Raw genomic sequence first — 45,211 nt, 5'->3', positions numbered from 1 at the left:
GATTTACCTCGGTCGTTATCTGTATCGGGGCGTGATACAGGAGAAAGATATCCTGTCCTGCGATAAGGGGCAGGTGACGTTCCGTTACCAAAACAGCCAAACCAAACGGACTGAAACCCGTACCCTCAGTGGCGTGGCATTCTTGCGCCTGATTCTGCAACACATTCTGCCCAAAGGTTACCGCCGTGCCCGAAACTTTGGCTTTTTGCATCCCAACAGCAAATTGGTTCAGTTGGTACAACTCATCAAACGGGTCGTGATTCCTCCACCGAGACCCCGCCCGACGATACGCTGTAAATGTTGCGGTGGGACAATGAGGATCGTGCTCACCCGCCTCAAATCAGTATTCGCCCGGCAGTTTGCGTCAGGGAATTTCAGGCAAGGTGTCGCAGAGGGGGAGACGACCATGTAACGTAACACACTTCGCCAACCTGCCATACTTGGCAGGTACGGGCATACTCGCCCTGCAAAAGAGCGAAATCGGGTGGAAACGCAACAAAAATGCCGGGTTGAGCGCAACGGGTTGCTGCAATGGCAACATTCAGGTGGTGAAATTGGGGGCATGGTGGGGGATGATCCCCATCGGCACCACCGCAGTCAGAGAGATATTTCCATAACAAGGGTCACAGGGGACTTGCCGGGCTTGTCCAACAAACGGTTCAGATCGTGGCTTGCGCACGATCTAACCTTGTTCGTTAAATTTGCGATGGATGACTTTGGCACGGGACATTCATCTTTATCCGGCCTCAAAAGGTTACCCCTTGACCAGATAAAAATAGATCAGAGTTTTGTTCACGACATCTCCGAAAATGACGATGCGGCAGTCATCATACAAACCATCATCGCCATGGGGAATAACCTCGGCATGGAAGTGATCGCAGAAGGGGTAGAAACAGCCGAACAAAAGGATTTTCTCCTCCAGCATCACTGTGTCAATTTTCAGGGATATTTCTTCGGCGACCCGATGCCCTTGGACGAGTTTGAGCGGGTGATCGCGATCACCCTGCCCCTCATTCGCAACGGGTCGATTGACGCACTTTCCTCCCCGAATTGAATGCCTGACGCGATTATTTCACTGCCGTAATGACATAGGCACCCCGTTGTCGGACAAAGTCAAAATGGATGGACTGCCCTGCTTTGAAGGAGCCTAGCCACGCGGGATTCTTGACCGAAAAATCCATGGTCATGGCAGACCAACCCAAACTCGGGATCGGTTCATGAGATATGGTCATGATTCCTTTGGTGCGATCTATTTGGCGAATCACCCCTTTCACCCCTTTGGCCGCTTCCATCGGCTGTTCGGAACCGGACGTCATGTGATCCATCCCTCCCGACATATCCATGTTCATGTCATCCGCCCATGAGGGAGAGGTTGTTTGCAGTGCCATGAATCCCGTAAATAGAATCAGTGAACAGCGTTTCATGCGTTTTCTCCTTTGAAAGTCGATTGTTGCCACCAGTAATACAAGGTTGGAATCACCAGAAGGGACAATAGGGGTGCTGTGGTCATCCCCCCCACCAGGGGAGCCGCCACTCGCTTCATGACATCCGCCCCAACGCCTTCTCCCAGCAGTACAGGCATGAGACCACTGACAATCACGAAGACCGTCATGGTTTTTGGTCTCAACCGTTGAATGGCTCCCTGCGTGACCGCCGCACGCAGATCGCTCAAATGAATCATTTCCCCCGCCTCTCGTTTGGCCAAGACGGCTCGATCGAGATAAAGGATCATGACCACGCCAAATTCGGCGGCCACCCCCGCCAATGCGATAAACCCAATGGCTACAGCCACAGAGAATGCATAACCCAATGCATAGACCAACCAGACGCCCCCCACCAGAGAAAATGGCAAACAAAGCATCACCAGGACCACCTTTGGCCAGCGCCCGAATATCTGATAGAGCAACAAGGCGATCAAGCCCAGTGTCAAGGGCAGAATCAACACCAAGCGCTGTTTGGCATGTTGAAGATTCTCGTACTGACCCACCCATTTCAGAGCATAACCGGGCGGCATACGCAGGGATTTGGCAATGCGTTGATTGGCGTCCTGAACGAAGCGACCCATGTCATTGCCCCTCAGCGTGATATAGACATAGCCCGCCAGACGCGCATTCTCGCTTCTGATTTCGGCAGGGCCATCCATCAGTTGCAAGTGCGCCAGTTCACGCAGAGGAACTTGCTGCCCTTGGGGCAGGGTTATCCGGCTATCCGACAGTGCCTCCAGAGATTGTCGCAGGTCCCGGGGATAACGCAGATTGATGGAAAATCGTTCGCGTCCCGAAACGACCGTATCCACATTTGCCCCCCCCACGGCACCCTGAACAAAATCCGTGAGGTCAGAGATGGTCACGCCATAACGTGCCGCTTGCTGACGATTTACCTGGATATCCAGATAATGTCCGCCTGCAACGCGCTCGGCAAAGACGCTCCGCGCGCCATTCACAGACTTCAGAAGAACCTCGAGCCGTTCCGTCAAATCGGCGATTCCCCTGGAATCAGGCCCCGTAACCCGAATCCCCAGAGGGGTGCGAATCCCGGTAGATACCATGTCGATCCGGGTTCGTATAGGATAACCCCAGGCATTACTCAAACCAGGCAATTTCACTTCACGATCCAGTTTGGCAATCAAATCTTCCACACGTTCTCCGGCAGGCCATTCACTCTGCGGTTTGAGGGTAATGGTGGTTTCGAACATGGATAAGGGAGCCGGATCCGTAGCAGTGTCCGCGCGCCCCGCCTTGCCAAAGACCTGGGCCACTTCTGGAAGCCGACGGATGAGTCGATCGGTCACTTGAAGCAGGTTGACGGCTTCATCCACCGATAGCCCCGGAAGGGTCGTCGGCATATAAAGCACATCGCCTTCGTATAACGGGGGCATAAATTCACTGCCTATCCTGGAGAGGGGGAATGCGATGGATAGAAGAAGCAATATCGTCATGAACGAGGTCAGCAGAGGCCGATCCAGAGCGGCCCCCAACACGGGACGGTAACAGGCTTGCAGACCCCGGTTCAAGGGATTGCTGTTTTCTTCGGAAATGCGACCTCGAATGAAATAGCCCATGAGAATGGGCAGCAAGGTAATCCCCAACAATGCCGAAGCTGCCATGGCGTAGGTCTTGGTATAGGCCAGAGGCGCGAACAGTTTACCTTCCTGACCGGTCAGTGCGAACACGGGCAAAAAGGATACCGTAATCACCATCAGGGAAAAAAACAGCGCCGGTCCCACTTCCTGTGCACTCTGGCGCGCAACTTCCCAATAGTCCCCCCCCCAGTCGGAACGTTCCAGATGTTTGTGCATATTCTCGATCATGACGATGGCTGCATCCACCATGGCTCCCAAAGCAATGGCAATCCCACCCAGCGACATGATATTGGCCGCGATTCCCTGCACCCGCATGATCACGAAGGCCGTCAGGATTCCCAAAGGCAGGGTGATGATCGCCACCCAGGCAGAGCGAAAATGTCCCAGGAATAACCAGCACACAATGGCCACCACCAGAAACTCTTCCAACAACTTGATCCGCAGGGTTCGAATGGCCTGGCGGATCAGATTCGAACGATCATAAGTCACTCGAATCTCCACCCCGGGCGGCAACCCTGCCTTGATCTCCTCCAGGCGATCACGAACCCGTGAAACGGTATCCAGCGCGTTACGGTCATAGCGCATGACCACAATACCGCCAACCACCTCCCCCTGCCCGTTCAAATCCGCCACGCCGCGCCGCGGCTCTGGTCCGGTAGCGATACGGGCGACATCCTCCAGGCGTACCGGCACCCCTCTATCGCTCACCGCCACCGGGATGCCCCTGAAATCCTCCAGAGAAGATAGATAGCCTCTGGCCCGAATCATGAACTCTGATCGTCCCAATTCAACCACTGACCCGCCCCCCGTGCGATTGTTGTTCCGAATCGCCTGGGCTACCTGATTGAAAGTAACCTTGAAGGCGGCCATCCGGTCGGGATCGACCTCCACCTGATATTGCCGGACGATGCCGCCAACGCTGGCCACTTCGGCAACGCCCGGTACCCCCTGAAGTTCGTATTTCAGATAAAAATCCTGAATCGCACGCAGTTGGGCCAAATCATGGCGATGTTGACGATCCACCAGCGCGTATTCAAAGACCCATCCTACGCCGGAAGCATCTGGACCAATGACAGGAACGACTCCCTTGGGGAGTTGGGTGGAAGTCCGACTCAGATATTCCAACACGCGCGAACGTGCCCAGTAAGGGTCCGTACCCTCGTTGAAGATCACGTACAGATAGGATTCGCCAAACATGGAAAACCCACGCACTGCCTGCGCTTCCGGAACCGACAACAGGGCGGTGGTCAAGGGGTAGGTCACCTGATCTTCGACGATTTCAGGGGATTGTCCAGGGTATTGGGTCTTGACGATGACTTGCAGGTCCGTCAGATTCGGAATGGCATCGAGACGAATGGAAAATACGGAATATCCCCCCAGGGCTGCCACCAGCACGCAACCGAATATCACAGCCACGCGATGACGAATGGCATAATCGATGATCCAGCGAATCATGGCGAAGAGTGCATTCGTTCTGTCGCAGCATTCATTGAAGCCGCCGAATCCAGAAGATATTGTCCATTCACGGCGACTTTGGCGCCTACTTTCAGCCCATCCAGAATCTCTACTTCATCTCCTTCCTCAGCGCCCGTTTCCACGGGTACGGGAAGAAAATGTCCTTCGCCCAGGGAGAGCATGACCCGATTGCCCTGGGCAGCGTAAATGATGGCCGACCGAGGCAGAACAAGGCCCTTGTGAACCGCTGTCCGGATAGAGACACCGACATAGGATCCAATTCTGAGGGTGGAATGGGACAGATCCAGAGGAGCGCGAACATGAACGACATTATTCTCCGCCACCGGACTCACAAAATTCAATGTGCTGGTCAGGTTTTCTCCCGACGGTTCGAATACCGTCACCGGATTTCCAATTTGTACACGATTCAACTGATCTGGATACAGGGAGACATCCACCCATGCCCGACTTGCATCAGACAGAGTCATGAACGGCGTGCCGGGAGAAACGAAACTGCCCTCCGTGGCGTTGAGTTGGGTCACAACCCCCCCACGCTGGGCCACTATCTTGACGACTTCGACGACTTGACGACTATCTTCCATCGTCCGCAGGGATTCTAGACTGATGCCCTCCTCCTCCACCAGTTCGGCACGCTCCTTGGCCAGTTGCTGGAAGGTATCCATCAAAAACTTGTTTTCTTCGTAGGACGGAACGCTCAATGTTTGCGCCAACTGATTTTTTCGATCGATGGCATTGAGATAAGCCCGTTGCTGCAACATCAGGTCCGGTGAATAGATTTCATAAAGAATTTGCCCGCGCTGTACGGTTTCACCGACCGAATGAACATGAAGTTTGCGAATCCACCCCTCGAAGCGTGGCCGCACGGAAAAGACGGTCATTCCGTCATCGACGATATTTCCATAGGCACGCAAAGGCGCGCCGATCAACCTTTCCTTCACTGCCGCCAATCTGACGCCCAGATTCTGGAGTGTCGCATTGTCAACCTTCACGCCATGCTCATGGAGCGACCCGGCAGAGGCCGAAGCGACCAAGGCCATACCGCAAATAGGACAGGTACCGGGCTCATGTTGAGACACCGAGGGATGCATGGGGCAGTACCAAGTGGTTTGAGCAACCTGATATTTGTGCTCTGGGCTGGTTGTTTGCGGGGATAGGTACCAAATGCCATACCCAATGGCGCCCACCGTCAAGACACCCACAACCGCCCCGGTCAATAGTCTGTTCAACCTCATGAAGGCCGCCTGCAAACGTGCCAAAACCAGGGAGGCGCGGACGCCTCTCTGGAATCCGGCAGAACCATTTCTTTACTTGACAACGATCTGATCGCCTCGCCCCTTTCCTGGATCCGCATCTGGCTTGTTCATCAACACCGTGATGGCACCCCGCAAGGCGGCTCCCATGGTGTGATCCACAATGGCGACATTGGTGCTGCGGTCCGCAGGAGAGACAATATCGAAGGTATCCCCTTCAGCCACTGCGACCCCGTAGGTTTGCATTCCATACAGTGTATTTTTTGGATTGCCGTTGATATAGACGCGCTCCCATATCCCGGCAATGGGATGCAGTGCCACGGGCATATTGATATTGGCATTCACGAAATAGATCCGCACTCTTTCACCGGGCTTGGATTCAAGGACCTGAGTGGCGTTTGCGTCATGAACCGGATCATAGTGGAGAATCTTTCCATTAATCAGCGAACCGGCCCATCCCTGGTTCTCCAACATGGCCTTGTAGTTCTCCGCATCCGGGAAATACTGGCTCTGCACCAGGAGATATTCACGGTCCGGTTTCGGATAGGCCTTGCTGTACCCTCCCTTGGGTTCGACCAGAATTGCTCCGTACATCCCCCGGGCAATGTGCTGTACCATCGGGCTCGCACCGCAGTGATACATGAAAAGCCCGGGAACCTTGGCCTGGAAAATGAAGTGCTTTTGTTCACCCGGCTTGACAGGGGCAAATTCATTCAACACATCCACCTGCGCCGCATGAAAATCCATGGCGTGGGAATTTTTGTTTTCCGGGGGATTGATGAGGGTAAAATCCACCGTATCTCCTTCCTTCACCCGTACAAACTTTCCAGGCATCGCTCCATCGAATGTCCATGCCGGATATTTGGTCCCCTTGTTATCGATGGTCGTATCTGCTTCCGTAGCCGTCATGGTGACTTTGACGGTATCCGCCAGGGCGGCCTGGGTGGATATCAAACCTGCGGCAGCCACCAGTGCAAAACTTGTTTTTCTGAGTAAATTCATCGTCCTCTCCTGTTTATTAGGTACCATACTTACATCTGCAAAGGGTGCGTAAATGCTGCACCATGTCGCGGATCTCTTCATCGCTCAACACTCCATCCCATGGCGGCATGAGCACGGATTTGTCAATGGAGGCGCCACCCTCCTTGATCACCTTGAACAACGCATCATCCGAACGCGCCGACATGGCCTTGGCATCCGTATGGTCACGGGGTTGAACGGACATGTCACGCACGTTGATTCCCTGGCCATTGCCCTGAGAACCATGACACTGGATGCAATAAGTCTTGTAGTTGTTGACCGCCAATTCCCGCGCCTGAACCAGATTGGTCATCGCTGCCAGAATCATCCATCCCACCCATCGGTTATTTTTTCCCATCGCTTTTCTCCGCAGACAGATTCTCCAAGTACTGCACCAGTTTCTGGATATTCGGGTCTGAGACATGTTTATTCGGCATCCAGGACTTTGGGTCCCAGGCCTGAGGGCTGCGGATATAACTCGCCATGTATTTGGCCTGCAACCGACGTCCTGCCGTATAGAGTTCCGGACCAGACAGTCCACCATAATCTGGCTCGATCAAGTGACACGCCATGCACCCCAGGAATTTGTCGAAGGCCATTTCACCCATTTGCTTGGACAAGTTGAACGGTGTAATCGTCTCGCGGGCGATCAGGTCATCATGGGGATGCCGTTGCATCAAGTTATCGGCCACCGCCACGGCATCTTCGCGGGACAGCGCCACATGGGGTTGCAACGTCGACGTATCAATTTCGTCTCCCTTGGGAGTCGAACGGATGTGCAGGCCATAAAACTCCCCGGCGGGACGGATTCTGTAAGGCTTTTGCAGCCATTCCACCAACCAGAGTTGCAGATACTTGTTACCCGCATAAAAAAGATCGGGGCCCTGACGGTTCCAAATCTCCTGAACGGTTTGAGGCGCCGGGCCATTCAGGTTGTGGCAGGTTGCACACTGTTTTTCCAGGATGGCCTGTCCATCCGCAGCCAACGCCTGATTCGTAATCAGCAAGAATGAAATACCGGCCAACAGGGTGTGGGAAATCATTTTCATCGGCTTCTCCGAGTTTGTTCCACCGCGGTTCCCATGAGGTTTGGATTGTTGAACAAACCGTATCCCTTGGCGAGTGATTCGGTGTAGTAAAAATCGGGGTCATAGGCGTGATCCTTCCAGACATACCAGTCTTCCATCGGGATCCCCTCATATTCGATGACCGTGATCGGCCCACCGACCATGCCCCCCATGTTGATGTGGCTGTCTACATGGTCATGAAATATGAACCGTCCGGGGTTATTCATCTTTACGATGGCGTCATAACGTTCCCCCGGTCCCACAGGAACCGTATCGACAAAATTGGGATTGTTTTGCACATAACCATCTTTGTGGGTAATGAGTTGGTCATGACCATGCAAATGCATTTCGTGAATTTCGTCTCCGGCACCGATCATGCGAATCCGCAATACATCTCCCTCCTTGACGCGGATGGGTTGAGTAAGCGGGAAAGAACGACCGTTGACGGAAAAATAGTCTGTCACATCGGTCGGATTGCCCCCTTTTCCGTAACGATCGGCATAGGCGGACTCCCAGGTACTCATCATCATGATGACCTGGCGGGTGACCTTTTTTTCCAAGGGCGTTGGATTTTTTGGATCGACGATCAGCGGTCCCCACATGCCGCGAATTGCCACATGCTCCCAGACATTCACATGACAGTGATACCACAGCGTCCCCGGACGGTCCGCGATCCAGTGGTAGGTAAAGGTATCTCCGGGCTCTATGGGTTTTTGTGTGATTCCCGGCACGCCGTCACTCTTCCATGACCCTATCTGATTGACTCCGTGCCAATGGATCGTATGGGGGAGCGTCGTGTTATTGGTCACGTGAATCGTCACGTCATCCCCCTCGCGCACATGAATCAATGGGCCGGGCACCTGGCCATTGAAGGCGAACACCTTGGCGGTCAACGTGGGGGCCACATTGATGGAAACCTCCTCGATGGTCATGCTGAAATCGCGTTGCTCCGCGTATCCCGGAGAGGGCAACATGAGACATATCCCGATGGCCATTATCGAGCCAAGGACCGAGCAAAAAGTTTGACGCATTTGAGACCCCCTTTTCATGAGTGGGACATTGTGATGCATCATGCCATGCATAACCGGGCGCCCGCCAGTTGGAGTTTGGCACTGAAATCGTGCGGTTCTACCAATTTCTGGGTACGAAAAAATCAAGATACATTGTTAGTTATTCGATATATTTCATATGGATAGATAATTCACTCCTGAAGCATCACGGCGTTGAAAAGAGAATCCGCACAAAATGGGTACGCCCTAATCGTCACGCCAGGAGATTTCCGTCGAAGACGACGGAGAGGCTGCTCTGCCGAATCCAATAATTCCAATGACACTTTTCCGTCCTGGTATTGCAAATTACAGTATTGAGAAAGAAATGGGCGGTGGTAGAATCGTCCGGATCTTCATCCTCTTCGGAAACGGGAGTCAAATGTCAACGTTCGACATTAATCTGCATGAAACCCTCTATTCCCTGTCCAATGCGCTGGATCTGGTCGGTATCACCCATATCCGGCACGGGAAACGTGTTGCATTCATCGCCTCAGAGTGTGGCAAATACCTCCACTGGTCGGGACAATGCATGGATGATTTGTTCGAGGCCGCTATCCTGCACGATATCGGGGTAGCGAAAACGGTCGTTCACTCCCGGCTTGCCCAGTTCGAGTGGGAAGAGGAAATCGAACACTGCAGGATTGGCGCCTCCCTATTACAGTCCAGCCCTCTGCTGGAGAAACTTGCCCCAATGGTGCGTCATCATCATACCCATTGGTCCGAGTTGAAAGACCTGGCCCTGCCCATGGAAACCAAGTGGATCGCCAACTGCATTTATCTGGCGGATCGAGTGGACATGTTGTCTCTCTCTTCCCGGATCGACAACGCCAATCTTTTGCTTTTCAAGGACGAAATCCGGAAGAAAATCCAGGGGAAACGGGGCGACTTTTTTTGTGACGAGTTGGTTGAAGCCTTCCTGTCCATTTCCCGATCCGAGGCTTTCTGGTTTTCTCTGGAGAACGAACATGTGGACGGCTATTCGAGTATCTGGTTATCCGAAACACCCGTCCAGAAAATTGATTTTCAGGATCTCCGCAGCATCATGCTTATCTTCTCCCATGTCGTTGATGCCAAGAGTCCCTTCACCAAGGCGCATTCCGATGGTGTGGCCAGGTTGGCAAAATTTATCGGCAGTCTGTGGAATCTACCGCCAGAACGCTGCGAAATGCTCGAATTGGCCGGATTGCTGCATGACATTGGCAAACTGAGATTGCCGGATGCGTTACTGGAAAAGCCGGGCAAACTCACCCCGGAAGAGCGTGCCCAAGTCAAGAGACATAGTTTTGACACCTACAACATCCTAAAGAATATCAAGGGACTGGAAAGAATCAGCGAGTGGGCCTCGCAACACCACGAACGCATGGATGGTTCGGGCTACCCCTATCGCCTGGACCGGAGTACCCTTTCCCTGGAGGCACGCATCATCGCGGTCGCCGATGTATTCCAGGCACTGGCACAGAAGCGACCTTATCGTGATCCTCTCCCTCCGGACGAGATCATGAACATATTGAATGAGCAAGTCGATGACGGGAAACTGGATCGGGACGTGGTGAACTCTGTCGACCGCCAGTTACAGGTATGCTGGGAGGTAGCCATTTCGCCGCAGCAGGTTTGACCCGGATGGGCTGTTCTGCATCGATCACCAAAACTTTTTCTGGATGGCCTCATCGAACGCTGGCTTTTCCTGTTCGATGTCGATACCCGTCTTCAGGAAGGCTTTAACCCGTTTGCGCGACAGTGAAACCGCTTTCTCGGAGGTGTCGCACCCCACGAAACGAGATCCTTGTCTCAAGGCTGCGATGGCAGCACTCCCGGACCCGACAAAGGGGTCGCACACCACAAAATCCGTATCACCTTCTGCTTTACTTGAAGCAATCATGGCTTCAAAAAGTTCTACCGGCTTTTGCGTTGGATAGGATGCCCGGTGAAGTCTTTTGATTTTCCAGATATCGGGAATATCCCGCCTTGTGACCGGACGCTTTCCCTTGGAAGCAAACAGGATGAACTCGGTTTGTCTGCGGAAATAATGCCCCATCCCGATGTTCACTTTATCCCAGGTGATGATGTTCTTGACATTGAAGAAATCCCTGACCAGGGCCCCGAGGGACAGCATGGAAAATGAATCGAACATCAGAAACAGATGCCGGTCGTTTTTCAGTACCCGCTGGCACTCGGATAAAAACTGACCATAGTTTTCCGGGGTGTCATGAAATTCTTCGAACCACCTGTTTCCCTCCTTTTCCTGATAGTTACCGACAATCCGCCCTTTCCCCAACAACAAATGCTGGTTCATTCCACTATAAGCCGGGTCGGTCACGATCAAGTCGACGCTTTCTGCCGGCAACGTTCTCAAAAACAGCAGAACGTCCTGCTGTACGATGCTGGCCTTCGGTATCACCCTGACCTCGAGAGTTGGCTCGCAGAAGGGGACGATGTGGGGACTCCGGCTTTCCTGGTTGGTGAAAGGGGGCCCGTGGTCCAGACTGCCCTCCAGTGCTTTCAGCGAATCCAAACTCATGCGCTTGCTCCTACCTTTTTGATTTTGTCTTTTTCGAGGCTCGTTGACTCGCCTCATGCATGAAGGACGACAGGTCGCCCTTACGGCGCACGGGGCGAAATGCCCAGGAGTTCGGAACCTGCCAGGTGGCAACCCAACGGACAATCTTGTCGACGGGCATGGGACGTGCAATGGCATACCCCTGTGCTCCCTCGCACCCCAAATCCAGCAACCTCTCTCCGTGGTCCAGCGTTTCCACCCCCTCCGCAATGACCTTCCTCTGAAAAGCTTCGGCCAGACCCAGCACACCCACCAAAATCGCCAGATCTTCCGGGTCCTCCAGCATGCCGCGTACGAAACTCTGATCGATTTTCAAGGTATGCACCGGCAGGCGTTTGAGATAGGAGAGCGAAGAATAGCCGGTTCCAAAATCATCGATCGAAAATTGGATCCCCAGACGTATGCAGTCGTGGATAACCTTGGTCACCTGAGAAATATCCTCCAGCGCGCTGGTTTCCAGTACCTCCAGTTCCAGATATCGGGCCACGCCCTTTCGACGTTGCGCCAATGCGTCGCGTAGTTGTTGGGTAAATCCCGGAGTCTGAAGTTGCTGGCCGCACACGTTCACGCTGACGGCAAGGGGCAATCCCTGGGTCATCCAGTCCTCGATCTGATTCAGCGCCATATCCAGTACCCAGTCTCCCAGGGATAGGGCCAGGGGGTGATTCTCGATCAGGGGCAGAAACTGGTCGGGCAACAACAGTCCCCTGTGGGGATGTTGCCAACGAATCAATGCCTCCAACCCAAGGATGGCACCGGTCCGAAGATTGACCTTGGGTTGATAATGAAGGACAAACTCCCGACGTTCCAGACCCCGCCGGATATGTTCCAGATTTTCAAGACGGTCCCGAACCTCATGATCATGGGCCATATCGAAGACATGATAACAATTTTTGCCCGCCTGTTTGGCCTGGTACAGAGCCTGATCGGCCTGACGAAACAGTTGATCCGGGGTGATTTCCTCATTTTGAGGATAAAAACTCACCCCCAGGCTGGCAGACAACTTCAGTGTACGACCCGCGTCGATGGGGATGGTCTTCCTCGAGGCCGCCAACAAACTCGCCAACCACGGGATACATGCATCCAGTTCGTGAATATCACGAAGCACCACGATGAATTCATCGCCGCCCGGCCGGGACACGATGTCCCGGCCTCTTACGATGCCCTGGATTCTTTCCGCCATGGTGATCAGGACGCGGTCGCCCATTTCATGACCGTAGGTATCATTGATGACTTTGAAGCCATCCAGTCCCAGATTGACGATGGCCAGAAAATGTGGCCCAGCCTGATCCATGATTTCCTGGACTTTTTCGGTCAATAGCACGCGATTGGGCAACCCGGTCAAGGCATCGAAGCGCGCCAGATGCTCCATGCGTCGTCTTTGCTCCCGATAGGCTTCTTCCATTTTTTGATGCTCATCCAGTTTTCGCATCAAATGCAGGGTATTGGAGGAAAGTACGGAGTACAGCGACAGGATGATGTCGATCAGGTTTCGTGTCACGCCTTCCATCTGACGATGAGCCCGCGCCTTGGCCTCTTCCAGGGGCAAACCTCCCTGCATGGCCAGGACGGTATAGGCCATGAAGCGGTCTTTTTCGAGGATATGAGAAGCGAGCCAGCGGGTCAGAAATTCCAGGGCATCATGGGCCACCTGGTCGAAAGGGGCTTTCTTCCGGGCCACCTTGAGTGTATTCAGGGTCTGTATGAAATGCTCGTGGACCGCCAGGTGTTCTGCCATCGAGTGATCATCCGCAAAAACGTCGGCCCAGATCGCCTCCTCGCTTTTGAAGTGATAGATCGTATAATCGGTCAACGCATCGAACACTTCCTCCAGGGAAAGCGTCCCAGACCGAAAGGCCACATGACTGGCCAATTTATTGAGAAGAGAGACCAGAACACGGTGTTGGTCATCGATCTGAGGCAAACCGGTCTTGAAATTATCATCCCACGGAAAGATGTCGATCGAATTCTTGAGCAGATGGGAAGGTGGGGCGGCAGGTTCCATCAACACGCGCATGGGGATCCTCATCTCTTCATGAAACCGGTCGAAACCAAACCCACTCGAACCGCAGGGATTCCCGGCGGAAGGCATCATCAGGTTTGGGCGTGAAAACTCTTCAAGCGCGTCCACCCGCACCACGCTCCTGGTGCAGGGACCAGAACAACGAAAAGTAGTTCCCGGATTCATTCAATGACCATGAAAACACGGCGCCGAACCCTGTCTTCGATGGTCGGGGTGAGAGGATTCGAACCTCCGACTCCTACGTCCCGAACGTAGTACTCTACCAGGCTGAGCTACACCCCGAACTGTTGAGTGCAGGGATTCTACTCTTCTTTTTCCCCACTGTCTCGAAACAACCACAATAACCTCGGGCTTTTCTTCTGCATGAAACCGTGTCAAAATAGTTCGTCTTCGTACTAATTCAGGAGTTTTTTCAATGACCACTTTGTTATCCCCCCTTGTCATGGGTGATCTTTCGTTGCCCAACCGGATCATCATGGCCCCCCTGACACGTTGCCGTGCCAGCGCCGGCCGGGTGCCTAATGCATTGATGGCCGAATACTATACCCAGCGGGCCAGTGCTGGAATGATCCTGAGCGAAGCCACCGCAGTTTCTCCTCAGGGCGTCGGATATCCCGACACACCCGGAATCTGGTCCGAAGAACAGATCGTCGGCTGGCGTCGGATCACGGAAGCCGTTCACGCCGCAGGGGGACGCATCCTCCTGCAACTTTGGCATGTGGGACGAATTTCCGATCCTTATTACCTGGAGGGGGCGTTGCCCGTGGCTCCCAGCCCCGTGACCCCTGCCGGGCACGTCAATTTGTTACGCCCGCACCGTCCCTTCGTTACACCTCGCGCTCTGGAGCGATCCGAATTGCCCACCGTGGTGGAAACCTATCGGCAGGGAGCACTCAATGCCCAACGAGCCGGTTTTGATGGCGTGGAAATTCATGGAGCCAATGGCTACCTCCTCGACCAGTTCCTGCAGGACAGCACCAACCAACGGACAGACGACTATGGAGGACCGGTGGAAAACCGGGCTCGCCTCCTGCTTGAAGTCACCGATGCGGTAGTATCGGTGTGGGGCGCAGGGAGAGTGGGAGTCCATCTCGCCCCACGCGGGGATGCCAACGATATGGGAGACAGCGATCCCCTGCACACCTTCGGCTATGTCGCCGAACAGTTGGGGAAACGACACCTGGCCTTCCTTTGTACCCGCGAGTCCCTGGGAACGGATCGTCTCAGCCCGGAACTCAAGCGTCGTTTCGGTGGAGTCCTCATCGCCAATGAAGGTTTTACGGCAGCCAGTGCCGAGGCGGAGGTGGCAGAGGGCAAAGCTGATGCCGTGGCCTTCGGAAAATATTTCATCTCCACACCGGATTTGCCTCGGCGGATTGCAGAGGGGCTCCCCTTTGCCCCCTTCGAGGCAGAGAGTTTTTATGGTTACGGTCGTCCCGATCCACGCATCGGCTATACCGACTACCCTACCCTGCCCTGACGGTGGAACAGGCGCCCGGTGGTCAGAAAGGAGAGAAAGACCACCAGGGCGAAAAGCAGGCTGCTGTCAGCCAGTTGCATGCCTCCGGAAATGATGTGCCCGGACGTGCATCCGCCGGCCATGCGTGCGCCAAACAGTAACAGGATCCCGCCCACGAAAGCCCAGAAAAAACGGCGGGAGGAACTGTTGCCATGGTATTCGCGCCAAAGGTCGGGCACTGCCCTGAAACGGAACTCTTTCTGAATCAGAGAAAAAACCAGCCCTGCCAGAAAGGCTCCGATCAAAAAATGGAACTCCCAGGCACCGGGTTCGGCAATCTTGTGCCAGTAGTTTGGCGCACCCATCCCGGTCAGTGTCATCGCCAACCAGGGAAAGGCAGTGGAGGCCCCCATGGGGTGACCGGCAATGGCGGGTAGGTCGAGCACCACATTGAGCAGGGCCAGGCCCACGGCGGCATACAACCATGACCACCCCCGCGGATCGACCCGGTGGAGTGCAAGGGCTACCCCCATGAGGCCCCCTCCCAGCAGCACGAGGGTCATCCAGAAAGTGGGCGCGGAAAGGCTCCCTTTCAGGGAGATACTACCCAGATCCGGGCCCAGCAGAGGAGAAAGCAGAGGAAACACCACGGCGAAGGATAACGCCCCCGCCAGTCCGCCCAAGATCCCCACGAGCGCATCCAGACTGCCCTGCCCCAGGGAAATGGCGAGCGTACCCGGACAATAACCCAGAATGGCCATTCCCATGCCAAACAACACGCCACCTCCCACAACCCCAACAAGGATCAAAGGCTTGACGTGATCGCTGGCCCATCCCATCTGAATTTCCGTTTGCATCAACAACATGCCCAATCCGATGGCAAAAGCCATGGTTTTGGCCACGGACAGATCTCTGAGAAGCGCCATGCCGACAATGGTATCAAAACGGTTAAGGCGCGCGTACTGCAGAAAAGTACCGAATAAAAAACCCAAGAGTAGCGTGGTCACAGGCAATTTCCAAGGTGAAAGGAACAGTGTATTGGAAAGTTTCCCGAGTGAAAAGTTTTCCGTCATTGCGCGTATAATCCAGGGTCCTGAATTATTTCGACAACCATCCCGACTTCCCTCCATGCAAACCACCGGCAATTCCACGGTGCGGGTCCTGATTGCCAGTCTGGCCGGCACCACCATCGAGTTTTTTGACTTTTACATTTATGCCACGGCAGCGGTTCTGGTGTTCCCCAAACTGTTTTTTCCTTCTTCGGACCCTGCATCGGCCCTCCTCCAGTCTTTTGCCACCTTCGCACTGGCCTTTTTTGCCCGCCCCGTCGGCGCCATACTCTTTGGTCATTTTGGTGACCGCATCGGACGCAAGGCCACGCTGGTGGCCTCTCTCATGACCATGGGCCCCTCCACCGTCGCCATCGGTCTGCTCCCCACCTATCACACCATCGGAATCGCCGCCCCCATTCTCCTGGCCATCTTCCGCTTTGGCCAGGGCCTGGGTCTGGGAGGGGAATGGGGGGGGGCCGTCCTGCTCGCCACGGAAAATGCACCGCCCCACAAAAAAACCTGGTACGGCATGTTTCCCCAATTGGGTGCTCCCCTGGGTTTCATTCTGTCCAGTGGTACCTTTCTGGGGCTGAGCGGACTTCTCACGGAGGAGGACTTTTTGACCTATGGCTGGCGGATCCCCTTCATTGCCAGCGCCCTGCTGATCGGAATCGGCCTGTATGTCCGCCTCAAACTGACTGAAACTCCAGTCTTTCTGGAAGTGGCGAACCACCACCAACAGGTGGCTCTCCCCATGCGCACGATTTTCACCCAACATGGTCGTCCCCTGTTGCTTGGAACCCTGAGCGCCCTTGCCCTTTTCGTTCTGTTCTATCTCATGACGGTATTCACCCTCAGTTGGGGCACAACGGCCCTGCATTACCCCAAGGGCGACTTCCTGCACGCCCAACTGATCGGGATCCTCTTCTTTGCTCTGGGCATCCCGCTCTCGGCCCTACTGGGTGACCGTTTCGGCAGGTCGCCGGTCCTGCTCTGGGTCTCCGTTGCCATCTTTCTCTTCGGATTGGCCTTCGGACATCTTTTCAAGGCAGGCAATTGGGGAAATACCGTAATTTTCCTGAGTCTGGGACTCTTTCTCATGGGGGGAACGTATGGCCCCATGGGGACCACCCTGGCCGAACTGTTTCCCCCGCCCGTACGGTACACGGGCGCCTCCCTGTCCTTTACCCTGGCGGGTATTCTGGGCGCTTCCCTGGCCCCCTATATAGCCACTTTCCTGGCCAAACAATGGGGTCTGGACTTTGTAGGCTATTATCTCTGCGCCGCCGCAACGCTCACATTCATTGCTCTGTGGACGGCCCGTACCCTGATGCGAGAACCTTCATGATCACCCTCAAGAAACTCACCCTGCGCCGGGGCCCCAAGATTATTCTGGACAAAGCCAGCATCACCATCAACCCAGGCGAAAAGGTGGCCCTGGTGGGACGCAACGGCGCTGGCAAATCCACCCTGTTTCGCCTGCTCGACGGCACCCTGCGGGAAGACGGCGGGGATTTCAGCATTCCTCCGGCCTGGCGTCTGGCCCAGGTAGCCCAGGACATGCCCGAGACCGATGCCAGCGCGACCCGTTTCGTCATGGAAGGGGATACGCGCTGGCTGGAGGCGCAACGGGAAGTGGAAGCGGCGGAGGCCAGTGAAGACGGCATGCGCATGGCCCATGCCTACATGGCGTTGCAGGAAGTGGATGCGCATACGGCCGAACCCCGGGCCCAGACCCTGATCCTTGGTTTGGGATTCAAAACGGAACAATTACACCAGCCGGTCAACAGCTTTTCTGGGGGCTGGCGGATGCGTCTGCAACTGGCCCGTGCGCTCATGTGCCCTTCCGACCTGCTGCTTCTGGATGAACCCACCAATCACCTGGATCTCGATGCGCTGGTCTGGCTGGAAGCCTGGTTGCAACGCTATGAAGGCACGCTGCTGGTCATCAGCCATGACCGCGATTTCCTCGATGCCGTGACACGGGTGACCCTGCACCTGAGCGGAGCCCAACTGACGCGGTATGGAGGCAACTACAGCACCTTCGAAGACCTACGTGCCGAGAAACTTTCCCTTCAACTGGCTGCCCATCAGAAACAGCAGGATAAAATCGCCCACCTGCAGGATTTCATCAACCGCTTCAAGGCCAAGGCCAGCAAAGCCAAACAGGCCCAAAGCCGGGTCAAGGCACTGGAACGGATGGAACGCATCGCCCCCGTACTGACCGAAGCAGAATTCACTTTCGAATTTCAGGAACCGCTCAATTTACCCAACCCCATGCTCAGCCTGCGTCGTACCGATCTGGGCTATCCCCCCGCCACCGATTCCCTGGAAGAATCCTCCCTGCCGCGCACCATACTGCACAAGGTCAGCCGTTCGGTACAGGCCGGAGAGCGCATCGGCATTCTGGGGGCCAATGGTCAAGGAAAATCCACCCTCATCAAGACACTGGCGGGGGTCCTTCCCCCCCTGAACGGCGAGATGGTCCAGGGAAGGGGTCTTACCCTCGGTTACTTCGCCCAACAGGAACTGGATGTCCTGCAACCGGAAGACACCCCACTCGCCCATATGATTCGCCTGGCCAAAGCGGCCATTGCCCAGGGCAAGGGAGGCTGGGTTCAGGGACGGGAGCAGGACTTGCGCAACTATCTGGGTTCCTTCAACTTTACCGGCGAGATGCTGGCGCAACGGGTGGGAACCCTGAGCGGCGGTGAAAAAGCCCGCCTGGTTCTGGCCATGATCGTATGGCAACGGCCCAATCTGCTCCTGCTGGACGAACCCACCAACCATCTGGATCTGGCTACACGCGAGGCATTGAGCGTGGCCCTCAACGAATTTGAGGGTACCGTACTGCTGGTCAGTCATGACCGCGCCCTCCTCCGAGCCGTCTGTGACGAGTTCTGGTTGGTCACCGGGGGCGGAGTGCAGGACTTCGAGGGCGACCTGGAAGATTATCAACGCTTTCTGATGGAGGAAGCCAAACGTGCACGTGCCGCCTGAATCGAACCTGCCCCGCCTTTCGTTCGTCGTGGCCCATACCGTGCCCGGACGAGTCATCGGGAATCAGGGCACCATGCCCTGGCATCTGCCCGCCGACCTCGCCCATTTCCGTGCCGTGACCCTGGGTCACCCCGTCCTCATGGGAAGACGCACCCAGGAATCCATCGGACGTCCCCTGCTGGGGCGTCTCAATCTGGTCATCAGCCGCAACCAGGACTACCGACCGGAAGGATGTCTGGTTTACCCTTCTCTGGAAGCCCTATGGGCGAACCTGCCGACCGTCCCCGAGGTCTTCGTGATTGGTGGCGGAACCTTGTATGAGTCGCTGCTCCCCCGCGCGTCGCGCGTGCACGTCACACGGATCCACGCAGATGTACCGGGAGATACTTTTTTTCCAATCCTGGATCCCGCGCAATGGCGAGAAGTCGATTCTCGTCCGTACCCGGCAGATGCGCACAATGCCTACGATCTGACCTTCGCCACTCTGGAACGCATCAACCCGTGAAAGGGGGTAATGTGCGTGCCACCGAGACCAACTGGAGACGCGCATAGTCAGGCACCCCCTTGCGATAAGGCGGATAGTCCTCACCGGCAATGAGAGGTTCGAGATAACGGCGCGCCTCTGCCGTGATGCCATACCCTTCCGGCGTAATGAAATGACGGGGCAACGGGCGTTCCTGGTTGGCCACGGCTGCCAGGGAAACCGAACCGATGCGCCACCGATAGGGCTCATCGCTCAAACGCCGAATCGTCGGCATGACGGCATTGCGCCCGCGCAAAGCCAGTTTGACCGCAGCCTGCCCCACTGCGTAGGCCTGCCGGACGTCGGTCCGGGAAGCCAGATGGCGCGCTGCCCGTTGTAAATAATCCGCCACGGCCCAGTGGTATTTGTAACCCAGCCGATCCCGCACCAGTTGGGCCAGATGGGGCGCCACGCCACCCAACTGGGCATGCCCGAATGCATCCCTGAGACCGCTTTCCGCCAAAAATTTTCCGTCAGGGGTTTTGATTCCCTCGGATACGGCGATCACACAGTAGCCTTTGGTTTCCACCGTTTCCTGCACCCGCTTCAAAAAATCCTCTGCCACAAAGGGCAGTTCGGGAAACAGCAGCAGATGAGGCGCCTCTCCCGGTCCGGCGCCAGCCAGGCCACAACCCGCCGTCAACCAGCCAGCATGCCGCCCCATCACCTCCATGATGAATACCTTGGTGGAAGTCTTGGCCATGGAAGCTACATCAAGGGCAGCCTCGCGCAACGAGGTGGCCAGATACTTGGCCGCCGAGCCGAACCCTGGGCAGCAGTCCGTCAAGGGCAGATCGTTGTCCACGGTCTTGGGAATCCCGATACAGATCAGGGGATAGTCCATGGCAGCGCCCATCTGGGAAACCTTGTGCGCCGTATCCTGGGAATCTCCCCCTCCGTTATAAAAAAAATAGCCAATTCCGTGGGCACGAAATACTTCGATCAAACGCTGATATTCTGCCCGGTTCTCCTCCAATCCCTTGAGTTTGTAGCGTGCCGACCCAAAAGCACCCGCCGGCGTATGGCGCAGCGCCCGGATGGCCTCAGCCGTTTCCTTTTCGGTATCGATCAGGTCCTCATGCAGGGCCCCCAGGATCCCGTTCCGACCGGCGAACACGGTACCGATCTGCGCAGGGTAGCGCCGCGCCGTTTCGATGACCCCGCAGGCACTGGCATTGATCACCGCCGTCACGCCTCCGGATTGGGCATAGAACGCATTGGTCTGGCTCATTATTATCTCCCTCGTCGTGTTTGCTCCCCTACCCTGCGCAGGCTCGTTTCACCCGATCCCGGTCAGGCCCCCAGTTGGGCACGCAGGGCTTGTCTGACCTCTTCCACCGGCCGCGTCCCATCCACTTGTACCAGACGGGGGGCCTGCGCCTCACCGCTGGTTGCCCAGTTCGAATAGTAGGCCACCAAAGGACTGGTCTGGGCATGATACACCGCCAAACGTTTTCGAATGATGTCCGCGCGGTCATCTTCCCGCTGGATCAGGGGTTCCCCCGTCACATCATCCCGATCAGGGGTGCGGGGCGGACTATGACGCACATGATAGACCCTGCCGGAATCCAGATGAATCCGCCGCCCCGACAGTCGTTCAATGATGTCTTCGTCCGGCACCTGAAATTCCACCACCACGTCGAGCGCGACCCCGGCTTCCTTGAGCGCTTCTGCCTGGGGCAGGGTACGCGGAAAACCGTCGAACAGAAAACCCTTGGCACAGTCCGGCGCCTGGATCCGGTCACGCACCAGTCCGATGATGATCTCGTCCGACACCAACCCCCCGCTCTCCATGACCTGTTTTGCCGCCAGACCAAGCGGAGTCCCGGCCTGCACCGCACTCCGCAGCATATCGCCGGTGGAGATCTGTGGAATGCCGTAGTATTCCCGGATGAATTGGGCTTGTGTCCCCTTTCCAGCGCCCGGAGCGCCCAGTAAAATCAACCGCATGTTTCTTTCTCCCTTGCTCACTTCGATGATTGGATGGTCTCACGCCACCCGGGTGGCCCAGACCTCACGCAGGCGTTGCAGATCCTCCGGTGTGTCCACCCCCGGCAGGGGGGCCGCCGCCAGGCGGACAACCGCAATGCGATACCCGTACCAGAGGGCGCGCAACTGTTCCAGCGCTTCGTGACGCTCGAGCGGCGCCGGGGACAGGCAAGCAAAAAGACGCAGGAAAGAGACTCGATAGGCATACAGTCCCACGTGGTGCCAGGCGGGCAAATCTTCCGGCCAGAGCGCGGCATCCCGAGCCCAGGCGTCACGCGCCCAGGGAATGGGGGAGCGACTGAAGTAAAGGGCCAGATCCTGGTGATCCAGCACCACCTTGACGGCATTTTTCTGTTCCAGATGCGCCCGGGAGGTAATGGGATAGGCCGCCGTGGCAAGCGCACAGTCGGGTCGCTCATGCAAACGCCGGGCCACGGCGCGAATCGTCTCGGGGTCGAGCAACGGTTCATCGCCCTGCACGTTTACCACCAGGGTATCCGGTGCCAGATCCAGTTGTGCCACGGCTTCGGCCAGCCGGTCAGTGCCTGTTTCATGGGAGGTTGCCGTCATGACCACGGACCACCCTGCCGCTTCGGCCACCTGCCGCACTTCGGCATGGTCCGTCGCAATCACGACACGGCTCGCCCCACTTTCCCGGGCGCGTTGGGCACAATGCAGGACCATGGGAGTCCCCCCAATCTCTGCCAGAACCTTTCCGGGGAAACGGGTCGATGCCATGCGGGCAGGCACCAGCGCCACAAAGGGAGGAACGATCACGGGGTTTCATCCTCAGCCAGACGACGCGCCTCGGTCTCCATCATGACGGGAATCCCGTCGCGCACCGGATAGGCCAGACGACAGGGGGAGCAGACCAACTCATGACGGGAGGGGCGGTGAAGCAGGGGGCCCTTGCACAGAGGGCACACCAGAATTTCCAGAAGACGGCTATCCATGGGGTTCCTTGGAGGTCAGTAGGGTTGCGAGATGATCGATGAGGGCCGTGTCCACGAGAGCCTCCAAAGGGAGGTACCACGCATCGTCCAGCCCCAGCCTGCGCCATTTTATCGCATCTTTCTCGGTCATCAGTACAGGATTTCGTAAATCTGCGGGCAAATCGGTGCGCCGATAAGGATGATGGTCAGGGAAGGGATAACGCTGTACCTGAATGCCCCAACGGTCCAACTGACTGAAAAAACGCTCCGGATTACCGATCCCTGCTACGCCAATGCAGTTCTGTCCCTGAAAATACGTCCAGGGAACACGTCGTTCCGGGTGTTGCACATGCACCCACTCGGACGCGCGCAAGCGCATGGCGTAACTGCCCTCCAGGGAAAAGCGGGGCGGCGTATCCGGATCACTGCCTTGATTGACCACGATGGCATCCACCTGCGCCAGACGAGACAGGGGCTCGCGCAGGGGGCCTGCCGGCAGGAGTCGACCGTTACCCCAGCCGCGTCCGCCATCCACCACCACCACCTCCACGCTCCGCATCAACGCCCGGTGTTGCAAGCCGTCATCGCACAGCAGGACATCCACATCCGGATGCGTGCGCAGCAGTGCCTGGCCTGCGGCGGCACGGGCTCGCCCCACCCAGACCGGGGCCAGGAGACGCCCCGCCATGAGTACGGGTTCATCGCCAACTTCTTCAGGAGAAGAAACGGAGGTGACCTCCATCGGCGTCGAGTGTCGTCCCCCATACCCACGGCTGAGGATGCCAGGATGCCAACCCCGGGCTCGCAGGGCCTGGGCCAGGGCCAGAGTCAGCGGAGTCTTTCCCGTACCGCCCGCCGTCAGGTTGCCCACCACGAGAACGGGTACGGGCAACGCAAAGGCCGAAGTCCTGCGACGCCAGCCCAGGCCCCACCCATACAGGCGACTCAATCCAATCAGAACAGGCATCCAGCCGGTGCGCCGCCCCTCGTACCAGAGCCCCGTGAGCCAGCGCTCCAGGCGCGCGCGCATTCAAGGCCCAGCCGGGCGCGTACGCACCCGCAAGCGGTGGAACCCCGCACTGCGCAGGGCCTCCAGAACAGCCATTACCTGTCCATGAGGAATCCGGGCATCCGCAGCCAGCACGAGCGTGGCATCGCCCTGGCTGCGCAATGCGCGCAAGGACTGGGCAAAAACGGTTGCCCCGGGGTCGGATCCCAGATCCTTCCCGTCCAGTTGCAGGCGACCATTCGCCGCAAGCGTAATTTCATGGACACGTTCACTCGTACTGGCCCCCCCGCCCAGGGGGAGTTGCAACTCCATGCCATGTTCCTGACGAAATTGGGTGGAGATCATGAGAAAGATGAGAACCACCAGAAGCACGTCAATCATGGGAATAAGGTTGACCTCCGGTTCATCCTCTCGCCAGCCCCGCCGAAAATTCATGGCTGGCGGTCTCCATGCAGCACTTCCACCAACTTGATGGCCTGCTGTTCCATGTCGCTGCTCAAGCGTTCGATCCGACCCCGGAAGAAACGGTAGAAGATCAGGGCGGGAATGGCCACGATCAGGCCGAAGGCCGTGTTATACAAGGCCAGGGCGATGCCTTGGGAAAGGAGCGACATATCCCCGCTTGCACCACCGCGGAACAACACGATCAAGCCCAGCACCGTACCCAGCAACCCCAACAGCGGACTCACCGTGGCCAGGGTACCCAACAGACCGACGGCCCGATCCATATCGACCACCACGGCACGGCCGGCTTCTTCGATCGCCTCCTTCATGACCTCGCGGGCATGACGCTCGTTGCGCAATCCTGCAGCCAGGACCCGCGCCAGGGGGGCTCCCTGGGACAAACGACCAACCAGGGCAGGAGTCACCCCCGAACGACCGATTTCCCCCAGCACCTCCTCGAGCAGACCAGGGGGAAGTACGCGTTTGGGGCGCAGCACCAAAAATCGCTCGACGATGATGGCCAAAGCCCCCACGGACACCCCCAAAAGCAGAAAACTGGGCCAACCAGCCGCCATCAGTCCCGAATCCACCTTTTTATCTCCAAATTCGACTAAACTGCCACAGTCTAATGGATATTCCAGCGGTTGGCGACTCAGCGGGAAAGGTTGGACGCCCCTTGTCTCGTCAAGTTTCCATGGGCCGACGCGACCCTGGGGTTTTCCACAATCTCTGTGGATAACTTTGTGAACAGTGCCGACCAAACCCGATCAACCCCTTATCCTTGTTACACTTTTTTTGCATCGTAGAGTTTCTATACAGTTCGATACCCGGTTCGAAAACCCTTGACAAATGGCCAATGACCCCGCAATCCCTATCCTGTTTGAACCATGACTTCATTTCCCAGCAACCATAGTCCTTCCGAAGCATTTTCCCGTTCCGAGGCCGATGTTCTCGAGAAAAGTTATACCGTAACCGAATTCACTCAGCGCCTCCAGACGATACTGGAAAAAGCCCTGCCGGGCTGCTGGATTCTCGGGGAAATTTCCAACTTTACCGAGGCCTCCTCGGGGCACTGGTATTTCAATCTGAAGGAAGCTCAGGCCCAGATCCGCTGTGTGATGTTCCGTTTTCGCCAGAGCGGCAGCACGGTTCGCCCCAGCAATGGAATGGCCGTGCGTTTGCGGGGCAGTCTTTCCTATTACGCGCCCAACGGAACCTGCCAGATTCTGGTGGACAATCTGCGTCCTGCCGGTCTGGGCGCCCTGTTCGAGGCCTTCAATCGCCTCAAGCAACAGTATGCCGCTGCCGGTCTCTTTGACCCTGCACGCAAACGCGCTCTGCCCGCCATGCCGCGTCAGGTCGGTGTTCTGACGTCCCCTGTAGGCGCCGCCTGGCGCGATGTACTCACTACCCTGCAACGCCGTGCCCCGCAGGTCTCCCTGATCCTCTATCCCATCCCTGTCCAGGGAGAAGGTGCTGCCCAACAGATTGCCGCACGCCTGCTGGAAGCCGGGGCACGGGCCGAGTGTGACGTGCTGATCCTGTGCCGGGGAGGCGGCAGCATGGAAGACCTCTGGGCCTTCAACGAAGCTCCCGTGGTCGAGGCACTGGCGGCATGCCCAATCCCGGTCATCACGGGCATCGGCCATGAAACCGATTTCACCCTGGCAGATTTCGTGGCGGATCGACGTGCTCCCACCCCTACCGCAGCCGCCGAACTGGTCCACCCCGAACGGCAACAGTTGCTGCACCAACTGGCTCAACTGGAAGAACGCCATTTCCTGGCGTTACGCCGCCGGGTAGAAAAAATTGCCTTGCACCTCGATCAACACCGCTTGCGCTGGGAGCACCTTCAGCGACGCTACTGGGAACGACAAAGGCAACGTCTCGCCACGCTGGCGCAACGATTGGTCCACCCCGGTCAGCGCATCGCCTTTCAGCGCCAGTCTCTGGCCGCGCTCGACCAGCGCTGGCAGCAAAGCCGCCAGCGCTGGTTCGAACGGCAACACCAGCACCTGGAACGGCAGAGACGCACGCTGGAGCATTTGAACCCGCGCGCCATTCTGGCACGCGGCTATGCCCTGGTACAAGACGACGCCGGGCATGTGATCGACGACGCGACACGTCTGAAACCCGGCGATCACGTCCAACTGACCTTGGCCCACGGTACCCGCCACGCCGCCATCCTGCCGGAAGCAGACGACCTCCGTTGATGTGACGGCCAGCAATGCCTCAGGGGCCCTTCAGGAAATGTTCCACCAATGCGCGGGCCGTTTCCTCCCACCCCATCTGGTCTGGATCCAGGGCTACCCGTGCCGGCCAGTTGCGCACCCAGGTCAACTGGCGGCGCGCCAGTTGCCGAGTCGCAATGATGCCGCGCAGGCGCATTTCCGACGCACTGCCTTCCCCTTCCAGAAACTGCCAGACCTGACGGTACCCCACGGCACGCATAGCCGGCATCTCGCCTGTCAGGCGGGGATAACGCAGGCGCAACTGGCGCACCTCCTCCACCAGTCCCTGCGCCAGCATCTGGTCGAAGCGGTGGACGATACGCTCGTGCAAGGCAGCCCTCTGACCGGGCATCAATCCCAAGGTCAGGATCCGGTCCGGTGAACCGGTATGGGCCTGTTCCTGATGCCAGAACGAAAGAGGCTGCCCCGTCACGTGCCAGACTTCAAGCGCCCGCTGAATGCGTTGGCGGTCAAGGGGCGCCAGACGAGCGGCCGTGACGGGATCGACCCGGGCCAGTTCGGCATGCAGGGCAGGCCAACCTTCCTGTTCGGCCCGTGCCTCCAGCGCGGACCGCAGTTCGGGAGACGCACTGGGCAGAACGGCCAGACCCTGTTGCAGCGCCTGAAAATAGAGCATGGTCCCCCCCACCAGAAGGGGCACATGCCCACGCGCACGAATGGCAGCGAGCAGGGGCGTGACATCGGCCACGAAACGGGCAGCCGAGTAGGGATCGTCGGGATCCACCCAGTCCATCAGGTGATGGGGGTAACGGGCCCGTGTGAACGCATCCGGTTTCGCTGCGCCTATGTCCAGGCCGCGATAGACGCTGGCCGAATCCACATTCACCAGTTCCACCGGAAAATCATCCGCCAATCGGCAGGCCAAAGCGGTCTTGCCGCTGGCCGTCGGGCCGAGCAGGAACAGGAGCGGGGGTGCGTTCAGCGGCCGCGCAGAAACCATTGATCCAGTTCGGAGAGGGGGATCTGGCGCCAGGTAGGGCGCCCATGATTGCACTGATCGGCGCGTTCACACCGTTCCATGTCACGCAGCAAGGCGTTCATCTGGGGCAATGTAAGGGAATGGTGGGCCCGCACCGCGCCGTGACAGGCCATGCTGGCCAGGACCTCGTGACGACGTGCTTCGAATGCCAGACTCTGGCCCGTCTCTTCCAGATCCGCCCACACCTGGCGCAGAACCGGTTCGGGATCGACGCCGCTCAACTCGATGGGCCAACTGCGCAGTACCACGGTCTGAGGTCCGCGTAGCGCGAGATCGAGACCCAAGGCGGTGAGCACGTCACCGTGACTTTCCAGAACCGCCAACTCCCGTGCCGAGAGGGCGAAATGCGGAGGATCCAGAAACGCTTGCCCCCCACCTGCCGTTGCATGGCGTGCCTTCAGGCGTTCATACAGGATCCGTTCGTGGGCCGCGTGCATGTCGACCACCACCAGCCCGGCGGCATTCTGAGCCAGGATGTAGACCCCGTGCAATTGAGCCAAGGCCTGCCCCAGCGGGAAAGACGAGCGCTCTGGCGGCACCGGATCCGGTGCCACACCCGGCAGGTCGGCATCTTCTTCACCGGGCCGGGGCACTCCGACCATTCCCTGAGCGGGAGATGGCGACGTTTCGACGGGAATGATGGGGTTGCCGTACAAGGCCGCATGAAAGGGGTCAGGTTCGCCCAGGTGCGGGGACCCCGTAGCCTTGTCCGGCATGGGGGCCGGCGCAACGAACCGGGGGGGCGGCAGCGGTAACTCGCCGGATCTCCCGGAAAAGGATGGCGACCTCGAACCTGCCTTCACGGGCGGGGGAAGGATTTCCTCGCCCCCCGCAGGGTGGCGCTCGACGAACCCCAGCCCCCCCGGTGTCGTACGGGTCAGGGTCTTGTGGAGCGCCTGCCAGACAAAGCGAAAAACGGCCTGCCCCTCCTCAAAACGAACTTCGGTTTTGGCAGGATGGACATTCACATCCACGCGCGCCGGATCCAAACTCAGGAACAGCACCCCACCCGGCTGGCGCTGACCGTGCAACACGTCCTGATAGGCCTGGCGAACAGCCTGGGTCAACAATCGATCACGCACGAAACGCCCGTTGACGAAAAGGTATTGCTCCGCCCGACTGGCAGCCGTCGGGTGCAGGATCCAGCCAGACAGGTGCAATGGTCCGGCACTGTCCTCGACGGCCAGACTCTGGTTCAGGAATTCCCCACCCAGAATGCCCCGCACGCGCGCTTCCAGCGTCAACGCTGGCCAATGGCGCAAGGCGCGTCCCTGGTGTGAGAGCCGAAAAGCAACTTCAGGGTGGGCCAGAGCCAAACGGCGCAACAGTTCATCGCAATGGCCAAATTCCGTGCCGGTACTCTTCAGGAACTTGCGCCGCGCCGGCGTATGACCAAACAGGTCTTCCACCACCACACTGCACCCGACACTGCGTGCCGCAGGGCACGGTCCCTCGACCTGTCCCCCGGACACGGTCATGGTCGATGCATGTGCCGCCTCCGCCACGCGCGCCGTCACGGTCACGCGCGCCACCGCTGCCATACTGGCCAGGGCTTCCCCCCGAAAACCGAGAGTCATGATGTGGTTCAGGGGGTCCGTCGCCGCCAGTTTACTGGTCGCATGGGCCTGCAGTGCAAGGGATAGATCATCGGGGTGGATACCGTGCCCGTCATCCTCCACCTGAATGCGCCGGACCCCGCCTTCTTCCAGGAGTACGACGATGTTCCGTGCGTTGGCGTCCAGAGAATTTTCCACCAGTTCCTTGAGCACGGAGGCCGGACGTTCGATCACCTCTCCCGCAGCGATCTGACTGATCAGAAGCGGAGAAAGCGGCGTGATGCGCTTCATGGCGTGCGGCCAGCCAGGTGTGTGCGAGGCAGGGTAGTCACATGCTGCCTCCAGGCACCGCTCCTGTGTAAATAGTCCTGCAAACCATGGGCAATGGCCTGGGCCAGTTTCTCCTGATAGACGGGGTCATTGAGACGGCGTTCCTCTTCAGGATTGGTAATGAACGCCGTTTCCACCAGAATGGAAGGAATGTCCGGAGATTTGAGCACGGCAAACCCGGCCTGTTCCACAAAACCACGATGCAACACATTGATCTGATCCAACTCACCCAGCACGGCACGGGCCATCTTGAGACTATCATTGATGGTGGCGGTCTGGGACAAATCGAAAAGCGTCTGGGCCAGGTAGACCTGACGGGTTGGGGTGGTCACCCCCCCCATCAGGTCGGCATCGTTTTCCTGTTTGGCCAGCCAGCGTGCCGCCACCGATGTCGCGCCCTTCTCGGACAGGGCAAAGACGGAAGAGCCCCGTGCCTCCTGATTGATGTAGGCATCGGCATGAACCGACACGAAGAGATCGGCATGCAGACGGTGTGCCTTGGCTGTCCGCTCCTGCAACGGGATGAAATAGTCTCCGTCGCGGATCAGCACAGCGCTCAGACCAGGCTGGGCATCGATGGCCGCCTTGAGGCGCCGGGCGATGGCCAGGGTGACATTTTTTTCGTGGGTGCCTGCTTCGCCATGGGCACCAGGGTCCTCCCCGCCATGCCCGGCATCCACGGCAATGATCAGCGTCCTGGGCGCAGGCCCCCCCGCACCCGAACGGGTCTCAGTCTCATGCTTTGGCACATCCACCGCGACAGGCGGGGCCATGGGACTTGCCGCCAGCGCCGGAGGGGAGCCCCCGGAGGATGGGCCGGGCGGTGTGTCATTCTGCACCTGAAGCGCCGGTTTATCGAGTATGGGAGAAAGGGGATCCGGCGTCACCGTGGCGGGATAAATATCCAGGACCAGACGGTAACCGTAGTCTCCCACCGGCTCCAGCAGAGCGGAGGTCGCATTGACAGGCCCCTTCAGGTCGAAAACCACCCGCACCACGCCCGGTTTGAAATGACCCACCCGAATCTTGCGCAGGTAGGGATCCTGGGGGCTCAATTGCGCCGCCATCTGTTCGAGGGGCTGGGTCGCGGTCACTCCCTCCAGATCCAGCACCAGACGATCGGGATTAGGCACGGAAAAAAGGGTTCCATGGATCGCCTGGGTCGCTTCGAACGTCACCCGGGTATAGTCGCTCGCAGGCCACAGGCGCACGGCGCGAATATGGGTCTCCTCGCCGTGAACCGCGGGAGACAGCACGCCCGACCCCAGCAGGATCAGCGCGGCAAGGAGGTGGACAAGAGAGGTTCGAGACATTTCATTCCACGTGCGGAAGCCTGCCGGACCTGAAGCAGACGCCCCGCTCCTGCGGGCTCCAGCGTCAGGGCCACGTCGGCAGGGGGCAACCAGGCAGAAACTTTTTCGGGCCATTCCACGAAGCATAGACTGTCGCTCCGAAAGCACTCCCGAAAACCACTATCCTCCAGGGATTCGGGGGTATCGATTCGATAGAAATCAAAGTGATAACAGTATAACCTCGAAAGTTCATAAATTTCAAGCAAGGCATAGGTAGGGCTACGGATGGTTCCCGTGACCCCCAGCCCACGCAAAATCCCCCGAATGAGGGCCGTTTTGCCTGCACCCAGATCCCCGGAGAAGGTCAGAACCAGTCCCGGCTCGAGACAGGGCGCCCACGCTCGCCCCCACTCACTGGTTGCCTCGGGATCTGCCAGATGCCACCGCGCCGCCCCTCCCTCTTCCATCCCGCCCTCTTTCGGTTGATAATTCAAACTGTCCACCCATTGTACCCGGTTCATGCCCCCCCTATCCGTTTTCGCCTTGCGCTCGCTCCTCGAGCGCGAAGCACACCAACTGGGATTCAGCGCGGTGCGGGTCAGTCGCCCCACGCTGCAAACCGCCCGCAAACACCTCGCCACCTGGCTGTCGGCCGGTTATCAGGGGGCCATGACCTGGCTGGAACGGGATCCGGATCTGCGTACCGACCCATCCCGTCTCTGGCCGGGCACCACCTGTATTCTCACCGTTTCCCTGCCTTATCTCGGCGAGGACCTGGCTTCCTGCCATGAAGCCCTGAACGATCCGGCCCGGGGCGTGATCGCCCAATATGCCCTGGGGCAGGATTACCACCGCCTGATGCGCCGCCGCCTGCACCAGTTGGCCGAACGTCTGACCACGCAGTGGGGACCCTTTGCCTGGCGACCTTTCAGTGACAGCGCACCTCTTCTTGAAGTGGAGATCGCGGCCCAGGGGGGATTGGGGTGGCGCGGCAAACATACCTTGCTGCTGCAGCGGCGGGGTTCCTACTTCTTTCTGGGCGAGTTGCTCTGCAACCTGCCCCTGCCTGCCGACCCTCCGGAAGAGGACCATTGCGGCACCTGCCAGACCTGTCTGTCCGTCTGTCCCACCCGGGCCATCGTGGCCCCCTACCAACTGGATGCTCGTCTGTGCATCGCCTACCTGACCATCGAACACCCTGGCCCCATTCCCGAGTCCCTGCGCCCCCTCTTCGGCAACCGCATCTACGGCTGCGATGACTGCCAACTGCACTGCCCCTGGAACCGCTTTGCCGACACCTCCCGGGGCGCACGGGCGTTTCTGCGTCGCAAGGAACTGAAAAATCTCAGCCTGCCCGTTCTGTTCGGCTGGAGCCCCGAGGATTTCCAGACATACCTGGCGGGCTCGCCCATCCGCCGCATCGGTCATGAACGCTGGTTACGCAACGTGGCCGTGGCTCTGGGCAACGGGCCTGCCAGCCCGGAGGCCCTGGCCGCACTGGCCCAGCGTCGCAACCATCCCGTCGAGCAGGTGCGCGAACATGTGGAATGGGCCTGGCGGCGCTTGCAGAACGGGAACTCCCCGAGCGCATCCCAGTCGGAGTAGAATCGGTCATCTGGTTACGAGACACACATAGGCTCATGAACATTCTTTTACGGCGAAACACCTGGATCCGGACTTTTCTCTTGGTCTGCGCCCTGGGTCGACTGTCCCCGGCATTTGCCCTGGAAGGCATTCCCGAAACACCGCACCCCCTCCCTGCCGTGCTGGGCGCACCGCCCGAACCGCATACCTTTCTGATGCCCGACCAGGCCTTCAGGATCTCGGCGGATAATGGCGCCAACCCAGGCAGCCTGATCCTTTCCTTCACACCGGCCCCCGGTTATTACCTCTACCGTGACCGTATCCATCTCCGTTTGCCCGGCGTACCTCAGGAGGTTCCCTTGCGTTTTCCGGTTGCGGAAGCCAAACAGGACCCCAGTTTTGGCCAGGTCTGGATTTACCGTCATCCCTTCCAGGTCGCCGTGGCCTTGCCCGGTGGTCAGCCCGCCTCCCGTTTTTCGATCAGTTTCCAGGGTTGTGCCGATCACGGCATCTGCTACCCGCCCACCACCCAGGATTTTCAGCGCAGCGGAACCCACTACAGTGCGCTTTCCTCAGGCTCGGAAATCTCTTCCACGCCGCCTTCCGCCGACTCCGGACGCCCTGAGGACTTTGCCAGCTATCTGAAGGGCGCTCATCCCCTCTGGGTACTGGCCAGTTTTTTTGGCTTCGGGTTGCTCCTTGCCCTGACCCCCTGCGTATTCCCCATGATTCCGATTCTTTCCGGCATCATTGCCGGTCAAGGCGCATCGGTCACCAAGACCCGTGCCTTTACCCTTTCCCTCACCTATGTGTTGGGCATGGCCCTGACCTATGCCGGAGTGGGCGTGTTGGCCGGACTGACCGGCACCCTTCTGTCCAATGCCCTGCAGACCCCGCCGGTCCAGATCGCTACCGCCCTGCTCTTCGTTCTGCTGGCCCTGTCCATGTTTGACGTGTATCAATTCCAGTTACCGCTCCCCCTGCAAAACCAACTCAACGGCGCCTCCGGACGCCTACCGGGGGGGCACTACTGGGGAGTGGGCTTCATGGGTTCGCTCTCCGCGTTGGTGATGGGACCTTGCGTGGCCGCGCCACTGGCGGGCGGGCTGGTCTATATCGCCGAAACCCGCGACGTGGTGATGGGCGGACTGGCACTCTTCACCCTGGCGTTGGGCATGGGTACCCCGCTCCTGCTCATCGGCACCTCGGCGGGCGCCTTGCTGCCCCGGGCCGGCCAGTGGATGAACTGGGTCAAGCGCACCTTCGGAGTCGTCCTGCTGGGAGTTGCCCTGTTCACGATCCTGCCCCTAATCCGGACCAGTCCGGCCACCACAAACCTGAACTTCATTCCCGTCACCACGGTGACCCAACTGAACCAGCAGTTGCTTCGGGCATCCGGTCAGCACCGCCCCGTCATGGTGGACTTCTACGCCGACTGGTGCACTTCCTGCGTCGAATGGGATCGCACCGTTCTGTCCCGCCCCAAGGTCCAGGCCGCCCTACAGCCTTTCACCCTGGTGCGCGTGGACGTCACCCATAACAGCGCCGAAGATCGGGCCCTGCTGGCGCATTTTGGGCTCTTTGGCCCACCCGGCACACTCTTTTTCGATCCCAGCGGGCGGGAACTGAAAAACCAGCGCCTGGCCGGCTATGTTCCCGAAGACACATTTCTGGGCTACCTGGACCGGGTAACCCGTTGAGTCTGTTCCCTGCCGGGGCATCAATCCAGGCGGATGAAATGCGTCCGGTAATGGCGTAACTCGTCGATGGATTCGAGAATATCCGCCAGCGCCTCGTGTTTGCCGGATTTCTTGAAAGCGCTGTAGACCGCCGATTTCCAGCGTTTGGACAATTCCTTGAGGGTACTCACATCCAGGTTGCGATAATGAAAATACTGTTCCAGGCGAGGCAGGTAATTGGCCATGAAGCGGCGGTCCTGACACACCGAATTGCCGCACATGGGCGATTCGCCAGCGGGCACGTGGGCCTTCAGAAATTCGACCAGTTGTTCCTCGGCTTCCGCCTCGGTCAGGGTCGAGGCACGAATGCGATCGATGAGGCCAGAACGTTGGTGGGTTCCCTTGTTCCAGTCATCCATGGCATCCAGTACCTCATCGGGTTGGTGGATCACCAGGACCGGCCCTTCCGCCACTACCTCCAGCGCATTGTTGGTGACCACCAGCGCCACCTCGATGACGCGGTCGCGCATCGGGTCCAACCCGGTCATTTCCATGTCCACCCAGACCAGGTGGTTTTTATCCTGTGCCATAATCCTTCCTTTTGAGTTGATCGATGCCCCACTTGCCTCCCGACCGTGACGCCCGTTGCATGATACACCGGACACTCTTCCCGTGAGTACCCCTTCCCTTCCGGGATGGGTACGCGGAGTCTTCGGTCACCATTACGAAGTGGTGGACGACCAGGCGCAGGCATGGAGTTGTGTCCGACGCGGCAAGCAGCAGGATGTCGCTTGCGCCGACCGGGTCCGCTTCACTCCTACCAGCGTCACCCAGGGGGTGATCGAAGGAATCGAAACGCGCACTACCCTGTTCTGGCGGGCAGATGGCAAACGAGAAAAATTTTTGGCCGCCAACGTGGATCAGGTGCTCATCGTCTCTGCAGGTGAACCCACTCCGTACCCGGACCTGATCTCCCGGTGTCTGGTGGCCGCCGAAGCCAATCGGGTCGATGTCTGCCTGCTTCTCAATAAAACCGACCTGGGTCCGGCCACGGCGGCTTGGCGTGCCACCTTGTCCCATTTTGCATCCCTCGGCTATCCCCTGCTGGAAATTTCCGCCCGGACCACGGTGGACCAACTGCGCCCCACTGTGGCCGGACGCCACACGCTGCTGGTGGGACAATCGGGCATGGGCAAATCGACTCTGCTCAACGCCCTCGTTCCCGAGGCCAAGGCCGCCACCCAACTCATCTCCCTGGCGCTGGATTCGGGCCGACACACCACCACCGCTACCCGCGCCTACCCCCTGCCCGAGGGGGGCTGGCTGATCGACAGCCCCGGTGTCCAATCCTTTGGCCTGACCTATCTCGACCCCGCGGATCTGGTGGCCTTTTTTCCGGAATTTTCCCCCCTGCAAGGCCACTGCCGCTTCCCCGACTGCCGTCATCGTCTGGAGCCGGACTGTGCCCTGCGGGACTACGTTGCCGGTCATCCCCTGCGTGCACTGCGCCTTGCCACCCTGCTGACGCTCCAGCAGGAAAATGCACTCCGTCCCTCAATGCCCGCCCAACAGCGCCGTCGCCAACCCCGCGCCCACGACCCAGAGGACGACGGCTCGCCAAATTAATCCTTCTGCACTGGTCAACTGATCCGCTTCGAGAGCCTCGAGCGGCCCGTTTCCTCCGTTCGTCTGCCCCAACCCCAGAGCCCCATGCAGCACCACCAGCAACAGTTCATGGCTGGACAAAGGCAGGCTCTCCGGATCACGCCAGGCATAAAGTGCCTCTTCGAAGTCACCGACCAACGCAAAGGTCAGCGCGAGCAGACGGGCCGGGATCCAGTCCAGTCCCGCCTGCATGCGCCGGTAAAAGAGTCCATCTGGTTCCGCCTCGGTCAGCAGGACCGTCCCGCAATACAGCACGGGGCCCCATCCGCCGGGCAATAAAAAAAACCAGAACAGGGGAGCAAAAAAACGCTGATAACTGCTCAGGATGCCTTCATCGAGCGCCGCACGGACGGATGGATTCGGCTCGGAATGGGCGGGCAACTGCTCTCCCCATTGGCGCAGGTGAGCCAGGGGTCCGCGCAGATCGATTCCCAGCCCCAGCACCACCAGAGGCACTACCGCGCCCAGATGAAGCCACCCCAATCCGGTTTGTCCCGCCGCCACCAACAAAACGGGGAGGCCCACGACCCCCAGCCAGCGCACCGCTCCAGCCTTGGGCATGCGTGCCGACAGAAAGAGGCGCCAGCGGGTCAGCAGGTTCACCCCTGCGGTTCCCCAGGCCTGAGGGCGCCAGGGTTCCAGGATCAGTACCAACAGCAGAAACCCGACTTTCATTGATCTCCCCAAGTTTTGTCTCGCCTACGGGGGCTCATCATAACAGAACAAAAAAAGGACCTTCCTCAAGAAGGTCCCAGCGATCCTACCTGCCTTCCAGAAAGCAGGTTCGTGTTCAGACGACCTTGCGTGCACTCCAGATCTTTTTCTTGCACTTGCCCCCACCCATGGGAACCAGTCCGATGGCAAAAATCTCCACCGTATCTCCCTCACAGATCTCTTCACGCATCAGGGCACGTTGCAGGTCGGTCCCGGTATGACGCACGATTTGCACGTCATCCTGCACCTCCGCAAAAAAGACACGGGATTTGCGTCCCGAGGGATCCGTGCGTTCCACGAACCCGGTACGTTTCAATATCCCCCTGAACTTCCGCACCTCCGGCGCCTTGACCAGATTGGGATAGACCTTTTCCGTACGGGCCAGCGGTTTCTTGCGCTGGGCATCGGCCGCGCGCACATCCGCCAAGGTCATTTCCACCACCCGCCGACGTTTTTGCACCTCACTCAGGGGCGGATCCTGCACGGCCACCTCAGGCAGCATCTGCCACGGCCGCTTTTGCAGCAACCCGTCCGGGACTTCCGCATCCACCAGGGCCTGTGCTTCCCCCACTGTCTGGTCGAGCAGTCGCAACAATCCCTGGTCCTGCAGGGAAGAAAAAGCCAGGGTCACCTCTCCCAGGTCGATTCTTCCCCAGGGCCGGGTCGGCAAGTTCCCCTGATGAGGCAGGGATTGCATTTGTACCACTGCAGCGCCGGCACGCAAACGCAAGCGTCGTTCCACCTGAATCCCGTAACGTCGCCGCAACTTGGTGTAATCCAGCCACAGGGAACGGACTACCCGCCCCGTTTCCGGGTAGCACCGACATACCACGCTGTACCCGTCGCCATAACGAATGAGCGGTTGTCCCAAATGCACACCCACCGCGCCCATTCCTTCAGGGGGTGGTGCCGGCAAGGCGAGCGGAGGATCGGTGACCTCCTCTTCCGTTCCGGTGAAGCACCGCTCCCGGTTTTCACGGGCCAGTTGAGCCAGATAGGCTACCCCCTGCTCACCCCTATGCCATCCACGCATTGCCGCCAGTCCTCCCAGATACCCCGTTCGCAATAATCCTGTCAACACACGAATCGCCATGTTCATGATGAGGCCTCCATAAAAAAACCGGAGGCACCCTGACCCGCCGATGGCGCATCACGACACCATCCGGTGGTTCATTGACGTGATGAATCAACCATCGACTCGCCACGGCACCCCACAAGGGTTCGAGAACACAGTCCTCTATGCCCTTCCAGTCTAGTCCCGCAGGCCCTCCCGATCTGCCCGAATACTAAAAATGTCTGCCTCTTCTCGGACTGCGCTAGAATCGGGATTTTCACACTGCGGAGCAACCCATGGACATTCAAACCATCGATCAGCAGTACCAGCAATTGCAGGTGCAAAGTCAACAAGTGGCCCAACAATTGCAGGGACTGGCCAGCAAACTGCAAAGTGCGGCCCAGGACGGACATCCGGAAGCCCGGGAATGGCTCCTCGACCTGCGCGAGATCGCCCTCGCCGTCCAGGGGCAGCAGCAACAGATGGGCAATACCCTGCAGGCCATCCATGCCCTCTGGCAAAATCAGGCCCAGCAGGTGATGCCGACCCTGGCCCCCGGCAGTTACCCTTCCGGCGTCTATGCCCAGCCCGGCATGAACGCCCCCCAACAGGGCGGATTGTTCGGTGTTCTGGGTGGTTTCCTCAACTCGGGCTTTGGGCGCGCCATGGAAATGGGGGCAGGCATCGGATTGGGTGAAGACCTGATCAACAAGATTCTCTAAACTACCGGGACGCCCCTCTCATCGACTCGCCCCCCCAAAGCGGGACCGGGCCATTGGCCCGCATGCCCTTGCTGCCCGCTCCCCTGATTTTGCGGGACGGGGTTCCCTATTCCGAAACCTACGCGGATGTGTACCATTCTCAGGCAGGCGCCATGGCCCAGTGCCGCGCGGTCTTCATGACCGGGAACGGGTTACCGGAACGCTGGCAGGGGCGGGAGTCTTTCCAGATATTGGAAACCGGCTTCGGGCTCGGCCTCAATTTTCTGACCACCTGGCACGAATGGCGCCGTCTGGGCAGCACCGCCCCACGCTTGCATTTCGTCTCCCTCGAACAGGCCCCGTTCAGCGACGCGGACCTGAGCAGGGCACTCTCGGCTTACCCCGAACTGGCGCAGGAAAGCAAACTCCTGCTTGGTGCCTGGCCCCCCCTCACCCCTGGGATACACCGCCTCCATTTCGATGAAGGCAGGGTCATCCTTCATCTGGTGCTGGGTGACATGGCCGATCTTCTGCCCCAACTCACCCTGGCTGCCGATGCCGTGTACCTGGATGGGTTTTCGCCCCGCACCAACCCGGTACCCTGGAGCGAGCCCGTCCTGCGCCAGATCGCTCGTCTGTGCCGGCATGGGGCCACTCTGGCCTCCTGGTGCGTAGCCGGACACATACGCCGAACTCTCGAACGCCAGGGCTTTCACACGACCCGGGCACCCGGCTTCGGAACCAAGCGGGAACGCCTCAGCGCTTGCTATAACCGCATTCCCGAGGATACCTGGCGCAAGATCGTGCAACGTCTTGAACAACCCGCGCTCCAGGCCACCCTGAGGCCTCCCCCCCGGCGCCATGCACTGGTCATTGGGGCTGGCCTGGCCGGTTGTCTGGTGAGCGCCGCTCTGGGATCACGGGGCTGGCAAATCGACCTGTGCGATGGTCAGAGCGGGCCAGCGCAGGAAGCCTCGGGCAATCCCGCCGGCATCCTGCGTCCCTTTCCAAGCCTGGACGACAACCGTGCTGCCCGTCTGGCCCGGGCAGGTTTCCTGACCACCCTGCACTGGTTGGCAAACCTGAAAGGAGGGAGGGAAGTCCTTCCCCATGCCCTGAACGGCGTCCTGCGCATTGCCCGGGACGCCCCGGAAGCCGCCCATCTGTGTGCCCTGAGCAGAGCGCCGGGAAGCGTCGAAGCACTGCTCCGCTGGTTGCCGCGTGTCGAAGCCGAACGTCTTGGACGATGTGCGGCCCCCTGGGGAGCCCTGTTTTACCCCACGGCAGGTTGGCTGGACCCCGGGCAGTTCTGCCGCACGGCGCTGGCCCAAACTCCTCACCTCACAACGCATTGGGGGCACCCCGTGACCCTCCGGCCCGGTCCGGCGGGTTGGGAAGCCCGCACACGGACAGGGACCCTGCTGGCGCAAGCCCCCATCGCCATCCTGGCCGGTGGGGCACACCCCCTCCCCCTGGACACTGCCCCCCCCTGGCCACGTCAGCGCCTGCGAGGCCAGATCACCCAGATCAAGCGTTCTCCCGTGCCCGCGGGAACCCCTGTCCTCTGTGGCTCCGGCTACGTGATTCCGGACGCCCCCGGCGGTCCCTGTCTGGGCGCGACCTATGACCTCGGCACAGACCCCGCCCCTCGCCCTGCCGACCGTGCGGAGAACCTGCAACGCCTGACGGCACTGGGATGGAACGACGGATCGGGGCACTCGGTGGTACGGGAACGGGTCGCCTTTCGCAGCGTCAGCCGCGACCGCCTCCCCATCATCGGCCCCGTACCTGGTGCCGAGGGACTCTTCGCGCTCACTGCCCTGGGCTCCCGGGGGCTGGTCTGGGCCCCTTTGGGCGCCGACCTTCTCTGCGCCTGGCTGGAAGGCGACCCACTGCCCCTCGAAAAAGATCTGGTCCGGGCCGTAGCCCCCGCCCGTTATCGCTGAGCGCGCTTTTTTTCCTGGTGCAACAGTTCCCGGGCATGCTCTCGCACGGTCGCCGTGACGGTCACCCCACCCAGCATGCGGGCCACTTCTTCTATCCGTCCCACCTCATCCAGAATCTGTACCGAACTGGTCATTCCCCCTTCCTGCACAGCCTTGCTGACTTTCAGGTGATGCTGGGCGCAAGCCGCTACCTGGGGCAAATGGGTCACACACAGCACCTGATGGTGGCGACCCAGCGCGGCCAGTAGTTGCCCGACCCGTTCCGCCACGCCCCCCCCGATGCCGCTGTCCACCTCGTCAAAAATCAGGGTAGGCACCGCGCTTCCTTGCGCCAGTCGGGTCTGCAGCGCCAACCCCAGGCGCGACAGTTCTCCACCCGATGCGATCCGGGCAAGGGGGCCCAGGGGTTGACTGGCATGGGCCGCCAGTTGAAATTCGACCCGCTCTCGCCCTTCGGGCCCCGCTCGATCCAACTCACTCAAGGCGACCTCGAAGCGTCCCTGACCCAGGGCCAGGTCGGCCAGGCTGGCGCTCACCGCTTCTCCCAAGCGCAACGCCGCCTGACAACGCAGCCTGCTCAAGTCCCGAGCCGCTTCGTCATATCCTTGTCGCGCCTGATCCGCCAACTTCTCGAGCGCCTCCAGAGAGGGCAGGGTTGCGAGCGCTTCAAGGGCCTGGCGAGTGTCCGCGTACAGTCCGGGCAAGTCCTCGGGTCGAACCTTCAAACGGCGCGCGCACCCATGCCAAGCTTGCATCTCTTCCTCGACCTGGGGCAGACGCTCCTCGCTCTCTTCACGGGTGCGCGCATAGCGATGCAATTCCCCCAGCACTTCCTCGACCTGGATACGCGCCGATTCGAGCAGGGTAACCCAGGGGGTCAGGGCGCCATCGTGGGCCGCCAGTTGGGCCAGTCGCTGTTCGCACTTCAACAGTTGACGTCGTACCGCGCCTTCCCCTTCCTCCAGTGACCGAACCGTCTCGTCCACCCCCTGGATCAGATCTGCACGATGCGCAAGACGCGCCTGCTCCACCAGCAGTCCCTCCCAATGCCCGGGATTGGGAGTCAAATCGGCCAGTAACGCCAGGGTCTCTTCGAGCATCTGACGCTGCCCTGCCGCCACCGCCAGCGCCTGACGCGCCTCGACACAGCGTCTCTGGACGCTTTCCCAGGCTTGCCAGGCCTGACGTACGGACTGGAGACATGCGTCATGGCCCCCAAAGGTATCCAGCAAGGTCCGCTGGTGAACGGGCAAGAGCAGGCGCTGGTGGGCATGCTGGCCATGAATGTCGATGAGGTGGTCGCCCAGGGCACGTAACTGGGTCGCTGTCACGGCGCTGCCGTTGATGAAGGCGCGGGACTTGCCGGTGCGTTCCACCACCCGTCGTATCAGGCATTCGCCTTCGGCGCTGGCCAGAGCCTGTTCCTCCAGCCACTGTCCCGCTGGCGAGACGGGAGAAACATCAAAATGAGCCTCGAACTCGGCCCGTGACGCGCCCTGCCGAATGGCTTCCGGATCCGCTCGTTCGCCCAGTATCAGTGCCAGGGCATCCAGCAGGATGGATTTGCCTGCACCGGTTTCTCCGGTCAGAACAGTAAATCCCCGTCCCAACTCCAGGGTCAATTGATCCACCAGGACAAAATCGCGAATGCGCAGTGCGACCAGCATGCCTCCTCCCCTAAAAACGCGTGCCCCAGCGCAATTTCTCGCGCAGCATGGCGAAATAGTCATACCCCGGGGGATGAATCAGATGCACGGACTGCTGGGCACAGGTGACGTTCAACCGGTCTCCGGGATCGAGGAGAACCTGGTCCTGCACGTCGAAACTGGCAAAAACCCCCGTTCCCTTGTGCAGGATCATCTCGACCTGCGCATTTTGCTGCAATACCACCGGACGATTGCTCAGGGTGTGGGGACAGATGGGGGTCAGCACCAGAGCCTTCAAGCCGGGGTGGACGATGGGGCCGCCACTGGACAGCGCATAGGCCGTAGACCCCGTGGGGGTAGCCAGGATCAATCCATCGGCGCGCAGGTTGTAGACAAAGTTTCCATCCACGAAAACCTCCACCTCGATCATGCTGCCCCGCGCCCCCTTGGCCACCACCACATCGTTGAGGGCCATGGCCTCGCTCACCTCCACTCCGTCGGATCGGGTCAGACGAGCCGCCAGCAGCGTACGATCCTCCAGTGCGTAATGCCCGTCCAGCACCTGACCCAGACGATCTTCCAGATCCTTTGCCGGAATATCCGTCAAAAAACCCAACCGCCCCAGATTGATGCCGATCAGGGGGACGGCATGGGGCGCCAGTACGCGGGTGGCATTCAGCAGGGTTCCGTCCCCACCCAGCACCACACACAAATCCACCTGGGCGGCCAACTCGTTCAGGGGGACTCCCGTTTGCCCGCAGGCCGAGGCGGAGCAGGGATCCAGAACCGTGGTGCAGTTCCGTGTAGCGAGGAGCGACAAGAGACGGACCAGAGGCGCGTGCAAACCCTGGGGATCGGCCTTGCCCACGATACCGATACGAGAGAATCCTGGTTGGGTCATGGAACTTCCTGAATGTGTGGCCAGTCTGGTGCGAAAAGGGAATTAGAACATATTTCAGTTAAAATGGCGGGTATGTTAAACGATCGTGCGCGGGCTCTGCTCAAAGCCCTGGTGGAAAAGTACATCGACGAGGGTCAACCTGTCGGTTCGCGGGCCCTGTCGCGCCTTGCGGGCATGGACCTCTCCGCCGCCACCATCCGCAATGTCATGGCCGATCTGGAAGAACTGGGTTTTATCACCAGCCCCCATACCTCGGCCGGGCGCATTCCGACTCCGCGTGGTTACCGTTTCTTCGTGGACAGCCTGCTGACCATCAGGCCTCTGGAAATCACGACCCTGTCCCAACTGCAACTGCGCCCGGCCGACCCGCATCAACTGGTGACCGCCGCGTCCCAGATGCTCGCCGAACTCACCACCTTTGCCGGCATCGTACGCACTCCCAAACGCCGTCTCACGGGCTTCCAGCGTGTAGAATTCCTGCGTCTCTCGGAAAACCGCCTGCTCCTCGTCCTGGTCACCCTGGAAGGAGATGTCCAGAACCGCATCCTGGTCACAGACCAGAACTACTCCCCGGAACAGTTGGCCAAGGCCGCCCAATACCTCAATGAACAGGGCAGCGGTCAGGACTTCGACCGGGTGGTGGACACGCTGCACCGCGAACTCAACGGACTGCGTGCCGACATCCGCACGCTCACCAGCCGGGCCCTGGCCTTTGGGGAAGAGATCCTCAAGCCTGGCCCCGACGATTATGTCCTGCGCGGCGAAACCCGTCTCATCGGCCGCAACGACATGGCCAGCAACCTGAGCAGCCTGCGTCGCCTCTTCGACCTCTTCGAGCAGAAAACCAGTCTGTTGCAACTGCTCGATGCCAGCCAGAACAGTGAGGGCGTCAGAATTTTCATTGGGGGAGAATCGGAGCACTCCCCCCTCGACGAGTTCAGTCTGGTCACGGCCCCCTACGAAGTGGATGGACAGGTAGTGGGGACCCTGGGGGTAGTGGGTCCCACCCGCATGGCCTACGAGCGCGTCATCCCCATCGTCGACATCACTGCGCGCCTGCTCTCCAGCGCTCTTTCACAGCACTGAAGGATCCGTATGCCTCCTTATCTGCCCGAGCCTCCCTTCACGCATGGACAATCCACGGCCCGGGTCGGTCTCCTGCTGGTCAATCTGGGCACGCCCGATGCGCCCGATGCACCGGCGCTGCGCCGCTATCTTGCCGAATTTCTGGGCGACCCACGCGTGGTGGAAATTCCCCGTCTCCTCTGGTGGCCGATTCTGCATGGCATCATCCTGCGTACCCGTCCCGCCCAGTCCGCAAAAAAATATGCCTGTATCTGGCAGCCGGAAGGTTCGCCGTTGCGGCTTCATACGGCGGCCCAGGCAGCGGGCTTGAGTACCCGGCTCGAGGCCGCTTTTCCCGACAACCCACCGCTGGTACGTTACGCCATGCGGTATGGGCAGCCTTCCCTGGCCCAGGGGGTGACCGAACTCAAAAATGCCGGGTGTGACCGGATCCTGTTGCTTCCCCTTTATCCCCAGTATGCCGCCAGTACCACGGCATCCAGCCAGGACGCCCTGTTTTCCGCCCTCAGGAACTGGCGCCACGCACCCGCCGTGCGCACGGTGCATCATTACCACGACGATCCGGGTTACATCAGCGCCCTCAAGGGGCAGGTCGAAAGATTCTGGGCCGCCCAGGGCCGCCCGGAGGTGCTGGTGATGAGTTTTCATGGAGTGCCGCAGTTCACGCTCCACAAGGGCGATCCCTACCATTGTGAATGTCTCAAGACCGGACGCCTGCTGGCGCAAGCTCTGGGCCTTGAACCCTCTCAGTATCGCATTGCCTTCCAGTCCCTCTTCGGCCGCACGGAATGGGTCAAGCCTTATACCGCCCCGCTGGTGGAGCAACTGGCCCAGGCGGGCGTGCGTCATGTCCAGATTCTGTGCCCCGGCTTCCCTGCCGACTGCCTGGAGACCCTGGAGGAAATCGGCATGGAAGTAAAAGCCGCCTTCCTGAAGCACGGCGGTGAGGTCTATCATTACATTCCCGCACTCAACGATGATCCGGCCTGGCTGGACAGCCTGACGCGCATCGCTCTGGACAATCTGGGTGGCTGGCTGCCTACCCCGCTGCCGACGGCAGAGGAACGGGCCGCGCAAAAAAATCGGGCACAGGAATGGGGCGCTTCACAGTGACCCCTTGAAATCCGCCTCCCTGGCCCCATGTACCGCCAGTGATCCACAACTCAGCCCTGGGAGTCCGGCATGTCCACCACTGAACCTATCGATCCTTCCACTTCCAACCCGGAAAATCCATCCCCCGCCAGTGCAGACAGTGCACTGCCCCCCCTCTCCCCCCCTGAAGACTGGCAAGCCGCTCTGGCCCAAGCGACGGAGGCCTTGCGCGCCAAGGAGGACGAGTGCCTGCGTCTGCGCGCCGATATGGAGAACCTGCGCAAGCGCACCGCCACCGAGCTGTCCCAGGCCCGCAAGTTTGCCCTGGAAAGTTTTGCCGGAGAATTGCTGGCTGTCATGGACAGCCTGGAAGCTGCCCAACAGGTCAAGGAAGCGTCTCTCGACAGTTACCGCAACGGCGTGGAACTCACTGCCCGTCAATTGACCAGCGTCTTCGACAAGTTTCACATTCAGGCCATTCACCCCGAAGGACAACGTTTCGACCCCAACCGCCATCAGGCCATCGCTTCTCTGGAGCACGATGAGATCCCGGCCCAGAACGTCATCAGCGTCATGCAAAAAGGCTTCATCCTGCATGAACGGGTTCTGCGTCCGGCCCTGGTCACGGTTTCGAAAGGAAAACCCGGATCCCCCTCTTGAATCCGTAAAAATCACCCCGACTTTAAGAGACAACTAACGCATTCCCCACCAATTTTTGAGAAGAGGCTAACAACATCATGGGAAAAATCATCGGAATCGACCTGGGCACCACCAATTCCTGCGTGGCCGTCATGGAAGGCGG

43 protein-coding genes, 1 tRNA gene and 1 pseudogene are annotated in these 45,211 nt (G+C 59.2%); 17 read left to right on the top strand and 28 right to left on the bottom strand.

Features of this window, described 5'->3' with window-relative positions; all coding sequences use genetic code 11:
• Both M6F29_RS04605 and M6F29_RS04600 read left to right on the top strand, forming a co-directional pair.
• The coding region (locus tag M6F29_RS04605) for a transposase (protein WP_298157721.1) at positions 1 to 412 on the top strand (412 nt) is incomplete at its 5' end.
• Positions 413 to 643: 231 nt separating this feature from the next.
• Positions 644 to 1,054 carry an EAL domain-containing protein gene (locus M6F29_RS04600; RefSeq protein ID WP_298157720.1) on the top strand — a complete coding sequence of 137 codons (411 nt, stop codon included), beginning with the start codon at positions 644 to 646 and terminating at the stop codon, positions 1,052 to 1,054.
• Positions 1,055 to 1,067: 13 nt separating this feature from the next.
• On the opposite strand, the gene M6F29_RS04595 is transcribed toward M6F29_RS04600, so the two are convergent.
• The 8 genes and pseudogenes from M6F29_RS04595 to M6F29_RS04565 all read right to left on the bottom strand — a co-directional run bounded on the left by M6F29_RS04595 (position 1,068) and on the right by M6F29_RS04565 (position 8,869).
• Positions 1,068 to 1,424, bottom strand: a complete 357-nt coding sequence (locus tag M6F29_RS04595; protein ID WP_297481343.1) for a copper-binding protein — start codon at positions 1,422 to 1,424, stop codon at positions 1,068 to 1,070.
• Positions 1,421 to 4,537 (bottom strand): efflux RND transporter permease subunit, encoded by a 3,117-nt coding sequence (locus M6F29_RS04590; protein WP_298157719.1) that lies wholly within the window; start codon positions 4,535 to 4,537, stop codon positions 1,421 to 1,423. Before M6F29_RS04590 ends, M6F29_RS04595 begins: the two co-directional genes overlap by 4 nt.
• A complete protein-coding gene (locus tag M6F29_RS04585; RefSeq protein ID WP_298157718.1) occupies positions 4,534 to 5,547 on the bottom strand; it encodes an efflux RND transporter periplasmic adaptor subunit in 1,014 nt (337 codons plus the stop codon). Before M6F29_RS04585 ends, M6F29_RS04590 begins: the two co-directional genes overlap by 4 nt.
• Before the next feature lie 45 nt (positions 5,548 to 5,592).
• Positions 5,593 to 5,790, bottom strand: a pseudogene (locus tag M6F29_RS12255) (heavy metal-binding domain-containing protein); the annotation flags it as partial.
• A 72-nt stretch (positions 5,791 to 5,862) separates the two neighbouring features.
• Positions 5,863 to 6,810: a multicopper oxidase domain-containing protein gene (locus M6F29_RS04580; protein WP_298157717.1), complete on the bottom strand. Its 948-nt coding sequence runs from the start codon at positions 6,808 to 6,810 to the stop codon at positions 5,863 to 5,865.
• A gap of 16 nt (positions 6,811 to 6,826) precedes the next feature.
• Entirely contained in the window at positions 6,827 to 7,186 is a 360-nt protein-coding gene (locus tag M6F29_RS04575) for a c-type cytochrome (RefSeq protein ID WP_297481350.1), read from the bottom strand.
• Positions 7,173 to 7,877 carry a c-type cytochrome gene (locus tag M6F29_RS04570; RefSeq protein WP_298157716.1) on the bottom strand — a complete coding sequence of 235 codons (705 nt, stop codon included), beginning with the start codon at positions 7,875 to 7,877 and terminating at the stop codon, positions 7,173 to 7,175. Before M6F29_RS04570 ends, M6F29_RS04575 begins: the two co-directional genes overlap by 14 nt.
• Positions 7,874 to 8,869, bottom strand: a complete 996-nt coding sequence (locus tag M6F29_RS04565; protein ID WP_298157715.1) for a multicopper oxidase domain-containing protein — start codon at positions 8,867 to 8,869, stop codon at positions 7,874 to 7,876. The genes M6F29_RS04570 and M6F29_RS04565 overlap by 4 nt, the downstream gene beginning before the upstream one ends.
• A 454-nt stretch (positions 8,870 to 9,323) precedes the next feature.
• Here M6F29_RS04565 and M6F29_RS04560 point away from each other — a divergent pair, with 454 nt between their 5' ends.
• Positions 9,324 to 10,559: an HD domain-containing phosphohydrolase gene (locus tag M6F29_RS04560; RefSeq protein ID WP_298157714.1), complete on the top strand. Its 1,236-nt coding sequence runs from the start codon at positions 9,324 to 9,326 to the stop codon at positions 10,557 to 10,559.
• Positions 10,560 to 10,583: 24 nt separating this feature from the next.
• Here the strand turns inward: M6F29_RS04560 and M6F29_RS04555 are convergent, their stop codons facing one another.
• The 3 genes from M6F29_RS04555 to M6F29_RS04545 form a co-directional block, all read right to left on the bottom strand.
• Positions 10,584 to 11,462 (bottom strand): DNA-methyltransferase, encoded by an 879-nt coding sequence (locus M6F29_RS04555; protein ID WP_298157713.1) that lies wholly within the window; start codon positions 11,460 to 11,462, stop codon positions 10,584 to 10,586.
• Positions 11,463 to 11,472: 10 nt separating this feature from the next.
• Positions 11,473 to 13,518, bottom strand: coding sequence for a putative bifunctional diguanylate cyclase/phosphodiesterase (locus M6F29_RS04550; RefSeq protein ID WP_298157712.1), 2,046 nt, complete (start codon positions 13,516 to 13,518; stop codon positions 11,473 to 11,475).
• Positions 13,519 to 13,729: 211 nt separating this feature from the next.
• Positions 13,730 to 13,806, bottom strand: a tRNA-Pro gene (locus M6F29_RS04545).
• 133 nt (positions 13,807 to 13,939) lie between these two features.
• Here M6F29_RS04545 and M6F29_RS04540 point away from each other — a divergent pair.
• Entirely contained in the window at positions 13,940 to 15,004 is a 1,065-nt protein-coding gene (locus M6F29_RS04540; RefSeq protein ID WP_298157711.1) for an alkene reductase, read from the top strand.
• On the opposite strand, the gene M6F29_RS04535 is transcribed toward M6F29_RS04540, so the two are convergent.
• Positions 14,986 to 15,990, bottom strand: coding sequence for a YeeE/YedE thiosulfate transporter family protein (locus M6F29_RS04535; RefSeq protein ID WP_298157710.1), 1,005 nt, complete (start codon positions 15,988 to 15,990; stop codon positions 14,986 to 14,988). The two genes, M6F29_RS04540 and M6F29_RS04535, sit on opposite strands and share 19 nt — an antisense overlap.
• A gap of 121 nt (positions 15,991 to 16,111) precedes the next feature.
• On the opposite strand from M6F29_RS04535, the gene M6F29_RS04530 reads away from it, so the two are divergent.
• The 3 genes from M6F29_RS04530 to M6F29_RS04520 are packed head-to-tail and all read left to right on the top strand — an operon-like array spanning position 16,112 to position 19,540.
• Positions 16,112 to 17,383 carry an MFS transporter gene (locus M6F29_RS04530; protein ID WP_298157709.1) on the top strand — a complete coding sequence of 424 codons (1,272 nt, stop codon included), beginning with the start codon at positions 16,112 to 16,114 and terminating at the stop codon, positions 17,381 to 17,383.
• Positions 17,380 to 19,035, top strand: a complete 1,656-nt coding sequence (locus tag M6F29_RS04525; protein WP_298157708.1) for an ABC-F family ATP-binding cassette domain-containing protein — start codon at positions 17,380 to 17,382, stop codon at positions 19,033 to 19,035. Before M6F29_RS04530 ends, M6F29_RS04525 begins: the two co-directional genes overlap by 4 nt.
• Positions 19,019 to 19,540 (top strand): dihydrofolate reductase, encoded by a 522-nt coding sequence (locus M6F29_RS04520; protein ID WP_298157707.1) that lies wholly within the window; start codon positions 19,019 to 19,021, stop codon positions 19,538 to 19,540. The genes M6F29_RS04525 and M6F29_RS04520 overlap by 17 nt, the downstream gene beginning before the upstream one ends.
• On the opposite strand, the gene M6F29_RS04515 is transcribed toward M6F29_RS04520, so the two are convergent.
• From M6F29_RS04515 to M6F29_RS04485, 7 genes are all read right to left on the bottom strand, one after another.
• Positions 19,530 to 20,789 (bottom strand): 6-phosphofructokinase, encoded by a 1,260-nt coding sequence (locus tag M6F29_RS04515; RefSeq protein WP_298157706.1) that lies wholly within the window; start codon positions 20,787 to 20,789, stop codon positions 19,530 to 19,532. The genes M6F29_RS04520 and M6F29_RS04515 overlap by 11 nt on opposite strands.
• Positions 20,790 to 20,851: 62 nt before the next feature.
• Positions 20,852 to 21,508, bottom strand: a complete 657-nt coding sequence (gene adk / locus M6F29_RS04510) for an adenylate kinase (protein WP_297500702.1) — start codon at positions 21,506 to 21,508, stop codon at positions 20,852 to 20,854.
• Between the two features lie 39 nt (positions 21,509 to 21,547).
• Positions 21,548 to 22,324 (bottom strand): 3-deoxy-manno-octulosonate cytidylyltransferase, encoded by a 777-nt coding sequence (gene kdsB, locus M6F29_RS04505; protein WP_298157705.1) that lies wholly within the window; start codon positions 22,322 to 22,324, stop codon positions 21,548 to 21,550.
• Positions 22,321 to 22,500, bottom strand: a complete 180-nt coding sequence (locus M6F29_RS04500) for a Trm112 family protein (RefSeq protein WP_297453523.1) — start codon at positions 22,498 to 22,500, stop codon at positions 22,321 to 22,323. The genes kdsB and M6F29_RS04500 overlap by 4 nt, the downstream gene beginning before the upstream one ends.
• Positions 22,493 to 23,509, bottom strand: coding sequence for a tetraacyldisaccharide 4'-kinase (gene lpxK, locus M6F29_RS04495; RefSeq protein WP_298157704.1), 1,017 nt, complete (start codon positions 23,507 to 23,509; stop codon positions 22,493 to 22,495). The genes M6F29_RS04500 and lpxK overlap by 8 nt, the downstream gene beginning before the upstream one ends.
• Complete coding sequence (locus tag M6F29_RS04490; RefSeq protein WP_298157703.1) at positions 23,510 to 23,923, bottom strand: ExbD/TolR family protein; 414 nt, start codon at positions 23,921 to 23,923, stop codon at positions 23,510 to 23,512.
• A complete protein-coding gene (locus tag M6F29_RS04485; protein WP_524537663.1) occupies positions 23,920 to 24,507 on the bottom strand; it encodes a MotA/TolQ/ExbB proton channel family protein in 588 nt (195 codons plus the stop codon). Before M6F29_RS04485 ends, M6F29_RS04490 begins: the two co-directional genes overlap by 4 nt.
• A 312-nt stretch (positions 24,508 to 24,819) precedes the next feature.
• Between M6F29_RS04485 and xseA the strand changes: the two genes are divergently transcribed.
• Positions 24,820 to 26,145, top strand: a complete 1,326-nt coding sequence (xseA, locus tag M6F29_RS04480; RefSeq protein ID WP_298157702.1) for an exodeoxyribonuclease VII large subunit — start codon at positions 24,820 to 24,822, stop codon at positions 26,143 to 26,145.
• Positions 26,146 to 26,164: 19 nt separating this feature from the next.
• On the opposite strand, the gene miaA is transcribed toward xseA, so the two are convergent.
• The 4 genes from miaA to tsaE are packed head-to-tail and all read right to left on the bottom strand — an operon-like array spanning position 26,165 to position 30,862.
• Complete coding sequence (miaA, locus tag M6F29_RS04475) at positions 26,165 to 27,124, bottom strand: tRNA (adenosine(37)-N6)-dimethylallyltransferase MiaA (RefSeq protein ID WP_298157701.1); 960 nt, start codon at positions 27,122 to 27,124, stop codon at positions 26,165 to 26,167.
• Complete coding sequence (gene mutL, locus M6F29_RS04470) at positions 27,103 to 29,010, bottom strand: DNA mismatch repair endonuclease MutL (protein WP_298157700.1); 1,908 nt, start codon at positions 29,008 to 29,010, stop codon at positions 27,103 to 27,105. The genes miaA and mutL overlap by 22 nt, the downstream gene beginning before the upstream one ends.
• Entirely contained in the window at positions 29,007 to 30,362 is a 1,356-nt protein-coding gene (locus M6F29_RS04465; protein WP_298157699.1) for an N-acetylmuramoyl-L-alanine amidase, read from the bottom strand. Before M6F29_RS04465 ends, mutL begins: the two co-directional genes overlap by 4 nt.
• On the bottom strand, positions 30,323 to 30,862 hold the full coding sequence (gene tsaE, locus M6F29_RS04460; protein WP_298157698.1) for a tRNA (adenosine(37)-N6)-threonylcarbamoyltransferase complex ATPase subunit type 1 TsaE: 540 nt from the start codon (positions 30,860 to 30,862) through the stop codon (positions 30,323 to 30,325). The genes M6F29_RS04465 and tsaE overlap by 40 nt, the downstream gene beginning before the upstream one ends.
• On the opposite strand from tsaE, the gene queG reads away from it, so the two are divergent.
• Together queG and M6F29_RS04450 are read left to right on the top strand one after the other, a co-directional pair.
• Positions 30,861 to 31,946 (top strand): tRNA epoxyqueuosine(34) reductase QueG, encoded by a 1,086-nt coding sequence (gene queG / locus M6F29_RS04455; protein WP_298157697.1) that lies wholly within the window; start codon positions 30,861 to 30,863, stop codon positions 31,944 to 31,946. The genes tsaE and queG overlap by 2 nt on opposite strands.
• 35 nt (positions 31,947 to 31,981) lie before the next feature.
• Complete coding sequence (locus M6F29_RS04450; protein ID WP_298157696.1) at positions 31,982 to 33,625, top strand: protein-disulfide reductase DsbD; 1,644 nt, start codon at positions 31,982 to 31,984, stop codon at positions 33,623 to 33,625.
• A 20-nt stretch (positions 33,626 to 33,645) separates the two neighbouring features.
• Here the strand turns inward: M6F29_RS04450 and orn are convergent, their stop codons facing one another.
• Positions 33,646 to 34,194 (bottom strand): oligoribonuclease, encoded by a 549-nt coding sequence (gene orn, locus M6F29_RS04445; protein WP_298157695.1) that lies wholly within the window; start codon positions 34,192 to 34,194, stop codon positions 33,646 to 33,648.
• Between the two features lie 82 nt (positions 34,195 to 34,276).
• Here orn and rsgA point away from each other — a divergent pair, with 82 nt between their 5' ends.
• Complete coding sequence (gene rsgA / locus M6F29_RS04440) at positions 34,277 to 35,230, top strand: ribosome small subunit-dependent GTPase A (protein WP_298157694.1); 954 nt, start codon at positions 34,277 to 34,279, stop codon at positions 35,228 to 35,230.
• Here the strand turns inward: rsgA and ampE are convergent.
• Together ampE and M6F29_RS04430 are read right to left on the bottom strand one after the other, a co-directional pair.
• A complete protein-coding gene (ampE, locus tag M6F29_RS04435) occupies positions 35,159 to 35,944 on the bottom strand; it encodes a regulatory signaling modulator protein AmpE (protein WP_298157693.1) in 786 nt (261 codons plus the stop codon). The genes rsgA and ampE overlap by 72 nt on opposite strands.
• Positions 35,945 to 36,059: 115 nt before the next feature.
• Positions 36,060 to 37,082, bottom strand: a complete 1,023-nt coding sequence (locus tag M6F29_RS04430) for a hypothetical protein (RefSeq protein ID WP_298157692.1) — start codon at positions 37,080 to 37,082, stop codon at positions 36,060 to 36,062.
• Positions 37,083 to 37,333: 251 nt separating this feature from the next.
• Here M6F29_RS04430 and M6F29_RS04425 point away from each other — a divergent pair, with 251 nt between their 5' ends.
• Together M6F29_RS04425 and mnmC are read left to right on the top strand one after the other, a co-directional pair.
• Positions 37,334 to 37,759 carry a hypothetical protein gene (locus M6F29_RS04425; RefSeq protein WP_297456458.1) on the top strand — a complete coding sequence of 142 codons (426 nt, stop codon included), beginning with the start codon at positions 37,334 to 37,336 and terminating at the stop codon, positions 37,757 to 37,759.
• 62 nt (positions 37,760 to 37,821) lie between these two features.
• Entirely contained in the window at positions 37,822 to 39,684 is a 1,863-nt protein-coding gene (mnmC, locus tag M6F29_RS04420) for a bifunctional tRNA (5-methylaminomethyl-2-thiouridine)(34)-methyltransferase MnmC2/FAD-dependent 5-carboxymethylaminomethyl-2-thiouridine(34) oxidoreductase MnmC1 (protein WP_298157722.1), read from the top strand.
• Here the strand turns inward: mnmC and recN are convergent.
• Together recN and M6F29_RS04410 are read right to left on the bottom strand one after the other, a co-directional pair.
• Positions 39,675 to 41,351, bottom strand: a complete 1,677-nt coding sequence (recN, locus tag M6F29_RS04415; RefSeq protein WP_298157691.1) for a DNA repair protein RecN — start codon at positions 41,349 to 41,351, stop codon at positions 39,675 to 39,677. The two genes, mnmC and recN, sit on opposite strands and share 10 nt — an antisense overlap.
• Before the next feature lie 10 nt (positions 41,352 to 41,361).
• On the bottom strand, positions 41,362 to 42,231 hold the full coding sequence (locus M6F29_RS04410) for an NAD(+) kinase (protein ID WP_297479164.1): 870 nt from the start codon (positions 42,229 to 42,231) through the stop codon (positions 41,362 to 41,364).
• 72 nt (positions 42,232 to 42,303) lie between these two features.
• Between M6F29_RS04410 and hrcA the strand changes: the two genes are divergently transcribed.
• From hrcA to M6F29_RS12250, 4 genes are all read left to right on the top strand, one after another.
• A complete protein-coding gene (gene hrcA / locus M6F29_RS04405) occupies positions 42,304 to 43,317 on the top strand; it encodes a heat-inducible transcriptional repressor HrcA (protein ID WP_297456447.1) in 1,014 nt (337 codons plus the stop codon).
• A gap of 9 nt (positions 43,318 to 43,326) precedes the next feature.
• Positions 43,327 to 44,430 carry a ferrochelatase gene (hemH, locus tag M6F29_RS04400; protein ID WP_298157689.1) on the top strand — a complete coding sequence of 368 codons (1,104 nt, stop codon included), beginning with the start codon at positions 43,327 to 43,329 and terminating at the stop codon, positions 44,428 to 44,430.
• 69 nt (positions 44,431 to 44,499) lie between these two features.
• Entirely contained in the window at positions 44,500 to 45,069 is a 570-nt protein-coding gene (gene grpE / locus M6F29_RS04395; protein ID WP_298157688.1) for a nucleotide exchange factor GrpE, read from the top strand.
• 77 nt (positions 45,070 to 45,146) lie between these two features.
• Positions 45,147 to 45,211, top strand: a 65-nt coding sequence (locus tag M6F29_RS12250) for an Hsp70 family protein (protein ID WP_164160517.1), incomplete at its 3' end; no start/stop codon positions are given.

The organism is Ferrovum sp. (genome assembly GCF_027317285.1).
Taxonomy (GTDB): Bacteria; Pseudomonadota; Gammaproteobacteria; order Burkholderiales; family Ferrovaceae; genus Ferrovum.
The sequence above is the reverse complement of the archived record's forward strand: the minus strand, read 5'-3'. Positions and strand labels throughout refer to the sequence as shown.

Bases quoted from the DNA above. Each gene is read 5' to 3' on its own strand.
- M6F29_RS04550 (WP_298157712.1), bottom strand. From the start codon at position 13,518: ATGCGCGTGTTGATGGAACCTGCCGCCCCACCTTCCCATCTGCTCAAG.
- M6F29_RS04580 (WP_298157717.1), bottom strand. From the start codon at position 6,810: ATGAATTTACTCAGAAAAACAAGTTTTGCACTGGTGGCTGCCGCAGGT.
- miaA (WP_298157701.1), bottom strand. From the start codon at position 27,124: ATGGTTTCTGCGCGGCCGCTGAACGCACCCCCGCTCCTGTTCCTGCTC.
- hemH (WP_298157689.1), top strand. From the start codon at position 43,327: ATGCCTCCTTATCTGCCCGAGCCTCCCTTCACGCATGGACAATCCACG.
- M6F29_RS04465 (WP_298157699.1), bottom strand. From the start codon at position 30,362: ATGTCTCGAACCTCTCTTGTCCACCTCCTTGCCGCGCTGATCCTGCTG.
- M6F29_RS04560 (WP_298157714.1), top strand. From the start codon at position 9,324: ATGTCAACGTTCGACATTAATCTGCATGAAACCCTCTATTCCCTGTCC.
- M6F29_RS04410 (WP_297479164.1), bottom strand. From the start codon at position 42,231: ATGACCCAACCAGGATTCTCTCGTATCGGTATCGTGGGCAAGGCCGAT.
- M6F29_RS04425 (WP_297456458.1), top strand. From the start codon at position 37,334: ATGGACATTCAAACCATCGATCAGCAGTACCAGCAATTGCAGGTGCAA.
- ampE (WP_298157693.1), bottom strand. From the start codon at position 35,944: ATGAAAGTCGGGTTTCTGCTGTTGGTACTGATCCTGGAACCCTGGCGC.
- recN (WP_298157691.1), bottom strand. From the start codon at position 41,351: ATGCTGGTCGCACTGCGCATTCGCGATTTTGTCCTGGTGGATCAATTG.
- xseA (WP_298157702.1), top strand. From the start codon at position 24,820: ATGACTTCATTTCCCAGCAACCATAGTCCTTCCGAAGCATTTTCCCGT.
- mutL (WP_298157700.1), bottom strand. From the start codon at position 29,010: ATGAAGCGCATCACGCCGCTTTCTCCGCTTCTGATCAGTCAGATCGCT.
- M6F29_RS04530 (WP_298157709.1), top strand. From the start codon at position 16,112: ATGCAAACCACCGGCAATTCCACGGTGCGGGTCCTGATTGCCAGTCTG.
- orn (WP_298157695.1), bottom strand. From the start codon at position 34,194: ATGGCACAGGATAAAAACCACCTGGTCTGGGTGGACATGGAAATGACC.
- tsaE (WP_298157698.1), bottom strand. From the start codon at position 30,862: ATGAACCGGGTACAATGGGTGGACAGTTTGAATTATCAACCGAAAGAG.
- lpxK (WP_298157704.1), bottom strand. From the start codon at position 23,509: ATGCGCGCGCGCCTGGAGCGCTGGCTCACGGGGCTCTGGTACGAGGGG.
- M6F29_RS04515 (WP_298157706.1), bottom strand. From the start codon at position 20,789: ATGAGCCAGACCAATGCGTTCTATGCCCAATCCGGAGGCGTGACGGCG.
- M6F29_RS04575 (WP_297481350.1), bottom strand. From the start codon at position 7,186: ATGGGAAAAAATAACCGATGGGTGGGATGGATGATTCTGGCAGCGATG.
- M6F29_RS04490 (WP_298157703.1), bottom strand. From the start codon at position 23,923: ATGAATTTTCGGCGGGGCTGGCGAGAGGATGAACCGGAGGTCAACCTT.
- queG (WP_298157697.1), top strand. From the start codon at position 30,861: ATGCCCCCCCTATCCGTTTTCGCCTTGCGCTCGCTCCTCGAGCGCGAA.
- M6F29_RS04570 (WP_298157716.1), bottom strand. From the start codon at position 7,877: ATGAAAATGATTTCCCACACCCTGTTGGCCGGTATTTCATTCTTGCTG.
- M6F29_RS04430 (WP_298157692.1), bottom strand. From the start codon at position 37,082: ATGAACATGGCGATTCGTGTGTTGACAGGATTATTGCGAACGGGGTAT.
- grpE (WP_298157688.1), top strand. From the start codon at position 44,500: ATGTCCACCACTGAACCTATCGATCCTTCCACTTCCAACCCGGAAAAT.
- M6F29_RS04450 (WP_298157696.1), top strand. From the start codon at position 31,982: ATGAACATTCTTTTACGGCGAAACACCTGGATCCGGACTTTTCTCTTG.
- M6F29_RS04590 (WP_298157719.1), bottom strand. From the start codon at position 4,537: ATGATTCGCTGGATCATCGATTATGCCATTCGTCATCGCGTGGCTGTG.
- M6F29_RS04540 (WP_298157711.1), top strand. From the start codon at position 13,940: ATGACCACTTTGTTATCCCCCCTTGTCATGGGTGATCTTTCGTTGCCC.
- M6F29_RS04565 (WP_298157715.1), bottom strand. From the start codon at position 8,869: ATGTTGCCCTCTCCGGGATACGCGGAGCAACGCGATTTCAGCATGACC.
- hrcA (WP_297456447.1), top strand. From the start codon at position 42,304: ATGTTAAACGATCGTGCGCGGGCTCTGCTCAAAGCCCTGGTGGAAAAG.
- M6F29_RS04595 (WP_297481343.1), bottom strand. From the start codon at position 1,424: ATGAAACGCTGTTCACTGATTCTATTTACGGGATTCATGGCACTGCAA.
- adk (WP_297500702.1), bottom strand. From the start codon at position 21,508: ATGCGGTTGATTTTACTGGGCGCTCCGGGCGCTGGAAAGGGGACACAA.
- mnmC (WP_298157722.1), top strand. From the start codon at position 37,822: ATGCCCTTGCTGCCCGCTCCCCTGATTTTGCGGGACGGGGTTCCCTAT.
- M6F29_RS04555 (WP_298157713.1), bottom strand. From the start codon at position 11,462: ATGAGTTTGGATTCGCTGAAAGCACTGGAGGGCAGTCTGGACCACGGG.
- M6F29_RS04525 (WP_298157708.1), top strand. From the start codon at position 17,380: ATGATCACCCTCAAGAAACTCACCCTGCGCCGGGGCCCCAAGATTATT.
- M6F29_RS04485 (WP_524537663.1), bottom strand. From the start codon at position 24,507: ATGGCGGCTGGTTGGCCCAGTTTTCTGCTTTTGGGGGTGTCCGTGGGG.
- M6F29_RS04500 (WP_297453523.1), bottom strand. From the start codon at position 22,500: ATGGATAGCCGTCTTCTGGAAATTCTGGTGTGCCCTCTGTGCAAGGGC.